The sequence below is a fragment of the Sphingorhabdus buctiana genome, from assembly GCF_042680825.1.
In the GTDB taxonomy this organism is placed as follows: Bacteria; Pseudomonadota; Alphaproteobacteria; order Sphingomonadales; family Sphingomonadaceae; genus Sphingorhabdus_B; species Sphingorhabdus_B buctiana.
On sequence record NZ_JBHUEL010000003.1, the window covers coordinates 169,749 to 224,455 of the forward strand.

Below are 54,707 nucleotides of genomic sequence, written 5' to 3' on the forward strand. Positions count from 1 at the left end.
TGACGTTCGCGGACATGGCCGATTTCATGCGCCAGCACCCCCGCCACCTCATCGGGCGACTTGGCCTGGCTCAAGAGCCCTTGGAAGAGCAGCACCTTTCCACCCGGCAAGGCAACCGCATTGAGCATGTCGATATTGGCCACCTCGACCTGCAGGTCCTGCGGATTATCATCGAGCGATCGTGTCAGCTTGGCGAGCGCAGCCTTGCCCTGCGGCGTATCGCAGAAACGCCCGCCAAAGTCGCCGACCAGCGCATCGCCCAATTTTTGTTCGACGCTGGAGGGCACCAGCGGCGCCAGCCATTGCGGCGAGAACAGCACCACCGCCACCACGGCGGCGCTGATGCCTGCGAAAACTAAGCTGGCCTTGCCCAAGCCCAACCTGTCGATCAGCCCGCCATAGGTCTTGGCAGCTGGCAGCATCGGTACCAGCTCACTCGGCACATTGCCACGCAGGCCCAACCGCCAGCCATCTCTACCCTCTAACCCATAGACCTTGGTATCGGCCTTGTTTTCGAGAAATCGCAGGTCAGCAAAATCAAAGGGGCCAGACTGTTTATCCTGTTCGCGCAAGTAAAACTGGTGTCCTCTGGCTTCGATCTCGACATTCCGTCGGACGGCGCTCTGCCCGTCGAAATGCCATGCATCGAAAAACATGGGCATCAGATTGCACCGACATCAAAGGCATCGAGCAAGCCTTCACCATGGCTGGCGCTTTGCGTAGTCGATTGCGTCATCCGGTCGAGGTTAACCTCACCAAAGGCTTCGGTGTGTACCACGAAGAATTTCCAGCGACGGTAACGGATGATCGAAGAGGCAAAGGCAATCGGGATGATCGCCACCAATATCCCGATTACGAGACCGAACGACAGGATAGATTCGCCTGCCTCCAACTGCTGCGCAAATTGCGTGGGATCGGCGGCGATGAAAATGCTGAACGGAGCAAAGGCAGCCCCATAAGCCAGCATCCAGATTGCCAGGTTGCCGAGCCAATAGAGGATCCAGTCGGGCGAGCGTGCAGTGAAATCAAATTCGAGATCGCCGATGCGCAGCGCGCCAATCGCAACGCGCATGAATTTCGAATAATAGAGCAAGGCGGCGAGCGGCATCAGGATATAGATACCCAGAACACCGAAAATGATCATGACAGCGGCCGCAACCCCGCCGGCGGTTGAAAAGGGAGTGCCACCAGCGCCCGAAGCGGCGGCGCTTACGCCGATCATGATAGCCCCGACAAACAGCAGGAAGGGGACCAGATAGAAAAGCAGGTAGCGCTTCATCAGGGCTTTCCAATCGGCATCCGACTGGAATTGGTAGGGACCAAAGCTCATCTTGCTCCACCGTTCATTCCACAGCGACATGCTGGCCCAGGGATAAAGCAGGTAGAGCGGGATCGCGGCGACGACATTCTTCCAGATATAGGAAAAGCCATAGGTAAAGCCTTCATCGTCACTGCCGCCGCGAATTCCGCGCCAGTAAGTGCGGCTGAGGCGGTATCGCAGCGCCCGGAAATAAGCGAGGCCCGTGAGGTAGAACACGAACATGATCATCGCAAAGATGATGATGCCCGCGAGTAGCGGTTGCCCTTGGAACACCAGTCCGTTGATCACCAATTGCATGATGACCAAAGGCAGGCCGAGCAGGAAAAAAACCATGACGAAGCCGATGAACAGCTCAATCCCGCGTCCGGTCCATTCAAGCGGTTCATCGATGAAGCGGGTATGCGACCAGAGATATTGCCGTTCCCGCGTCGTTGCCCAGAAGCGATAAATGCCCAGCGTCACCAAGGTCAACAAAACGTTGGGCAAAGCAATCTTTGCAAAATCGGTCCAGCTGCCATGGAAAGTGACGGCACTTGGCGCCTTCCCCTGATGTTCGGTCATCGTGCGCCTTCCTCCACTTATTGCAGAGGGATAGGTGCTTGAATCCGCACCCCATTGTCAAGCAGCGCCGACCGGCTTCTGTCACCGAGCAGGTAAAATATGGTGATTTGAGAGGGAGAATGGCAGGCGAAAGCTAGGAAGCATACTTCCGGTCTCGACCGCGATGGTGTCAGCTTTGTCAGTTTCGACGCATTTCTGCGCACTTGCGGCAGGGCGCTTTGGCTGGCAAAGGGGCGGCTCCAATCAAAGCTGAAAGTGTGCAAATCCAATGTCCGAAATGATCCGTGTAACCCTTCCCGATGGCTCCGCCCGAGAAGTTGCGCGCGGAACCACCCCGGCGGATATTGCCGCTGCGATCGGCCCCGGCCTCGCCAAGGCTGCGCTGGCCGCGCGCGTCGATGGCGAGGTGCGCGATATCATGCGTCCGCTCGAAGCCGATACCAACCTCGCGCTGATCACGGCGAAGGATGAGGCGGATGCGCTGGAACTTGCCCGCCACGATTTTGCGCATGTGCTTGCCGAGGCGGTGCAGAAACTGCACCCCGGCACGCAGATTACCTTTGGCCCGGCAACCGACGACGGTTTCTATTATGACGTGATGGCCCCGGCCAATCGCGGCCCGTTTACCGAGGATGACCTGCCTGCGATCGAGGAAGCGATGCGCGAGATCATCCGCGCCGACAAGCCGCTGCGCCGCGAAGTCGTTGCGCGCGATGACCTCATCAAGACCTGGAAAGATGCTGGCGAAAGCTTCAAGGCCGAGTGGGCGGCCGAACTGCCCGAGGGTGAGGAGCTGACGGTCTATTGGTCGGGCGACGACTGGATGGATATGTGCCGCGGCCCGCATCTGGCCTCGACCGGAAAGCTCGACCCCGCTGCATTCAAGCTGATGCGCGTTGCCGGGGCTTATTGGCGCGGCGACCAGAATAATGCCCAGCTTACGCGCATCTATGGCACCGGCTGGCTCAACAAGAAGCAGCTCGACGCGCACCTGCTGCGCCTCGAAGAAGCCGCCAAGCGCGACCATCGCAAATTGGGCGGCGAGATGGACCTGTTTCACCTGCAGCAGGAGGCGCATGGTTCGGTATTCTGGCACCCGCATGGCTTCACCATCTGGCGGCAGCTCGAAAGCTATATGCGCCGCGCGATCGACGATGCAGGCTATCGCGAGGTGAAGACCCCGCAGGTGATGGACGCCCACCAATGGGAGCAGTCTGGCCACTGGGGCAAATATCGCGAGAATATGTTCGTCATCCCTGACGAGGTGCCCAACACCGAGGATGAAGGCCCGGTGATTTCGGGAGACGCCGACTGGATGGCGCTGAAGCCGATGAACTGCCCGGCGCATGTCCTGATCTTCCGTCAGGGTATCAAGTCGTACCGCGACCTGCCGCTGCGCCTGTTCGAGCATGGCTGCTGCCACCGCAACGAACCGCACGGCGCGCTCCATGGCCTGATGCGCGTGCGCCAGTTCACTCAGGACGACGCGCACATCTTCTGCCGCGAAGACCAGATCGTGCAGGAAGTGCAGGATTTCTGCGCGCTCGCCGACCGGGTCTACAAGGATTTCGGCTTCACCTATTCGATCAAGCTCGCGCTGCGCCCCGAAAAGCGCTTCGGCAGCGATGCCGACTGGGACAAAGCCGAGAATGAGTTGCGTGATGCCGTTGTCAAGGCGGGCCTCGCCACCGAAGAATATGGCTGGGAAGAATTGCCCGGCGAAGGCGCTTTTTACGCGCCCAAGCTCGAATGGCACCTGACCGACGCAATCGGCCGCACCTGGCAGGTCGGCACGATCCAGTCGGACCGTGTTCTGCCCGAACGTCTGGATGCCAGCTATATCGGCGAAGATGGCGGCAAGCATCGCCCCGTCATGCTCCACCGTGCAATCTTCGGCAGCTATGAACGTTTCATCGGCATTTTGATCGAGCATTATGCCGGTCGCTTCCCGGTCTGGCTTGCACCCGTACAAGCCGTTGTCGCGACAATCGTTTCCGATGCCGATGGCTATGCAAATAGCGTAGCCGAGAAACTGAAGGCAGCCGGCATCCGTGTCGAAACCGACCTGCGCAACGAAAAGATCAACTACAAGGTGCGCGAGCATTCGCTTGCGAAGATCCCGCACCTGCTGGTGGTGGGTAATCGCGAGGCAGAGGAAGGCAAGGTTGCAATCCGCACCCTGGGCAGCGAAGGCCAGCGGATCATGAGTGTGGACGAGGCCATAGCGATGCTGGTCGCCGAAGCAACACCACCGGATTTACGCGGATAAAATGCGCGCACTGATCATCGCTTCGTTGGGCCTCAACATTGCGGTGCTCGTGCCGGTATGCACCAGCCTCCTGCTCAAGGCTGACTGGACGGTTTCCGCTTATGGTGCCGAAACCCCGGCGCGCGGGATCCTGCTCTCGATTTATCTCGCCATATTGCTGTGCTCGATTGGGCTTCTGTTCAAACCATCGCCTGCGATGGTTGCGGCGCTGTTGCTGGTGCAAGTCATCTATAAGGTGACGACGCCTTTCACGGTCGGCAGCTTGGGCAATCCGGTTGTTATCACCAACCTCGCTATAGCTGCGTTCCACAGCCTGACGCTGTGGTCGATTTGGAAACAGGCCGCAGCTTGACGCTAGAGACATTTTTCGGGGGGCTATCGCCGGCAACGCTGACTGCGGCGCTGGCACTGGTCTTTGGTGCATCGGTGGTGCGCGGGTTGACCGGATTTGGCCTTGCGATCATCCTTGTGCCGTTGCTTGGCCTTATCGTCGAGCCTGCTGAGGCGGTGGTCATTTCCATCCTGCTGCAACTGCTGGCGGGGCCGATTGGCCTCAAACGCATCATGGCTGATGGTGAACGCAGCACCGCGATCCCGATCTCTATCGCCGCGATAATGGCGACGCCGTTCGGCGTCTGGCTGCTGTCGTTGACCGCACCTGATGTCGCGCGGCTCGCCATTGCGACCCTTGCGCTTGCCGCTTTCGGACTGATGTTCGTACCTGCCAAGGAAGGGGCAATACCGGGTCGCAAAGAAACGCTGGCGACAGGGCTGGCCGCTGGCGTGCTTACGGGCTTTGCCTCGATGCCCGGGCCGCCCGTCGTTCCCTTTTACCTGCGCCGGAAGCTGTCGCCCGACGTCGCGCGCGCTTCCATGCTGATGGTGTTTTTTGCCACCGCGATTGCCGGAAGCATTGCCGCATTCGCGCTGGGTGTGGCCAACCTGCACCTGCTCTGGCTGTCGGTGCTGTTCTACCCGGCGCTTTATATCGGCACGCGGTTGGGTGAACTCGCCTTCGGAAAGGTCAGCGAACCGGTATGGCGCACGCTCGTCGGGATTATCCTTGGGGTGGCGGGTGTGGCAGCCGTGGTGCGGCTGCTCAACTAACCGAATTTCCGGGCAATCCAGTCGCTGCACAGCTCCACCGCCCTAGGCAGCAATTCTGGCCGCTCGATATAATAATGGTCGGCACCTGCGACATCGGCATATTCCTTGTCGGTATGGCCGACCGCTTCGAACAAGCGCTGCGCATGGCTCGGCGTGCAGGCGAGATCGGCGGTGTTGTTGATCACCAGCACGGGGCAACGGATCCGCGCCGCATTGCCCAGGCCGGTCGCATTGGTGTCGTCATAGCTCCATTGCGACAGCCAGCTGCGTAGCGTTGAAAAACGCGCAAGGCCCACCGGACCGTCATTGGCGACTTGGGGCACGCCCAGATAGCATTCATAAGGCCGCCGGTCCGAGGGATCCTGCGATGGATCGGTCCAGCGCACATCGGCCATCGTGCCATGGACGACGAAAGCACGCTCGGCATTGGGCGTGTCGCTGGCGCGAATTGCAGCCAGTTCTTCCTTTACCCAGGCGGTGATCCGACGGTTGCGTGCAATCTGCGCGGTGCGGAAGCGTGCTACAAATGCATCGTCATAGGGCGCCTTGTTCGGGTTTGCGGGATCATAGATGTTAAGTTCGGGATCGCGATCAAACGGCTTGTTCTCATCAAGGATCGACGGGTCGATCCACTCGGTCAACGTCATCGCCCGGCTGATATGCGCGGCAAGAAGCATGATGCCATCGACCTTGGGCATTTCAATCGCCGTCAGATCATAGGCATCGCCTGCGGGGGTGTGCGTGATCGTCGGATTTTCGGCCTGGTCTTGATAGAAGAGCGACATCGATCCACCGCCGGACCATCCCCCCAGGATGAACTGTTCATAGCCCAGCCGATCGCGCGCATGGCGCAGAGCAGCAGCAAGATCGCTGATGCATTTTTCCATGACGAGCGCGGTATCGTTGCCTCGATAGCGCGGGTTCACATACAGCACATGGTGCCCGCCATGCGCGAGTGCGGTCACCAGCGGCAGGAAGGATCCACCACCAATCGGGTGGGTGAAGACGATGGCGCGCTTTGAAGGCACATCCTTCGGCGTGATCGCCATGCATTCAACAAACACCGTGCCCCCCGCGCCGCCATAGACATCCTTGAAGGCAGATTCTTCCTGATAGACCACCGCATAGGGCGTGCGCACGATTTCCATTGCTTTGCTCCTCTTCCGTGGCAGATTGCTTGGCGGAAGAGGAAAGGCAAGTCTTATGGTCCAGCCAACGGGCATTCACCACATCGCAATCATGACGGGCGACATGAAAAAGCAGATCGAGTTTTTCTCGGACGTGCTTGGTACTCCGCTGGTCGCGATATTCGATATGCATGGCGTTCCAGGTGGCATCCACGCCTTTTTGAAGCTCGATGGTGGATGCTATTTCTCGCTGGTGCAACTGCCCGAGACGGCGGACATACCGATCACCCTTGGCATCACCCATGCCGGAACCGGCGCAGGCAACAGTGCGCCCGGAACTATGCAGCATCTGGCATTCTATGTGAAGGACGAGACGCAATTGCTGGCGATGCGCGACCGGATTCGGACCAAGGGGGTCAATGTAATCGGACCGCTCAATCACGGGATGTGCAAATCGATCTATTTTGCCGGGCCCGAACAACTGACGCTTGAGGTTGCCTGCCCGGGAATGCCGGTGACGGCTGATCGATGGGTCGATCCCTCAGTGCTGGAAAAGGTGGGCATCACCCCTGAAGAAGCGCAAGTCTATGCCAACCCCGATGGCTATGCTGGCGAAGACGGGGCGGTGAAACAGCCCGATTACAACCCGGCCAAGCCGCACATGGCCTATCCGGAAGACCGGTACAAAATGATGCTCGCAGTGCCTGATGAGGCGCTGGCCGCAATGTCGGAACATAGCGAGCCGCCCGTTCCGGCGTGAAACAAATATAGCCTATTCCAAGTTGCATCGCTGCAACGCCCGCGCACAAAAGCAACGGGCGGTGCGGCCAGCCCTTTATTTGTCGCGTTTTTGCCTGTAAGGGCGGCACATCATAGATTTTAGGAGTAATTGCTATCGCTGCCCCAGTTCAACGGCGCATGTTGACGCCCCCGGTCAAAAGTGGACCGCGCTATAATGAGTTCATCCAGAGCGAAAAAGTTCGCGTCATCGATGAAGAAGGCGAAAATCTGGGGGTGATGTACACCCGCGAAGCAATTGCACAGGCTGCCGAAGTAGGCCTCGACCTCGTTGAAGTTTCACCCAATGCTGACCCGCCGGTCTGCAAGTTCCTCGATGTGGGCAAGTATAAATACGAAGCCCAGAAAAAGGCCAATCTCGCCCGCAAGAGCCAGAAGACGCAGGAGATCAAAGAGATCAAGATGCGTCCGAACATCGACGATCATGACTATATGACGAAGATGAAGAAGATCGTCGAATTCATCGGTGAGGGCGACAAGGTAAAGGTCACGCTGCGGTTTCGTGGTCGTGAATTGTCGCACCAGCAACTCGGCATGGCGCTGTTGCAGCGCGTTGCTGAAGACATGGTCGAAACAGCCAAGGTTGAAGCCTATCCCCGTATGGAAGGCCGCCAGATGCTGATGGTACTCGCGCCCAAATAAGGCGCAGGTTTCTCAGCTTACCAGATTGCTTCGCGGATCAGCTCCGCACCCACGACGATCATCAATAGGTTGATCGCAAGGTGGAAACGCGCGGGTGAAATCCTGCGGACAAGGATCACACCGGCAATCGTGCTGACGATCGCCAGCGGCATGAACAAGGCGGTCAACCACAACGTTTCGGCGTTGAACTGCCCCAGCGCCAAATAGGCCGGAACCTTCATATAGTTGATCACTGCGAAAAATATCGCCGATGTGCCGATAAAGATTGTGTGCGGCAGGTTGCGTGACAACGCCCAAATCTGGAACGGCGGCCCGCCTGCATGCGCGACATGGCTGGTAAAGCCTGCAACCCCGCCCCAGAATGTACCGACCCAGCCTGGCATCGCCGAAGCCCAGCCAGCGGTTCCGAGGCGCTTTTCCATCATCCGGTAAGCGCCGAAGGCAAAGGCAATCAAACCCACCAATCCCTTCACCGCCTCGCTCGACACCGAATTGGCGAACAACCAGCCAAGGAATATCCCTGCAGCCGCACCGGGCAACATCTGCCACAGGACAGTGCGATCATATTCTTTCCGAAATGACCAAACGCTCACCACATCCTGCACCATCAATATGGGGAGCAACATCGCAGCCCCCTGCACCGGATCCATGACCAGCGCAATCAACGGCATCGACGCTGCACCCAATCCGGCAAAACCCCCTTTGGCGAGACCAACGAGCAGTATCGCCAACCCGGCGACAAGCCAGAACACGGGATCGGTGGGAACGCTCAACGGCCGGATTGACGGCGGCGCAGCGCCAGCAGGTAAATGACAAGCGCCGCTGCGGCGAAGAAGAACCACTGCACCGCATAGGACAGATGGTTGTTGGTCACGCTTTTGGGATCAGGCTGGGCGACCGCCCGCATTCCCGCAGGCGGCGCATCCGCCACAATCATCGGGCGGGGAACGGGTATTGTGCCGAACGTTCGCTCTATGATGTTATACCGGCTGGGTTCGGTCAACACGGTTCCGCTGACCATGCCGCCTTTCCAGTCCGGTTTCAGGTCAGGGCGATCCGCTATTCCAAGCGCCACCAACGCACCGGGCCCTTCAGCGCCTGTCTTGCAATCGGCGATATATTGGAAGCCCGACGCGCCCTTAATGTCTCGCCCTGAAACGCTTTGCCAGCCGACCACCTCCAGACAGTTTAGCGTCGATTTTCGAAACATCTCCGCATCACGAACAGGCGCGGTCATGGGAAAAGCGATCGCCGGCTTGTTCGCATTGGCAGCATAAAGCGCGATCAATGCCTCTTTCTCACCCTTGCGCTGCAACTGCCAAATGCCCAGTGCGATCATCGTCACAATGGCGAGACCGACGACTATCGTTGGCAACAAAGGGAGTTTCAGTTTCAACTCTCGTCAACCTTGTTTGCAAGCCGTCCCTCGACAGCCCGGTTGCGATGCTCAGCGATCAGCAGCATGCCCTTTGAAACCCGCAGCGACAGGACAACTAATAGGATCGTCAGCGGTATCCAGATAAGCGCATGAACCCAAAATGGGGGATGGCCATAGATTTCCAGCAACACGGCCAGCACGATCACAATCGCCCCCAAACCCATGGTCAGGAATGCAGCGGGGCCATCACCGACGTTGAAACTGGCATAGCTGAAACCGCAATGGCTGCAATTTTCCGCGAAGCGGGCGGGCCCACTAAACATCGTCTTCGATCCGCATTCGGGACAGAGGCCGAAAAGGGCAGCCTCGACCAAGCCGGGCTGCCCTTTTGTGGTTTGTGTTTCCGACATCGTCGTAACCCGACGATGACTATCAGTGGACCGGTGCGCCCCAGCCGCCCCAGACATAGACGACGACGAAAAGGAACAACCAGACGACGTCGACGAAGTGCCAGTACCAGGCAGCAGCTTCAAAACCGAAATGCTGTTTCGGCGTGAAGTGACCGGCATAAGCGCGGCCGAGGCAAACGATCAGGAAGATTGTGCCGACAATAACGTGGAAACCGTGGAAACCGGTCGCCATGAAGAAGGCCGATCCATAGTTCAGTCCAGCGAAGGGGAACGGCGCGACAGCATATTCGTAAGCCTGGACGCAGGAGAAGAGAACACCGAGAATGATGGTCAGCCACAGGCCGTTGATCAGACCCTTGCGGTCGCCATTGATCAGCGAGTGGTGTGCCCAGGTTACGGTGGTGCCCGAGCAGAGCAGGATCAGCGTGTTGAGCAAAGGCAGGCTGAACGCGTCGAACACCTGCATGCCCTTAGGCGGCCACTGCTTGAACGCCTCTGCGCCTTCCTGGCCAATCATGTTGGTCACGGTGAAGGCATGGGTCGCATGATCAATCTCGATCTTCAACGCCTCTGGAAAGAGCGAATAATCGAACCAGGCCCAGAACCAGCCGACGAAGAACATGACTTCGGAAGCGATGAACAGGATCATGCCGTAGCGCAGATGCAACTGCACCACAGGGGTGTGGTCGCCTGCATGGGCTTCACGGATCACATCGGCCCACCAGGTCCAGAAAGTGTAGAGCACACCGATCAGGCCAGCACCGAAAACGAGGCTGCCATAGCTGCCAAGTACCTTGGGCTGGAACATCATCACCATGCCGAAGAACATCACCAGCGCGGCAAAGGAACCCACCAGCGGCGTGATGCTGGGCGGCAGAATATGATAATCGTGGTTTTTGGCACCGGCCATGGCTTGCTTCCCTATTCCCTAACCTGTTTCAGTTGTTGCCTTTAGCTACCCTTGCCCGCTTGGTCTACGGGGTAGAAGGTATAGCTGAGCGTAATTTCTTCGATATCCTTGGTATCCGGATCGGTCATGATCTTCGGATCGACATAATAAAGCACAGGCATGCGCACCTGCTGCTTTGGCTGCAAAGTCTGTTCGGTGAAACAGAAGCACTGCACCTTGTTGAAATATTTGCCCGCCTGTGCGGGGCTGACATTGAACGTTGCCATGCCCTTGATTGGCTGGTCGGACAAATTCTCTGCGATAAAGACCGTCATGTCGCGTGCACCGATGCTGATGGTATCGGTCGGACGTTCCGGCTTGAAATTCCAAGGTAGGCCGCGCTGGTTGGCATCGAAGCGAACGACAATCGTCTTGCTGACGGCCTGCACGGTCGCGGCTTGTGCTTCGCTGACACGCATCGTGGTGCCGCCGAAGCCCGTTACCTGGCAGAAAATGCGGTAAAGTGGGACAGCTGCGAAACCGACACCGACCATGCCGATTGCCAGCGCACCGGCCAGCAACCCGGTTTTGAGGTTCGATTTTTGTGTGGAAGCAACTGCAGTCATCCCCAAACTCCAACCTTTACGACGGTGATAGCGAAAAACAGGGCGCACAGGCCAAAGAGCACGAACGCCATGGCTTTCGAACGGCCAGCCTGACGAGCCCGTACGGCATTGCTTTCCTCAAGGCTGAGGTCACCCACCTTGCGCGGGCCCATATCAACGGGAGGAGGCGTAGCTTGATCGTTCATGCCAGCACCATACGGTCAAGCGCCAAAGCGGCGAAAGCAATGAAAAGGTACAAGACCGAAAAGGCGAACAGCCGCTTTTCTGCCTTCATATCGGCGGCATCAATGCTTTCGCTGCGCCATGATGCAAAAGCGAGGACAAGGAACAGGGCATTGAGCAACACAGCCGTCGCGCCATAGATGATCCCGGTCATCCCAAGCAGCCAAGGTGCGACCGCTACCGCAGCCAGCACGAAGCTATAGCCGAAAATCTGGTTCCGGGTCGCGCGTTGCCCCGCAACATTGGGCAACATCGGAATGCCGGCGGCGCCATAATCAGACTTCATGAACAGCGCGAGCGCCCAGAAATGGGGCGGCGTCCAGAAAAAGATGAGCGCAAACATCAGCACCGGCAACAGCGTGATATCGCCGGTCACCGCCGCCCAACCGATAACCGGCGGGAAAGCCCCTGCTGCGCCGCCGATAACGATATTTTGCGGCGTATTCGGTTTAAGCCACATCGTATAAACGACGGCGTAGAAGAAAATCGAAAAGGCAAGGATGCCTGCGGACAGCCAGTTGACTGCAACCCCCATGATGCCAACCGAAAAGGCCGCCAAGCCAATGCCGAACTGAAGCGCGGATTCACGTTCCATGCGGCCATCGGGAAGCGGCCGGCCAGCGGTGCGCTTCATCTTGGCATCAAGCTCTGCCTCATACCATTGGTTGAGTGCACCCGAAGCCCCAGCACCGGTAGCAATGCAGAGGATGGCGGTGAACGCTAACACAGGATGGATCGATCCCGGCGCAGCGAGCAATCCGCACAGCGCGGTGAACACGACAAGCGACATCACCCGGGGCTTTGTAAGCGCCCAGAAATCCCGCCAATCAGCGGGAAGACTGATGTTGTTCGTCGCGATAGTCATATCTTGGTTCCAAAAACCCGCCCTGCGGACAAACCGGAGGGCGGGGCTTTGTTCCCGGTCTTACTTAATGACCGGAAGCGTTTCGAACTGGTGGAAGGGCGGCGGGCTCGACAGAGTCCATTCGAGCGTGGTTGCACCTTCACCCCAATAATTGCCTTCCGCCTTGCGGCCGGCCACGAGCGACCAGAAGACATTGATGAAGAAGATGATCACGCCCACGCCCATGATAGCATAACCCCACGATGCGATCTCGTTCCAGTGCGCAAAGGCATCCGGATAGTCGGGATAACGGCGGGGCATACCTTGCTGACCCAGGAAGTGCATCGGGAAGAACAACACGTTCACGCCGATGAAGAAAATCCAGAAGTGCAGGTGGCCGAGGAACTCGTTGAGCATGCGGCCAGACATCTTGCCGAACCAGTAGTAGAAACCGGCGAACAGCGCGAAGACCGCGCCCAGCGAGAGCACGTAGTGGAAGTGGGCGACAACGTAATAGGTGTCGTGCAGGTTATCGTCGACACCACCATTGGCGAGGACAACACCGGTCACACCACCAACGGTGAACATGAAGATGAAGCCAAGCGCCCAGACCATCGGCGTCTTGAAGCTCAGCGAACCGCCCCACATGGTGGCGATCCAGCTGAAGATCTTGATACCGGTCGGGACGGCGATAACCATCGTCGCGGCGGTGAAGTACATCTTCATCTCGACGCTCATGCCGATCGTGTACATGTGGTGTGCCCACACGACGAAGCCGACAACGCCGATTGCGACCATGGCATAAGCCATGCCGAGATAGCCGAAGACCGGCTTGCGGCTGAAGGTCGCAACGATCTGGCTGACGATACCGAAGCCCGGCAGGATCATGATGTACACTTCGGGGTGACCGAAGAACCAGAAGAGGTGCTGGTACAGGATCGGGTCACCACCGGCAGCGGCATCGAAGAATGCGCCGCCGAAGTTACGGTCAACCAGCAGCATGGTGATAGCGGCAGCAAGCACTGGCAGCGCAAGCAGCAGCAGGAATGCGGTAACCAGCACCGACCATACGAACAGCGGCATCTTGTGGATGGTCATCCCGGGCGCGCGCATGTTGAAGATGGTGGTGATGAAGTTCACGGCACCAAGGATCGACGCCGCACCTGCAAGGTGGAGCGAGAAAATCGCCATGTCGACTGCAGGCCCGACCGATCCCGAGGTGGAAAGCGGCGCATAGACCGTCCAACCCGTGCCGGCACCGAGGCCGGTACCGCCAGGTACGAAGGTTGAGCCGAGCAGCATGATGAAGGCAACCGCGGTCAGCCAGAAGCTGATATTGTTCATGCGCGGGAAGGCCATGTCGGGCGCACCGATCATCAGCGGCACGAACCAGTTGCCGAAACCACCAATGATTGCGGGCATGACCATGAAGAAGACCATGATCAGGCCGTGCGCGGTGATCAGCACGTTCCACATATGATAGGCTTCATCGAGCGAAGCTTCCTTGCCGGCCATCATCGATGCCCAACCCGTCAGATACTGAATGCCGGGCTCTGCGAGCTCGAGGCGCATCAGGCCGGAAATGCCACCACCGATGACACCCGCGAGAATCGCGAATATCAGGTAAAGCGTTCCGATATCCTTGTGGTTGGTCGACATGAACCAGCGGGCGAAAAAGCCCGGCTTGTGGTCGGCATCATGCGCGTGGTCATGATGGTCGGCGGGATTTGCAGCAATCGTCGTCATCTTTGTCGACCTCTTTTTTTACTTGGCAGCAGGCGCCGGAGCGGCGGCAGGAGCGGTTTCGGTTGCAGCAGGAGCGGCAGGAGCAGCAGCAGGTGCAGCTTCAGCAGGTTTTTCACCCGGCATCGAGCCGCCTTTTGCCTTTACCCACGCCGCAAATTGAGCGGGCGGAAGCGCCTCAACCACGATCGGCATATATGCGTGGCGTGCCCCGCAAAGTTCCGAACACTGGCCGAAATAGACGCCCGGCTTTTCGATCGTCACGGCCTTTTCGTTGAGACGGCCGGGAACAGCGTCAAGCTTGAACCACAGTGCAGGCACCGCAAAGCTGTGGATCACGTCAGCGGCGGTGGTCTGGATGCGGATGGGAACGCCGGCCGGAACGACCATGCGGTTATCCACGGCGAGGAGGCGAGGACCGTCATCGTCGGTGCGGTAACGCTCACCCGGCTTAACAGCCGACTGTTCCTGAAGCATGTTCGAGACAACTTCGAAGCCGCCATGGTCGGGATAGGTGTAACCCCAATACCACTGATATCCCGTCACCTTCACGGTAACAGCATCAGCCGGCGCAGGCTTGAACTGCTTGGCGACCAGCGTCAGCGAGGGATAAGCGATACCCAGCAGGATGAGAACGGGGACGAGCGTCCACACGACTTCGATGAAGGTGTTGTGGGTGGTCTTCGAAGGTTCGGGATTGGCCGCGCGGCGGTAGCGCACGATAACCCAAAGCAGCAGACCGAGGACGAACAGCGAAATGATCGTGATGATCGGCAGCAGGATCGAGTTGTTCATCCATTTGGCATAATGGCCATTGGGGCTGAACTGTTCCTGGAAATCGACGCCGCGATCCTTGGGCATACCGACATGGTTTTCATAGTCGGGCTTCATCGGCGTGTAGCCGGGGAGCGAGCCGTCCATTGAGGGTGCAGCAGACGGGGCCGCAGCCTCATTTCCAGCATCGGTAGCAGCAGCAGGAGCTGCCTGGACCGGTGCAGGGACCGCCTTTGCCTCTGCCGCGGCAGGTGCAGGTGCCGGATTCGCCGCCTGCGCCGATACCATGGCGGGAAGCATCATCAGCCCGCATGCCAGAACAAATTTTTTCATAATATTCATTATGTTAGCCCCGTAATCCTATCGCGGAGAGCCCGCCGGAAACTGTTGTATCGCTGTAACAAAACCGCGATTTGGCGCGGCTTATAGGCGCGCTTGGCACAAGCCTCAAGCAGCCTCAATACCAATTTTTGCATTTATTTGTGGGCGGAATCCACCTAATCTGCGTTGCAAATCGCGCAACAGTGGTTGCACGCAGTTCAAGGACATCCCCCAAATCATGACCGAAGACGAAATTCTCTCCGAGTTCCGCGCTGCCGAAGCCTTGCTGGAAGGGCACTTCCTTTTGTCGTCCGGACGGCACAGTGCTTATTATCTGCAATGCGCCCGTTTGCTGATGAACCCGGAACGGGCAAGCCGCATCGCGGTTGCCATTGCGCAGAAACTGCCGCGCGACATTCGCAGCCAGATCGAGGTTGTCGTCTCGCCTGCAATGGGCGGCATTATAATAGGGCATGAAATGGGCCGCGCGCTCAGTGTTGACGCGCTGTTCGTCGAACGCCCCGAAGGCGTGTTCGGTTTGCGTCGTGGCTTTGCCCTGAAGGAAGGCCAGAAGGTTCTGATGGTCGAGGACGTCGTCACCACCGGCCTTTCATCGCGTGAAGCCATCAAGGCGATCGAGGATGCTGGCGGCGAAGTGATCGCGGCGGCTTCGATCGTCGATCGCTCGGCGGGTTCAGTTGATCTCGGCGTGCCCTTCTTTCCTCTGATTGAGCTCAACTTCCCGACCTACGCGCCCGATGAGCTGCCGCCCGAACTGGCGGCTAGCGAAGCGGTGAAGCCGGGGAGCCGCAAGGCTTGACCATGAACGGTCACCTCCGCCTTGGCGTCAATATCGACCATGTCGCGACGATCCGTAACGCGCGCGGCGGGGATCACCCCGATCCGGTGCGCGCAGCAGAGATTGTCGCGCATGTCGGCGGAGACGGCATCACCGCGCACCTGCGTGAAGACCGGCGGCATATCCGCGACAGCGACCTTGCCCGCATCCAGGCTGCGACCAGCCTGCCGCTCAACCTTGAAATGGCGGCGACCGAGGAAATGCTGGAAATTGCATTGCGGCACAAACCGCACGCTGCGTGCATCGTGCCCGAGCGGCGCGAGGAACGCACGACCGAAGGCGGGCTCGACGCGGCCGGATTGCACAACCAGCTGGCTCCGATCGTATCGCGCCTGTCCGATGCGGGCATCCGGGTGAGCCTGTTCATCGAACCCGATGCCCGGCAGATTGACGCCGCGATGCGGCTCAAGGCACCCGTCGTCGAACTGCACACCGGGCGCTACGCGCATCTGTGGCTCGATGGCGACACGGCCGGGATCGAGAAGGAACTCAAACGCATTGCCGATGCGGCCGCACTCGCCGCCAAGAATGGCATCGAACCCCATGCCGGCCACGGTCTGACCTATGATAATGTCCAGCCCATCGCCGCCATTCCGCAATTGGCCGAACTCAATATTGGCCATTACCTGATCGGCGAGGCAATCTTCGATGGCCTTGAAAATGCGGTACGCAAGATGCGCGAACTGATGGATGCGGCGCGGTGATCATCGGCCTCGGCTCCGACCTGTGTAATATAGAGCGTATCCAGAATTCGCTGAACCGTTTTGGCGAGCGGTTTGAAAACCGCGTATTTACCGATGTCGAGCGCGCCAAGGCTGCAAAGCGGCCCTTCACCAAGGCCGGAACCTACGCCAAGCGGTTTGCCGCCAAAGAGGCGTTCAGCAAGGCTGTCGGCACCGGGTTCAAACGTGGCGTGTTCATGAAGGACATCGGCGTGGTCAACGCGCCGTCAGGCGCTCCGACATTGGCGCTGACTGGTGGGGCAAAGGCACGGCTCGACGCGATGGTCCCAAATGGCTATGAGGCGCACATTCACCTAACGCTGACCGACGATCACCCTTGGGCGCAGGCCTTTGTGATCATCGAGGCATTACCGATTTCGAAAGCATGACAATCTTGAACAGCGAACCTGTAACCACCGAGAGCAAAAGCAGCGCTGCGGAAGCGCCCAAACAAGGCTGGCTCCACAATCTGTGGGCAGAAATCAAAGGCCTGTTCTGGTTGCTGCTCGCCGTGCTCGGCTTTCACAGTTTCATCGCCAAGCCATTCTATATTCCGTCGATCTCGATGATGCCTACATTGCTGGTGGGCGACCGGCTGTTCGTTTCGAAATTCGCTTATGGCTGGAGCTTTGTCTCCCCCACCATTCCCAATCCCGTGGCGCTATTCCAATGGCTGGTGCTGCGCGAAGACGTAGATTCGCTCGCTTTCACCTTGCCCGAAAGCAAGGGCCGCGTGTGGGGCGCGACACCCGAACGCGGCGATGTCGTGATCCTTACGCCCGAGGGCAAGAACCAGGATTATATCAAGCGCGTTATCGGCATGCCCGGTGACCTGTTCGAAATGCGCGGAGGGCAGGTGTTCCTCAACGGCAAGCCGATCAAGCAGGAAGCGCAGCCGGTGAAAGACCTGCCGGTCGACGCCAACAATCCCTGCACCGAGATCGATTTCCCGGGCGCCTTGGCGCAAGAAGCCGATGGTTCGCTGCACTGTTATGTCACCATCGTGCGCGAAACGCTGCCCAATGGCGTCAGTTATGACACGATCGATGCGCGCCGCGGATCGACCGACGATGTCGCACCCATCCGTATTCCCGCAGGGCATTATTACCTGCTGGGTGACAACCGCGATAACAGCGCCGACAGCCGCGTTGACGCCCCCATCGGCCTTGGTGGCCCGGTTGCGTGGGAGCGTATCGGCGGGCGAGCCGAGATCATCACCTTCTCACTCGATGGTTCGACCGGGCTGAATCCGGCGAGCTGGTTCTCCTCCTTCCGCGGTGGACGTGCGGGCACAAGCCTGCGCCCCGACAAAGCGGAAGCCAACGCTTCGAAATGAGCAAGGCGGGCGGCAGATGTATCTGATCGCCTGCTTCCTGTTCGGCATTGCCAATTTCGCGATGCACAAGGCCGTGGTGGAGTCGGGCCATCCCTTTGTCGAGGATACCAAGATTTATTTCGGGCGGCATTTTGGCCGCAACGGCAGCTATTTGCTTGAATTTGGAATATTGCTCGGCGCGATGCTGTTTGCCTATTCGGGGTCAGGCATGATCCTCGGCTTCTACGCGGTCTATACCGGCTTCAACGCCATTGCCGCGTGGCTGCTGCTATCAAGACGGATGTAGTTTGTCCCAAATTATCAGTCGCTAATCGAACCCGGCTGGTTCGCATACATTTGTAATCCTAACCCGCCCCCCAGGGAGCACAATACAGGGCCAACAGAGCCCGACAGGAGTGGGTTTAATGAATGTGTGCTCCCGTCGCATCCTTGCGACTTCCGGAAGTTTGTTGGCATTGGCAGCGGTCAACCCCGCATTGGCCAATACCGCCCCGCAGGTCGAGGCGGCGGCAACCGACCTTGAACCGCGCACCGAAAATGGCCGCCAAATTTATGAGGCTCCTCAATTCGCCCGGTTCGCACCGCAAACCGCGCTCGATATGGTGGGCCAGATACCGGGATTCCAGATCAGCCAGGTCAGCAGCGACCGGGGCTTGGGCGAGGCCAGCCAGAATGTCCTGATCAATGGCCAACGCATCACTGGCAAGAGCAATGATGCTCAGACCGCGCTGTCCCGCATCGCTGCGAATTCGGTAATCCGGCTGGAAATCGCCGATGGTGCGACGCTCAATGTCTCGGGCCTCAACGGCCAGGTGCTGAACGTCGTGACAAAGCCTGACAGCCTGCAGGGCAATTTTGCCTGGCGTCCGCAATGGCGGCGGCGGGTCGATGATTTCTGGATCAATGGTGAAGTCAATCTTTCGGGCAAGATCGGCAAGGGCGATTTCACGCTGGGTCTATCCAATAACAACGGCTTTCGCGGTGGTGGCTGGGGCTATGAAGATGTTCGCGATGCCAATGGCGATCGCCTGTTCCTGCGCGACGTCCGCGTGCGTTCGCAGGGCGACCGGCCAAGGTTGGCGGGCACCTATTCGCTGAAAAGCGACAATGGAAATATCCTCAATGCCAACGGCGCGCTCGAATTTTTCGAATTCCGCGGGACCCGCACCTTCCTGCGCCAGCAACCCGGCGTCGCCGATGTTCTTGAGGCGGGGCGTGATCGCGAAGACGAATGGAGTATGGAACTGGGCGCCGATTATGAGTTCGGTCTGGGCGGCGGTCGGCTGAAGCTGATAGGTTTTCACCGCTTTGAACACAGCCCCTTCGTCAACCAGTTCCGTGTCACCCCGACCGACGGATCCCCCGAAAGCGGACAGAAATTCATCCAGTCGATCGACGAAGGCGAAAGCGTGTTGCGCGCCGAATATCGCTGGAAAGCTGGCAAAGCCGACTGGCAGGTTTCGGCGGAAGGCGCGTTCAATTATCTCGACGCCGAATCCGAATTTTTCCAACTCGACAGCGGCGGCGTGTTCCAGCCGGTGCCGTTGCCCAATGCAACGGCACGGGTCGAGGAGAAACGTGGACAGGTCATCCTGTCTTATGGCCGACCCATTGCCAAAGATCTGACGCTGCAAGCGACATTGGGCGGTGAATATAGCGAATTGGGGGTCACCAGCCCCAATGGTAATTCGCGCCAATATGTGCGCCCCAAAGGTTCAATCGCACTGGGCTGGAAAGCCTCGCCCAACCTCGACGTCAGCGTGAAATTCCAGCGCAAAGTGTTGCAGCTTAACTTTGGTGACTTCCTCGCCTCGGTCGATGTACGCAACAACAACAATAATGCCGGCAATTTCCAGCTTGTGCCACCGCAAAGCTGGCTGCTCAATTTCGAAGCCAACCGTTCGCTGGGCAAGGCGGGGTCGATCAAATTCAAGGTCGACCTCGAATCGATCAGCGATCTTGTCGACCGCATTCCGATAACCGCAACCACCGAAGCGCCGGGTAATATTGACGGCACTGCAAAGCGGCTGCGGACCGAAATCAACGCCAGCTTCCTGCTCGACACCATCGGCATCAAAGGCGCGAAACTCGACCTCATCGGCGCTTGGCAGACGGCATCTTTGCGCGATCCATTAACCGGCGAGAAGCGCCCGCTGAGCAATCGCGGACGGAGTTACTGGAATGCCGATTTCCGCCACGACATCCCCAATACGCAATGGGCCTATGGCGTCTTTGCCGAAGACAATAGCGATTACGGCTTTTACCGGCTCGACTATTTCGGCCGCGATTACCGCACCGGGCCGATGGTTGGCGCCTTTATCGAACATAAGAATGTGTTGGGGCTGAAGGTCCGCGGGCAGGTATTCAACCTGGCCGGCCAGACCGAGGGTTATGACGAAGTCTTCTACGTCGACCGCCGCGATGGCCCCATTGATTTCACCCATACTGGCCGCAACAATTATGGCCTGATTTACCGCGCGACAGTCAGCGGGACTTTCTAAAGCCGGATACTTCCCTATATCGGCCTGATGCAGGGAATGGCGGCACAGGCCGAAAACGGCAAGGAAAAGGAAGTAGCGAAAGCGGAGGCGAGCTTCGCCACGCTCAGCCGCTTCCTGCCCTATTTGTGGCCTAAAGACCTGCCCGCGCTGCGCGTGCGCATAGTCATCGCGATGCTGCTGGTGCTGGTTTCGAAGGGCGTCCAGCTGTCCATGGGCTTTGTCTATGGCGCCGCCATTGACCGGATGCAGCCGGGCCTGGAAGCAGGCGTCTGGATGGCGATTGGACTGGTCGTTGCCTATACCGGCGCGCGCTTTGGCGGCGTGCTGTTCGATAATTTGCGCAACACCGTTTTCGAACGTGTTGGGCAGGATGCCACGCGGCGACTGGCCGAGAATGTCTTTTCGCACCTCCACCGCTTGTCAATGCGGTTCCACATGAACCGCCGCACCGGTGCGGTGACGAAGGTGATCGAGCGCGGAACCAAAAGCATCGACGTGATGCTTTATTTCATGCTGTTCAACATTGCGCCAACGGCAATCGAACTGGTCGCGGTGCTGGTGATTTTCTGGTTCAAATTCGGGGTCGGCCTGGTTGTCGCGACGCTGGCGATGGTGATCACCTATATCCTGTTCACCCAAAAGGTGACCGACTGGCGCAACAAGCTGCGCGAGGAAATGAACGAGCTGGATACGGCCACCGTCGCGCGTTCGGTAGACAGCCTGCTCAACTATGAAACGGTCAAATACTTCAACGCCGAAGATCGCGAAGCGGAATATTATGCACGGGTGGCAAGGCGCTATGCCGATGCCGCGGTGAAATCTGAAAATTCGCTCGCTTGGCTCAATATCGGCCAGTCGTTGATCACCAACCTGATGATGGCAGGCGCAATGGGGTTCAGCGTATGGGGCTGGTCGCAGGGCCGCTTCAGCACCGGCGATGTCGTTCTCGTCAACACGTTGCTGATGCAGCTTTTCCGCCCGCTCGACATGCTCGGCATGGTCTATCGTACGATCCGGCAGGGCTTGATCGATATGGCCGCGATGTTCGACCTGATCGATACTGCGCCGGAGATTGTCGATCGCCCGGGCGCTTTCGAACTTCAGGTTGCGGGCGGCGAATTGGCATTCGAAAATGTGATCTTTGGCTATGACCCCGATCGGCAGATATTGAACGGCCTCAGCTTGCGCGTGCCGCCCGGAAAGACACTCGCCGTTGTCGGCCCGTCAGGGGCTGGCAAATCGACTATCGCGCGGCTGCTTTATCGTTTTTACGATGTCACAGGCGGCCGGATCACCATCGACGGGCAGGATTTGCGGGACGTGACCCAGTCAAGCCTGCGCGCGCAGATTGGCATCGTCCCGCAGGATACCGTGCTGTTCAATGACAGCATCGGCTACAATATCGGCTATGGCCGCGAAGGTGCATCGCAGGCCGAAATCGAGGATGCAGCGCGTGGTGCACAGATCCACAATTTCATCGCTGCGCAGCCCAAGCAATATGAGACCCAGGTGGGTGAGCGCGGGCTGAAGCTATCTGGCGGTGAGAAACAGCGTGTTGCGATCGCGCGCACGCTCCTCAAAAACCCACCCATCCTGATCCTCGACGAAGCCACCAGCGCGCTAGACAGTCGCACCGAGGCGGAAATTCTCGACACGCTGGATGAGGTTTCAAAAGCGCGCACCACCATCGTCATCGCACATCGATTGTCGACGGTCGTTGATGCGGACGAAATTGTCGTGCTCGATGCAGGCCGCGTTGCCGAACAGGGCACACATGCCGAACTGCTCGCAAAAAACGGTCTCTACGCCGAAATGTGGACGCGCCAGCAGGCCGAAAAGGACGAAGAGGCCGTCGCCGCAGAATAATCGGGCCCTAAACTTTACATCATAGTTTGTTCTTTATATGTTCCAATTCGACTCGGCTATCCACAGCGAAAGTCGCCGATGCCCGAAGAGCGCTCTATTCTTGAGGGACTATCCGGCCTAGCGGGCAGGCAGATGCTTGCGCCCGATACTCTCGACCCAGCCGATGTGCTGCACCGCGTTTTCGGCTTTGCTGAATTTCGCGGCGTGCAGGAACAGGTGGTGCGCCGGACACTGGAGCGGCAAAGCACACTGGCGGTGATGCCCACAGGGGCGGGCAAATCGCTCTGCTACCAGTTATCGGCGTTGCTGCTTGACGGTACCTGCATCGTCATTTCGCCGCTGATTGCGTTGATGCACGACCAACTGCGCGCGGCCAATGCAGTGGGCATTCGCGCGGCGACGCTGACCTCTGCCGACAATAACCGCGCCGAGACCATCGAAAGGCTGGTCAGTGGCTCGCTAGACCTGCTTTATGTCGCGCCAGAGCGGGCCTCGACCCCCGAATTCCTGCGCCTGCTGTTCGAAACCAAGGTGTCGTTGTTCGCGATCGACGAGGCGCATTGCGTATCCGAATGGGGGCATGATTTCCGCCCCGACTATCGCTTGCTCCGCCCGTTGATGGACGAATTTCCAAACGTGCCGAGGCTCGCGCTGACCGCGACCGCCGATGCGCACACCCGCGAAGATATCGCCCAGCAACTCGGCATCCCGGCTAGCGGCATGATCGTATCCGGCTTTGACCGGCCCAATATCCGCTATGCCGTCACCAACACGCCAAGCAAGGGATCGGCAATTGCATCGGCCATTCGCGGTTGGCCGGGTGCGGGGATTGTCTACGCCACCACCCGCGACCGAGCGGAAAAGCTGGCTGCCCTGATTGCCCGAACCGGGCGGCGCACGCGTTTCTACCATGCCGGGATGGAGCCATCGGAGCGCGCCGCCGCGCAGGCCGAATTTGTCGCATCCGAGGACATGGTGATGGTCGCCACAGTTGCCTTTGGCATGGGCATCGACAAACCCGATGTTCGCTTCGTCGCGCATGCCGGTATCCCCAAGTCGATCGAGGCCTATTACCAGGAAAGCGGACGTGCGGGCCGCGATGGCGATCCGGCGGTTGCGCATCTCTTCTGGTCGCCCGGGGATTTCAGCCTCGCGCGCGAACGGTTGAAGGAACAGCCGGAGGCGCGCCAGCTTGCCGAGAAAGCCCGCATCGATGCGCTGTCCGCGCTCGTCGAAACCGCCGGGTGCCGGCGTGCCATTCTGTTGCGTCATTTCGGTGAAGACCCTGCGCCGTCATGCGGCAATTGCGATAACTGCCTCGATGCACCTGCTGTGGTCGATGCGACCGAGGTTGCGCAAAAGCTGCTCTCCGCCGTCTATCGCACCGGGCAGAGTTTTGGCGTCGGGCATCTGGAAAAAGTGCTTACCGGCCGAGCCGATGAACGGATCGAGGCGCGCGGACACGACCAGCTCAGTGTCTTTGGCATCGTCACGGGCGAAGATGCCCGGCTGATCAAAGCTGTTGCGCGCGCCCTGCAAGCGCAGGGGCATCTGACCGCCAACGAACATGGTGGGTTGATGCTGGCGGGCGCAGCACGCGCGATCCTGAAAGGCGAGATGAAACTGGAAATTGTCGTTCCGCCCAAAACCCGCAAGGAAAAGCGGCAGTCGGCAAATCCGTCGGACAATCCATTGTTCGAAGCTTTACGCACCAAAAGGCGTGAACTGGCCGAGGCAGCAGGCGTTCCGCCCTATGTCATCTTCCACGATGCAACGCTGCGCGAACTGGCGCAGCGGCGGCCCGCCAATCTTTCTGATTTCGCATTGATAAGCGGCGTCGGTGCACGCAAGCTTGAAGCCTATGGCGAAGCCTTTCTGTCTGTAATAAGGGAGGCAGCAGAAGGATAAGGGTCCATGTTTCGCAAACTTACAGATACTATCTATGTCTCCCCGCAAATCGGCCTTGATGAAATCGCGGAGGCGGCGCGGATTGGTATAAAGCTGATCATCAACAACCGCCCCGAAGGCGAAAGTGACGACCAACTGCCCGGGCCCGAAGTGGAAGCCGCAGCACGGACGGTCGGCGTCGATTATGTCGCCATTCCCGTGACCCATTCAGGATTCAGCGAACCGCAAGTTGCCGCAATGGCAAAGGCTTTGAATGAAGCCGAGGGGCCGGTGCTCGCTTACTGCCGTTCGGGCACCCGATCGACATTGCTATGGGCATTGTCAGAGGCAAGCCAGGGTGGAGACCCCGATGCGCTGACCAATATGGCAGCCAAGGCAGGCTATGATGCCAATCCCGTCCGTCCCTTGATGGATATGTTGAAAGCCCGGGCCTGACGCATGGAGGGGGTGCTGGGGGAAATCGCGAAACTGGGGGCGTCGCTCGCGGCGATCCTGTTCCTCGCATGGATGGCGCGCCGCCTAGACCTTGGCGGGGATATCCGCATCCGCGATGAAGCGCACGCCCGCGCCTTGGCCGACGAAGTGATGTGCGGTTTTGATCCAGTCGATATCGCCATCGACAAGGCGGGCATTGGCGCGCTGCTTCGCGATGCACAAGGCAGGCAGATGGTGATCCGCCGCCATGGTGCGCATTTTGCCGGTCGCATCCTTGATGGTTCCACCCAATCGCGGCTTGACCAGAATTTCCTCACCGTGGGCACCAGCGACAGCCGCTTTGGCAAGGTGACCTTGAACCTCGGTGACAAGGCGCAGATCTGGGCCGCAGGCCTGCGGAGGATTTCGGCATGATCGTGAAACTGCCCAACCCGGTCGACTATGCCGTCCCCATTTTCGTGCTGATGATCCTGATCGAAATGATCTGGGCGCGGCGCAACGCACCCGAAAAATATGAACCCCGCGATACGCTGACCTCACTCGGCTTTGGCCTTGGCAGCACGGTTGCCGGCGCGCTGACCGCCGGGCTCGTCGCCTCGATGTTTTACTGGGGTTATAAGTATCGATTGATCGAAATCGGCTGGGCCTGGTGGGCCTGGATCGCCTGTTTCATCATCGATGACCTCGCCTATTACGTCTTCCACCGGAGCGCGCACCGTGTCCGCTGGTTCTGGGCGAGCCATGTGAACCATCATTCGAGCCAACATTACAACCTGTCGACGGCGCTGCGCCAAAGCTGGACCAGCTTCATCGCCTTGGGCTTTATCTTCCGCCTGCCCCTGGTCTTCATCGGCTTTCACCCGGCGATGGTGTTCTTCTGCGGGGCGATCAACCTCATCTACCAGTTCTGGATCCATACCGAGGCGATCAAGCGCTTTCCGGCATGGTTCGAATATGTGATGAACACCCCGTCGCACCACCGCGTCCACCATGCGACAAACCCGCGTTACCTCGATTCCAACTATGCCGGGACCTTCATCATCTGGGACAGGATGTTTGGCACTTTTGCAACCGAAAATGATGAGGAAGTGATCCGTTATGGCATTGTCCGCCAGCTCGGCACGTTCAACCTGCTCTACAGCGTCTTCCATGAATGGATCGCGATAGCCAAGGATGTCTGGTCAGCACCCTGGCGTTACAAGCTTGGCTATTTATGGCGCCCACCCGGCTGGAGCCATGATGGCAGCCGCGACACATCGGACAGCATCAAGGCACGTTGGAACGAACGCCAGCAAAAAGCGGTGACGCCTGCCGAATAGCGATTGCCAAACTTAATCGTCCGGTTAAACCTTACTTTCAAAGGAGTCAGTATGGACGAGTTTGATATCATCGTTGTCGGTGGCGGTTCGGCGGGGAGCGCAGCCGCAGGGCGGCTCTCTGAAAGTGGCAAGTTCAAGGTGTGCCTGGTCGAAGCGGGCGGGACCAACGATGCAATCCGCGTCAAAACCCCGGGCTTCATGCCGTTCATCCCCGATGCCTCCAACTATCGTTACGAAACGGTACCGCAAAAAGGCCTGAACGGGCGCACCGGTTACCAGCCGCGCGGGCGAGGCCTTGGCGGATCAAGCGCGATCAACGCGATGGTCTATATTCGCGGCCATGCCTTTGACTATGACAATTGGGCGGCGCTCGGTTGCGATGGCTGGGCCTATGATGATGTATTGCCCTATTTCAAACGTGCCGAAAATAACGAGCGTGGCGGCGATGCCTATCACGGCACGGGCGGCCCGCTCAACGTCATGGACCAGCGCTGGCCCAATCCGGGAAGCCGCGCCTTTGTGGAGGCCGCTGCCGAACTGCAACTGCCGCGCACAGACGATTTCAACGGCGCGCAGCAAGAAGGCTTTGGACTTTACCAGGTTACGCAAAAAGCCGGCGAGCGCTGGTCGGCTGCGCGCGCCTATGTTGAGCCTGCCAAGGCTGCCGGTCGCCTCGAAGTCATTTGCGGCGCCTTGACCGAAAAGATCATTGTCGAAAACGGCCGCGCGACCGGCATTGTCATCCGCCAGGGCCGCAAAAGCCGTACATTGAAGGCACGTGCCGCCGTCATCCTTTCCGCAGGCGCATTTGGCAGCCCGCAGATTTTGCAGCTTTCGGGGATCGGCCCCGCCGAACATCTGCGTTCGATGGGTATCGATGTGGTGCTCGACAAACCGGCCGTGGGCGAAGACCTGCAGGACCATATCGATTATGTGTCGAGCTTCGAAAGCCCATCGACCGATTTCTTTGGTGACAGCCTCGCCGGAACATGGCGGATGGCGAAGGCGCTGTTCGAACATCGGATGAAGCGGACTGGCATCCTGACCACCTGCTTCGCCGAAGCGGGAGGGTTCTGGAAAACTGACCCTTCACAGCCTGCACCCGATATCCAGTATCATTTCGTTCCGGCGATGCTCGAAGACCATGGGCGGACGAAAGTGAAAGGCCACGGATTCAGCATCCATGCCTGCGTGCTGCGCCCCTATAGCCGCGGTACCGTGCGGCTTGCCTCACCCGACGCCGCACATGCTCCTTTGATCGACCCGGCATTCCTGACCGATGATCGCGATCTGGAAACCTTGAAAGCTGGTGTCCGCCTGATGCACCGCGTTGCCGAGGCACCAAGCCTTGCCGCTTATCGCGGCGTCGATAGACACGCGACCCCGATCGACGATGATGCAGCACTGGGAGAAATGATCCGCAATCGCGCCGACACTGTTTATCACCCGGTCGGCACTTGCCGCATGGGCGCTAATGCAGACGATGTGGTTGATACGCAGCTGCGTTTCCGTGGTATTGAGGGTCTGTATGTGGCGGATGCCAGCATCATGCCGCGCCTCGTTTCCGGAAACACCAACGCGCCATCGATCATGATTGGCGAGCGTGCGGCGGATTTTGTGAAAGCGCATCTGGGCGCCTGATCGGGATCTTCAAAATTGGGGCCCGGGCGGAGAGCTGGGGAGCTTGAAAAGCCCGGGCCCCTGTGCGTGCACGCACTAACCAAACTGCCTTAATCCCCAGCCCAGCGAAACACCTCTTCAAGGGGTTTTCCAAAAACGCGCGCGATACGGAAAGCAACCTCGAGGCTGGGTGAATATTTGCCCTGTTCGATGGCCGCGATGGTCTGGCGGGTAACGCCCACCTTGTCGCCAAGATCGCCCTGCGTCATTTCGCCCGATAGGAAGCGCAGCGTCTTGATGTCGTTGTCAAAGGGAAGGCGCGCCATGACTCAGTATCCCCTGCGGTAATAGTAAAGCTGGGCGCCAACACGAACCAGTTCCGCAAGCACCAAGGTTGCCATCAGGATGTTGACCGACCAGCCATACATCAGCCCGTTGATCATGGCGAAGATATTGACCCAAACGCCAAGCACGAGTGGGTAATAGGCAGCGTGTGTGCCTTTGAGATGGATCAGTTTTTCCCGTTCGTCTTCTTTCAGATTGGCTTCCTTGGGAGTCCGGATGGCAAAATAGGCACTGCCGGCAATCATGGGCACGAGGAAGATGATCGTCGTCGGGAACAGCATCCACACCGACGTCAGCATCCCCATACGGGTGTTGGCGGTTTCCCAAGGGTAGGACAGGAAATACCAGCCGAATCCAGCCAGCAGCCCGACAAACGCCACCCAGTGAATTTTTTCGCGAAACGACATTGCACACTCCATGTTAAGTGATTCGGACGTTATGTTATATATATTTAACATTGAGTCAAATATTATTCACTCTTTAGGCTTTCGCGCTTTTGCCCCTTTGCTTTAGTCGCTAAGCGCCTGTGCCATGTCGACTACGCCCAAAACGCTCACCCTTCCCGTCTCCACCAGCCGCGCCAACCCGACGCCGCAGCCGATGAAGCGGCTTACCGTGCCGCGCATCCGGCAGCGCAAGGGCGGCGAGCCACTGGTGATGCTGACCGCCTATACGGTGCGCATGGCGCAGTTGATGGATCCGCATTGCGACATGCTTCTGGTCGGCGATTCGCTGGCACAAGTGATTTACGGCCTGCCACACACCGTGGCGGTCACGATGGAGATGATGGCACTGCATGGTGCCGCAGTCGTCCGCGGAAGCTACCACGCCGCGGTGATCGTCGACATGCCCTTTGGCAGCTATGAGGCATCACCCGAGCAGGCCTTCACCAACGCATCGCGCCTGTTGAAGGAAACTGGCGCGGCGGGTGTGAAGATCGAAGGCGGCAAGGTGATCGCGCCGACGATCGAATTCCTCACCGCCCGCGGTATCCCGGTAATGGGGCATGTCGGTCTAACCCCGCAGGCTGTCAACATCCTCGGCGGCTATGGCGTGCGCGGCAAGAGCGCAGCCGAAGCCCGCTCGATTGTCGAAGATGCCGAAGCGGTCGCCAAAGCTGGTGCATTTGCGCTGGTGATCGAGGGCGTGATGGAGCCCATCGCGATTGAAATCACCGAGAAGGTGCCCTGCCCGACCATCGGTATCGGTGCGTCGGCCAAGTGTGACGGCCAGGTTCTGGTCGCTGAAGACATGCTCGGCCTGTTCGATCGTGTCCCCAAATTCGTGAAGCGTTTCGGTGCGATGCAGGAGCATGTCGAGGAAGCGGTCAAGAAATATGCCGACGATGTCCGCTCACGCGCCTTCCCCAGCGACGAACAGCTTTACAAGCCGGATTGACCTTACCGCCCCTTCGCACTGGAAAGTCTGGCCATCCATGGCTAAGGACGCCACAAGACCACGAAACAGGAGGCCATTTTGGCACTGACCCCAACCGACAAACGCAGCGCCAGCGATGAGGCTTTCCTGCGCGAAGTCGATGATGCCGTCCGCGCGGGCGACCTTGAGAATTTCTGGAAACGGTATGGCCGTTGGCTCGCCATCGCTCTCTTTGTCGGCCTCGCGGCCTTTGGCGGCTGGATTTACTGGCAGAACCAGCAGACCGCTGCTGCAGAAAAGCAGGGCGAACAGTTCATCCTGGCGGTGGAAAAATTGCAAGGCGGCAATGTAGCCGCCGCCAAGACCGAGTTGGGCACCATCGCCAAGGCCGAGCAGCCCGGCTATCGCGCAATGGCGCAGATCCTGTTGGCCAACATCACCGCAGCCGAAGGCAACACCAAGAAAGCGGTTGCCGATTATGCGAAAGTGGTCGGTGATGAGAGCCTGCCACAGCCTTTCCGTGATCTTGCGCTCATCCGCCAGACCACGGTCGAATTTGATAGCTTGCCGCCGCAGCAGGTGATCGACCGGCTGAAGCCGCTGGCAAAGCCCGGCAACGCCTGGTTCGGCAGCGCGGGCGAGATGACCGCCATCAGCTATATGAAAATGGGTAAGGACAATCTGGCTGGCCCCATTTTCGCCCAGATTGCAAAGCAGGAAGACCTGCCGCAAACGTTGCGCTCACGCGCGCAGCAAATGGCGGGTGCCTTGGGTGTGGATACCGTTCAGCTTGAAGAAAAGCCGAAGGGTGCATCTGCGACAGCGGATGCAGGAAAGGACAATTAAGCCTGTGAAGAAACATGCGACCATAATCTCTTCGCTGGCGGCAATTGCGCTGCTCAGCGGCTGTTCGGCACTTGGCGGTGGCGACAAGAAAGACACGCCGACCATCGGCAAGCGCATCGACATATTGGGAACCGAGGCAGATACGGTCGCCGATCCCGCGCTTTCCGGCATCTCGGTCATCCTTCCGCCCGCAGCCACCAACGCCAACTGGTCACAACCCGGCGGCAACGCTGCGAAATCGCCTGGCCACCTGATGCTTTCAGAGGCACCGCAGCGCGCATGGAGCGCGCAGGTCGCCGGGGCTAGCAACCGCATGCGCCTGGCCGCAACCCCGGTGGTCCATGATGGCAAGCTGTATGTGATCGATACCGACGCAGTGGTCAGCGCCTTTGATGCTGCCAGCGGCGCAAAATTGTGGGCGACTGCGCTCGCCGTCGATAAGGATGGCAAACCTTCGCGCTTTGGCGGCGGGGTCAGCACCGACGGCACCACCGTTTTTGCCACCAATGGCGTAGGCGATGTGGCCGCGCTTGATGCCAGCAATGGCGCGATCAAATGGACCAAGCGCCCGGCAGGTCCGCTGCGTGGCGCACCGACATTGTCGAACGGCAATGCCTATGTGATGACACAGGATAACCAGATTTACGCCGTGCGGATGAGCGACGGCGAATCGCAATGGAACGAAGCCGGCCCGGTCGGCGCTTCTGGCATTTTCGGCGTCGCCGCACCTGCCGCTGCACAAGGCACCGTGATCGCAGGCTATTCGACCGGTGAGCTCGCCGCTTACCGTTATGAAAATGGCCGTAGCGTGTGGAGCGACACATTGTCGCGCACCGCCATGTCCACCAGCGTTTCGACGCTGACCGACATCGACGCCGACCCGGTCATCGATCGCGGTCGCGTTTTCGCGTTGGGTCAGGGCGGGCGCATGGCCGCCTATGAACTGGTCACCGGCCAGCGCATCTGGGAAATCAACATCGCAGGCATTTCAACCCCGGTTGTCTCGGGCGAGTGGGTTTTCGTGATGACCAGCGATGCGAAGCTGCTTTGCGTGCAGCGCGCGAGCGGCAAGATCCGCTGGATTTCGAAGCTGCCCCGTTATCGCGATGAGGAAGACAAAAAGGGTGTGATCACCTGGCGCGGGCCTGTGCTGGCTAATGGCCGTCTGATCGTCGCCAACAGCGAAGGCCAGGTCTGGTCGGTATCGTCCGGTGAGGGTTCAGCGAGCCTGCTGGTCGACATCAAGGCCCCGGTTTCGGTTGCGCCTGTTGTCGCCAACAACACGCTTTACATCCTCGACGACAGCGGACGTCTCACCGCGTTCCGTTGATCGCGCGCATGCGCATCGAAAAGGTTTGAATCATGTTGCCGTCAGTCGCGATTATTGGACGTCCGAATGTCGGCAAATCCACGCTCTTCAACCGCCTAGTCGGCAAGAAGATCGCGCTGGTTGATGACCAGCCGGGAGTGACGCGCGACCGGCGTGAGGGCGATGCCAAGCTGTTCGACCTCAAATTCCGGATTGTCGATACCGCTGGATATGAAGATGAGGATGCGGCCACGCTGCCGGGGCGGATGCGCCAGCAGACCGAGGCGGCACTGGCCGGTGCGGCTGTCGCCCTGTTCGTCATCGACGGCCGGGCAGGCGTAACGCCGCTCGATGAGGAAATCGCCCGCTGGCTGCGCAGCAGCGACAAACCCGTCATCCTTGTGATCAACAAGGTCGAAGGCAAACAGGCCGAAGACACGATTTACGATGCCTTCTCCTTGGGCCTTGGCGAAGGTGTCGCGATCAGCGCGGAGCATGGCCAGGGAATGGCCGACCTGTTTGAGGCGTTGATGCCTTATGTCGATGGCTTTGAAGAAGAAAGCTATGATGTCGAGGCGCCCGACGCGCCATTGCAGCTTGCCATCGTCGGAAGGCCCAATGCCGGCAAATCGACGCTGATCAACAAACTGCTCGGTGAAAATCGGCTGGTCACCGGGCCCGAAGCGGGTATCACCCGCGACAGTATTGCCATCGATTGGGTGTGGCACGATCCGAACCCCAGCGATCCGGAACTGGCTGACCGGCGTATCAAGCTGATCGATACGGCAGGGATGCGCAAACGCGCGCGGGTGCAGGAAAAGCTCGAGAAGCTCTCGGTCGCCGATACCCGCCGCGCGATCGATTTCGCCGAGGTGGTGGTCCTGCTGCTCGATGCAACCAAGGGGCTCGAGCATCAGGACTTGAAGATCGCAGACCATGTTATCGAAGAGGGCCGCGCGCTGATCATCGCCATCAACAAATGGGATGTCGCCGAAAATGCATCGAGCCTGTTCAATGGCATCAAAGCGGCGCTCGACGAAGGCCTGTCCCAGCTGAAGGGCGTTCCCGTTCTGGCGGTGTCGGCAGCTACAGGCAAAGGCCTTGACCAGATGCTCAAGGCCGCGTTCGAGGCCCGGGAAAGCTGGAACCGACGCGTTTCGACGGGGCAGCTCAACCGCTGGTTCGAAGAAGCGGTTGCAGCCAATCCGCCACCAGCCCCCGGCGGCAGGCGGATCAAGCTGCGCTATGTCACCCAAGCGCGTAACCGCCCCCCGACCTTCATCGTCTTTGGTAATCGTGTGGATCAACTGCCCGACAGTTATCGCCGCTATTTGCTCAACGGCATCCGCCGCGATCTCGGCTTTGGCGCGGTGCCCGTGCGAATGAATTTTCGTTCGTCCAAGAACCCGTTCGCAACCAAGGACTGAGCGCTCGTCTCGGCAAAAGCATCGAGGCTGCGTCAACGCCTTGTTTACCTATATTCTGTAACTGCAGACGCTGGAGTGTTGAACCTAGCGGAGCATCGACGTCGATGAGCTATTCGGCGGAAGAAATCGTCAATTGGGCCACATTTGGCGAGACGCGCACCGTGCTGGGCGAGGCATTTGTTCGCGTGCTCGGCTATTTCCGTGAAGATGGTATCAAATCGGTCGGTGCGATCGAACAGGCGATGCGCGAACGCGATTCGGCCAAACTCGTCTTACCGTCGCACACGCTGAAGGGTGAAAGCTGGCAGTTCGGTGCAGAACGACTTGCTGCACTGGCAGAGGAAATCGAAGTGGCAGCACGCCATTATGTCGAAATCCGGCAGGGGCCCGAGGAACTGGTCGAAAAGGTCGTCCAGCTCCGCCCGCTTTTCGAAGCGACGCTGACTGCACTTGAAGCCGAAGCGAGCCCGCTCGTCGAGCGCCGCGGCCAATATGGCTCACGCACCTTTAGCCAGACACAGTTCGGCCGCCTCTGATACGACCCGGTAATCAGCCCTCGGCTGGTTTGGACTGCAACTGGATGTAGTTCTGGATTCCCATTTGCGCGATCAGCTCGAGCTGCGTTTCGAGCGTATCGAGATGCTCTTCCTCGCTTTCGAGTATCGACGCAAACAGATCGCGGCTGACATAGTCACGCACGCTTTCGCAATGCGCGATGGCTTCCTTGAGCAAAGGAATGGCTTCATGCTCCAATGCAACATCGGCGCGCAGGATTTCTTCCACCGTTTCACCGATTTTCAATCGACCCAGCATCTGGAAATTGGGTAGCCCTTCGAGGAAGAGGATACGCTCCGCCAATTGGTCGGCATGCTTCATCTCGTCGATCGATTCGTGCCGCTCCAGCTCTGCCAGCTTGGTGACGCCCATATTGTCGAGCAGGCGATAGTGCAGCCAATATTGGTTGATCGCGGTCAGCTCATTCTTCAGCGCTTCGTTCAGAAACTCGATGACCTTGTTGTCGCCCTTCATGGCTTTTCTCCTGATGTTCGATGGCAAGATAATAGATTGGCGAAGGCAATTCTGAAAGCAGGAAAAGCCCGGTATTCGGGCCTGTTACACTTAGTTGAGGTGGCGCTAATGCTAGGCGCTTGCAGCTTTGACGCTGATCAGATCGCGCGCGAAGGATAGGCACTGCCCGCACTTGGGTTTGCGACCCAGCCGGGCGTATACATCCGCAGGCTTTTCACTGCCGCAACGCACCGCGTCGCGCAGTTCTTTTTCCCGGATGGCATTGCAAACACATACGATCATGGATTCGCATTTAACGTTAATGCGAATAGGTTGCAATAGCACTTATGCATGTGCCTTTATTTTTTGAACGGCTGCAGGCTGCCGCCCGCAAGGCTGCGCCACAACCATTCGAGCGGGCCGTAGTGGAAACGCTCCAGCCAAGGCTTGGACCAGAGCAGCATCACTGTCCACGCCGCCAGCACAAAGACCCATAACCCCAGTCGGCTGACATGGCCGTACAGGCCCAAGCCATAGCCGTAAAAGATGGTTGTCATGACAATGCTGGTGCCGAGATAATTGGTGAATGCGGCGCGGCCGGCCGCAGTGACCCGTTCGAGCAACGCACTGCCGGCCAGCTTGCGTATCCCAAGGATGAGCAAAGCTGCATAAGCGATGGTGAGCATCATTCGCGGAATCGCGGTCCATGTCATGAACGCGGCGAGCGCGGTAATCACATCAAAACCGCTCGCCATCACCCAGACGGCAATCAACGCGCTGAGCAGCAGTCCGGGCAAAAGCAGGCGGTTGATCCAGGAGCGGTAGGCGGCGGCATCCCAATTGCCCAACAGGAAGCCATTTTTCTGCAGCGCCATTCCCAGCATCATGAGAGGCAGCGTTTCGTAAAAGCCCTGCAAGATGAACGCGAAAGGTTCATGCCACTCGGCCAGCTTGGCAGCGACAATGGCGGAATAGCTGCCGCGGTGCAGCGCGAGTTCTTCGCTTGTGTTGAAGGCGAAATCGGGGTTGTTGATCACTTCCTGATATTGCTTCACCAATGCCGGGTCGGCACCCGGTTGCGTGGCAAAGAATTGCAGCACCTGCAGGCCGACAAACTGCATCGCCCAGAATAGCAGGCCAACGATGAAGATGATCAGCGCCCATTTGATCAAGCGCTCGGGCGCCCATTTGTGGAACAGGAAGGCAACGCTGCCGATGGCGGCATAGAGAAACAGGATGTCGCCGAACCACAGAAAGAAATAGTGCGAGAGGCCGAATATCGCGAGCCAGAACATGCGCGTATAGTGAACCCGGCCCGCTCTTTCGCCTTTCGCATCGGCGCGATCGATAATCAGCATCATGCTCGCACCAAAGAGCAGCGAGAACAGGCCGCGCATCTTGCCATCGACAAAGATCACGCCAAGGAACCAGGTGATCTTGTCTGCCAGCGTCTCTCCACCATAGGCCGCAGGGGTGACATAGGCCCATTCGGGCATCGAAAAGGCGATTATGTTCATCGCCAAAATGCCCATCACGGCAAAGCCACGCAGCGCGTCGAGTGTAATGTGGCGGTCGGCAAGCGTTTGATTGGGCATCAGATCATCCCCCTGTATTATCCCATCAATACAGTTGTTTCGAGATATCGTCCAGCCGCTATTGATAATGACTCGCTAACTTGCTATTTACACTCTTGTCGGTAAGATATCCGGAACTTGGATCGAAAAGGTAAAGTCTTCATGGATCAGGCAATTCCCTTCTCCCACCCCGCGCGCACCGATTCGGGTTTCCGCCCGCTCAAGGCGCTGCACCATTTCCGCAAGCTGATTGCCGACAAGGAAGATACCGAGCAGGTGTTCCACATTATCCGTGCGCTTTCGGGAAACAGCTTCACCAAGCGCGCCCGCGAATTCTGGAGCAGCGACATGGGTGCCAAGCTGCTCGCCGAGCCGCAGAACCTTGTGGAAATCCTCGACGATCACAAATCCTTGCGCAAACTGCCGATGGGCACCGTTGCCCATGCCTATTGCGACTTCATGGAGAAAGAAGGTCTGACTGCGCAGGGCCTTGTCGACGAGTATGAGAAATTTGCCGACAAGACCGAAAAGTTCGACGACCTCCTCGAACGCTATGGCAACCGCCAGCGCGATACGCATGACCTGTTCCATGTGCTGACCGGTTATGGGCGCGATGCATTGGGTGAGCAGTGCGTACTCGCATTCACCTACAGCCAGAATCCGAATCTGGGTATCCTCTTCATCGCCTATGCCGGTGGCCGCGAGATCAAGAAGGGGCTCAAAAATGTGCCGATCTATTCAGCGATTCGTGAAGCCCAGCGTGCTGGCAAGGCCGCACAGAAGATCGCGCACCAAGATATCCGCGCGCTCCTCGCAGAACCGCTGGCTGACGCGCGCAAGCGCCTAGGTATCAAGGAACCGTCGCTGTACAATCGCGCGCACGAAATCATGCGCGCAGGCGGCGTCGATCCCTATGACCTGCTGGGCCAGCAAAAGGCTGCCGCTTAACGCAGCTCCTTGCGAATAACGAGTTTGAGGCCGGACCAGACGGCGTCGATCGAGCACACCTTCACATCAACCCATCCCATGGGCAGCGCGAGTTCGCGGATCGTCTCTTCGGTGATGTCGGTTGGAACTTTCGACGCCTTTTTGGGCCAACTAATCCAAAGCTGACCTGAAGTTTTCAGGCCGTTGCGCAACGCCACCAGCCGCTCGGCCAATAGCGACTTTTCGGTCACGAAGACATGCGCCGCATCTACATTTTGCGAGGGCGCGTTTTCCTCGATCAAGGCCACACCATAGTCTGCGATCTCGGCGCGCACGCTGTCCGGCATGGTATCAAACCACACATGCATGCCATCTTTGAGGCCGAGTTTCTTCGCCAGCGGGGTTCCGGAATAACCCGCCGGTGCAGCCATCAGCTTTCCATCCAATCCTTGAAGAAGGATTCGTGCGCAGCACGCAAGTCGGACAGCGACACGCTTGCGCCGTTGACGCTGATGGCGCTGCCCCCCACCTTGCCAATGTTCACAAAAGGAACATCCTTGCGGTTAAGCGGTTTGTCCGCCGGATAGGTGACCAGATAGCGTGACTGGGTTTCGTTAAAGGCGAAGGCGGTATCCATCGGCGACAATTCGGCACCGATGCCGGCCGCCAGCGCCATCTCCGCGACCGCAACCAAAAGGCCGCCGTCCGAAATATCATGCACCGCAGTCACCGCACCGTCGGCGATCAACTGGCGCACGATGCTGCCATTAAGCTTTTCATCGGCCAGATCGACAAAGGGCGGATCACCATCTTCGCGTCCATGGATTTCGCGCAGCCACAGCGACTGGCCAAGTTCCGGATAGTTGGGCCCGATTACCGCAAGGATTTCACCCTCGGCCTTGAACGCGATGGTCGCCATCTTCGCGACATCATCGAGCAGGCCGACGCCGCCAATCGCAGGGGTCGGCAAGATCGCGCTACCGCCGCCTGTCGCCTTGCTTTCATTGTAGAGCGAGACATTGCCCGAGACGATCGGATAGTCGAGCGCGCGGCAGGCATCACCCATGCCTTCGAGTGCGCCGACAAACTGCGCCATGATCTCGGGGCGCTGCGGGTTGGCGAAGTTGAGGCAATTGGTAATCGCTAGCGGTGTTGCTCCGACCGCGCTGATGTTGCGATAGGTTTCGGCAACCGCCTGCTTTCCGCCCTCATAGGGATCAGCATAGACATAGCGGGGGGTGCAATCGGTCGAAATCGCGAGCGCCTTCTTGTGCCCGTGCACGCGCACAACCGCTGCGTCGCCTCCCGATTTCTGCGCAGTATCCGCACCGACCTGGCTGTCATATTGCTGCCAGATCCACGCGCGGCTCGCGAGGTCGGGAGATGCCATCAGCTTGAGCAGATCCTTGGTCAGATCAGCCGACTGCGGCACATCGCCGAGCGGCTTCACCTTGGCCCATGCCTTATAGTCTTCGCGGCTCAACGCGGGGCGATCATATTGCGGGGCATCGTCAGCGAGCGGGCCGAGCGGGATATCGCACACCACTTCGCCATTCCATTCGAGCACCATATGCCCCGTATCGGTAACCTCACCGATCACGGCAAAGTCGAGTTCCCACTTTTCGAAAATCGCCTGGGCCATCGCTTCCTTGCCGGGCTTCAGCACCATCAGCATGCGTTCCTGCGATTCGGACAGCATCATCTCATAGGGCGTCATTCCGGTTTCGCGCTGGGGCACCTTGTTCATGTCGAGCCGGATGCCGCATCCGCCCTTGGACGCCATTTCGACGCTCGAGGAGGTGAGGCCGGCCGCACCCATATCCTGGATGGCGACGATCGCATCGGTCGCCATCAGTTCAAGGCACGCCTCGATCAGCAGCTTTTCGGTGAAGGGATCGCCGACCTGCACGGTCGGGCGTTTTTCCTCGGCATCTTCACCAAAATCGGCAGATGCCATAGTCGCACCATGGATGCCGTCGCGGCCGGTTTTGGAGCCAACATAGACGATTGGATTGCCGACGCCCGTCGCCGCCGAATAGAAAATCTTGTCGGTATCGGCGACACCCACCGTCATCGCGTTGACAAGGATGTTGCCATCATAGGCGGGATGGAAGTTGGTTTCGCCGCCAACCGTCGGAACGCCGACGCAATTGCCATAGCCACCAATGCCGGCAACGACGCCCTGCACCAGATGCTTCATCTTGGGGTGATCAGGCCTTCCGAAGCGCAGCGCGTTCATGTTGGCAACCGGACGCGCACCCATGGTGAAGACGTCGCGCAGGATGCCGCCAACGCCAGTCGCCGCGCCCTGATAAGGCTCGATATAAGACGGGTGGTTGTGGCTCTCCATCTTGAAGATCGCCGCCTGCCCGTCACCAATATCGATGACGCCCGCATTTTCGCCGGGGCCGCAGATTATCCAGGGCGCCTCTGTCGGCAGCTTTTTCAGATGGATGCGCGAGCTTTTGTAGCTGCAATGCTCCGACCACATCACCGAGAATATGCCGAGTTCGACAAGGTTGGGTTCACGCCCCAGCGCATTCAATATGCGCTGATATTCTTCCTCGGAAAGACCATGGTCGGCGACGATTTGCGGGGTGATCTGGGTCATGCGCGGCGCTTTAGCGTTGCACGCCCATTTTAGCCAGCCTGTTTGCGGCTTTCGCTGCGATAAACCCACCATGCGAGCAGCGTCGCCAAACCAAAGGCAAAGAAGGCCAGCAAACTGGTGCCAGCAGTCACCTCCGGCTCCACCGGCCCGAACCAGTTCACCGCCTGCAACAGCAGCAACACGCCCGCCAGTGAAGCCAGTGGGAGAGCCTTGGGCTTGGCGATCTTGGCATATAGCCAAAGCGATCCGAAAGTCAGTGCGAGTTCGAGCGGCATTTCGATCGAGGGATGGTTCCACAGACCGAAACCCATTTTCGGAGGGCTTCCCGCGAGAGTGAGATCGGGGACATGGACGAGCAAGTCGAGAAACCAGTGCGACAGTACAACTGCCGCTGCGATTAGCGCCCCGGTCCGGTTGCGCGTAGCAGCGAAGATCAAAGCGCCAAAAGCCAGCGCAAATATCGCCGAGCCGAGCAGGCTATGCGTATAGGGCATGTGATAGAGATCCATCGGGTTCATCGCGGATATGCCCGGCGTCACCCGCATCTTTTCCGCGCCGGTCAGCAACAATCCGAAAAAGGCCCAATCAACCAGTTGCGCGCCGATGAACAGCACCGGCAAGCTCGGTGCATCCTTGTGCCGTGCGGCGATCATTGCCGGTGCAAAATGTCCGATAAACATGTCCCCGTCCCTCCCTCTGCGAGAGACTAACGCCGATAAGGCGCTGCGCCAAGAAAAAGGGGGCCGCAACGCGACCCCCTTTCCGGTTCCGAAATGTTATAAGGGCTCAGTTGCTTTTGCAGCCCTGTTCGCCCTTGTCGGCGAGCTTGAGCTGGATCTGCTTTCCGCTGCCCGAAAGCGTGGTCATGCCGTCCACCGATTTGAGCGGGCCAGCGGGTTTAGCCGCTTCAGCAGGGGCGGCTTCGCCTTCAGCAGGAGCAGCGGGCTTTTCTGCACTGACGCGAACCGCAACTGCGGTCTTTTCGCCAACGCGGATGTCCGCGGCTTCATTGTCACCAAGGAAGTCGATGTGGACAATCGTGTTGTCGGCACAGCGATAGGTCGCCTGCGAAGTGATTGCTGGCGGCAGCTCCACCGGCGCGGGTGCCGTTGCGGCCTGGGCGGCTTCTTCGCCTTCATTGGCGGGGGTTTCGGAATTGTTGCATGCCGCAAGCGCCAGCATGGACAACGGGGCGATCAGGAGAAGGTTCTTTTTCATAGGATGGCGGCCTTGCCCCAGCTTGATTTCGTCGCAAAGTCATTTCTTCCGATATATTCGATGAAGCGAAACGCTTGACCGGCAAGCCGCCCCGCGCCAAAGCTGTGGCCATGGCAAGCACAGCCCCAGAACCCAGTTTTGAAGAAGCGCTCAAGGCGTTGGAAGAGATTGTCCGCAAGCTTGAAAGCGGCGAAGCATCGCTTGATGAATCGATCGCATTGTACGAGCAGGGGCATAAGTTGCGGGCGCAGTGCCAGTCCCGGCTCGACGCTGCCCAGGCCCGGATCGAGCAGATTGTGCTGGGAGCCGATGGCACGCCTTCCGGCACCCGCCCATTCGACGCGGACTGAAAATTGGCCCAACCCTCCGCCACATCGCTGAATGAGGCAATCGCCCAGGTGGCGGCAGATGTCGACGCGCTGTTCGACGAACTGCTGGCAGTACCCGATGATCCGCGCCAACGGCTTTTCGAGGCGATGCGCCACGCCGCAATCGGTGGTGGAAAGCGGCTTCGCCCGTTGCTTGTTGTCGCCTCTGCAAGCATTTTCAACGTCGCCCGCAGCTATGCGGTTCGCGCCGGCACCGCTGTTGAGGCGATCCATGTCTATTCGCTCGTCCATGACGACCTGCCATGCATGGATGACGACGATATGCGGCGTGGAAAGCCGACGGTTCACAAGGCATTCGATGAAGCGACGGCTGTTCTTGCCGGGGATTCGCTGCACGCGCTGGCGTTTGAAATCCTTGCCGATCCTGCCACCCATCCCGATCCGTTCACCCGTGGTGAAATGATCGCAACGCTTGCAACTGCGAGTGGGCCTGATGGCATGGCGGGCGGGCAGATGATGGACCTTGAGGCCGAGAAATCCAATTTCGACCTGCCCACCGTCACCCGTCTGCAAGCCTTGAAAACCGGTGCCTTGATTGCTGCGAGTGTCGAGATTGGCGCAATATTGGGCCATGTCGCGCCTGAAGGGCGCACGCATTTGCGCGGCTATGCCCGCGACATCGGGCTCGCTTTCCAGATTGTCGATGACATCATGGATGTAGAGGGTGACGAAGCACTTGCCGGCAAGGCGCTTGGCAAGGATGCAGATGCCGGGAAAGCGACTTTCGTCTCGCTGATGGGCCTTGACCGCGCGAAGCAGCAGGCAGAAATGCTGGTCGAACAGGCGATCAGCCATCTGGCCAGCTATGGCCATGAAGCAGACTTGCTACGCGCCATTGCGCGCTATGTGCTCGAACGCGATCGCTGAGGAAGGGGAGCAGCATGAAACGCATCGGCGTCTATCCGGGAACATTCGATCCGATCACGCTCGGCCATTTGGATATCATCGCGCGCGGCGCAAAACTGGTCGATGAACTCATCATCGGGGTTACCACCAACATCGCCAAATCCCCCATGTTTGCCGATGACGAACGCATTGCGATCGTCGAGCGCGAGGTTAAGGCTATGGGCATTGGCAATGCTCGCGTCGTCGGGTTCAACTCGCTTCTTGTGGATTTCGCTGAAAGCCAGGGCGCTGCCATGGTCATCCGCGGCATTCGCGGTGTGACCGATTTCGAATATGAGTATCAGCTGACAGGTATGAACCGGCAGTTGAACGATCGCGTCGAAACCGTCTTCCTGATGGCCGATGTCTCGCTTCAGCCGATAGCGAGCCGGCTTGTGAAGGAAATCGCGGTCTATGGCGGCGATATCTCAAAATTCGTCACGCCGACGGTGCGCGACGAAGTGGTAGCGCGCATCAACCGCAGCTGAACTATTTCAGCCCTTGTCTTCGCTTGAAGGCAGTTCGAGATACTCCGATCGCACCTTGATCGCATGGGTTGCGAGCGAGATTTCACGCACGAACGCCCCCAAAGCACCAGCAAGCAGGACGAGCGCAACCATGAACACCGCGACAATCATCCACGCCATCGAGAAATCCGTCAAACCCATCAGGAACAGCAGGCCGATCATCATGCACACGGCAACCGCGGCGAGCACCGAGAGGAGTATCGAGCGCCCGACGATGATCATCCGGCGCTGAAGGATACGCAGTTCCAAGACGAGTCGCACAAGATCCTCACCTTGCGTGGTTGGATAACGGTCTTCGAGGTGGCGCGAGCGGTCGACAATCCGCGACAAGCGCCCTGTGAGGACATTGAGCAGGCTTCCAACTGCGACTAGTAGGAATGCAGGGGTAAGCGCCGTCTGAAGCACCGAAATCACGGTTTTGAGCTCGGTGCCCCAATGTTCCTGCATCATGCGGCAACCATCCTGTCTGCAATTTCCCGCAGCTCGGTCTTCAGCAGTTTGCCGATATGGCTGCGCGGCATTTCATCGATCTGGTATAGCGCGGAAAGGCGCTGCGTCTTGCCCAATTGCGCGTTCGCGGCCGCAAGAATCGCATCGGTATCGAGCTTGACCCCCTTGCCCCCGGTGACAAAGCCGACCGGTGTTTCACCCCAGCGATCGCTGGGTACGCCGATGACAGCCGCTTCCTCGACACCGGGCAGGCCAAGCAGCACGCCTTCGAGGTCGACCGGATAGATGTTGAACCCGCCCGAAATGATCATGTCCTTTGACCGGCCCAGCAGCTCGACAAAGCCGTCGGCATCGACCCGGCCGATATCGCCCATGCGTTGCCAGATGCTGCCATCTTCGGGATCGATCCAATAGCCTTCGCGCGTCTTTTCAGGCTGGTTCTGGTATCCGGACATCATCGTGGCCGAACGCCCCACCAGTTCGCCAATCTCACCCGCGGGGAGGCGGTTTCCTGCTTCGTCGATGGTGAAAACCTCGCTGCCCTTCCAGGGAATGCCCACGGTGTGCAACTTGTCCGGATGCTCGTGCGCCTGCAACAGGCAGACCACGCCACCTTCGGTCATCGAATAGATTTCGACCAGTCCACCCGGCCAGCGCTTGAGCACATCGGCCTTTAACGCCGCGGCGAAGGGGGCGCTGGTGCAATATTTGAGGCGATAGCTCGACAGGTCATAATCGTCGAACTTCTCATATTCCATCAGGCGCTTGTACTGGACAGGAACCAGCATCGTATGCGTGATGCGATGTTTCTGCGCGCGCTCCAAATAGCCGACCACATCGAATTTGGGCATCATGTGCAGCGTGCCGCCATAGGCCAATGTGGGAATGACGAGCGCGAGGGTGGTGTTCGAGTAAAGGGGGGTTGATGCCAGCGAAGCTGCCTCTGGCGCGCCATAGCCGGTATTGGTGCCGACTGTTGCATGCAGCCAGCGCATCTGGCGCGAATGGATGATGCCCTTCGGCGTTCCGGTCGTGCCGCTGGAATAAATGATGTTGAAAGGATCCTTGGGGCCGCATCCGTGCGGCGCTGCCTCTGCGCCTTCTTCGGCCATCCATCCGAAAATATCTGGTTTGTCACCCAACGGCGCATCGAGCATGATCGTCTTCACCGACGGCAGATCGCGCCCGGCAAGATCGGCAAGCTTGGGCGCATCGATGAACAGGTGCATCGCACCCGAATCCTTGAGCATCGCCTCCAACTGCTGCGGCGTCGCCGAAGTGGTCAGCGGCGCGGCGCAGCCACCCGCGCGGATCGCGCCGAGATAGGCGAGCGCATAGCGCACCGTGCTGGTGCCAAGTATGGCGACCGCCTGCCCTTTCTGTAGCCCATCGCGCTGCATTTGCGCGGCAATCCGCTCGACCAATGCAGCAACCTGTGACCAAGTCAGGCTTTCCGTCCCATCATCCAGCGCCACCCGATCCGGCCTTTCGCGGCCCCACGCAGCGATCAAACCTGTGTAATCGCCAAAGGGTTTTTCCAGCTCGGCCATCGGGTCGAATGTCATCGCGTCTCTCTCCTTGTTTAATCGACTGCTTAAGCCGACGAATCGCAAAAAGGAAAGCCTAAATCCTTGTGGAAAAGAACGGCTTTTCCTTGGGTTTCTGTGACCAATCCCCTATGGTCCGCGCATGAGTGAAAATACGTCCAGCGGCGATAGCGCTGCCAATCCGAACAAGAACGAATATGGCGCCGACAGCATCAAGGTGCTGAAGGGTCTCGATGCCGTGCGCAAGCGGCCGGGCATGTATATTGGTGATACCGATGATGGCTCGGGCCTGCATCATATGGTGTTCGAAGTATCGGACAATGCGATCGACGAAGCGCTGGCCGGGCATTGCGATCTGGTGCTGATCGAACTCAATCCCGATGGCTCGGTTTCGGTCGAGGATAATGGCCGTGGCATTCCCACCGACATGCACAAGGAAGAGGGCGTGTCGGCTGCCGAAGTGATCATGACCCAGCTGCATGCGGGCGGTAAGTTCGAAAACACCTCTGACGACAATGCCTACAAGGTATCAGGCGGCCTCCACGGCGTGGGCGTTTCGGTGGTCAACGCGCTCAGCGAATATCTGGAGCTGACCATCTGGCGCGAGGGCAAAGAACATTGGATGCGCTTCGAGCATGGCGATGCCGTTGCGCCGCTGAAGGTGACGGGCGATGCACCCATCGTTGATGGCAAGCCCAAAAAGGGCACGCGGGTCACTTTCCTCGCCTCGACCGACACCTTCAAGAATGTCACCGAGTTCGATTTCGACAAGCTCGAGCATCGTTATCGCGAGCTTGCCTTCCTCAATTCGGGCGTGCGTATCCTGCTGCGCGACAAGCGCCACGCCGATGTGCTCGAGCATGATCTTTATTACGAGGGCGGCATCGCGGCCTTCGTCAAATGGCTCGATCGCAACAAGGCGGCGATCATTCCTGATCCGATTGCCATCTCGTCCGAACGTGACGGCATCGGCATCGATGTCGCGCTCGAATGGAATGACAGCTATTACGAAAATGTCCTCTGCTTCACCAACAACATCCCGCAACGCGATGGCGGCACCCACTTGGCCGCTTTCCGTGCGGCGCTGACCCGTACCATCAACAATTATGGCGAGAAATCGGGCATCCTCAAAAAGGAAAAGGTCAGCCTGACTGGTGAGGATATGCGCGAAGGCCTGACAGCGATCGTTTCGGTCAAATTGCCCGATCCCAAGTTCAGTTCGCAGACCAAGGACAAGCTGGTTTCCTCTGAAGTACGCCAGCCGCTTGAAAGCCTGATGGCAGACAAGATGGCCGAATGGCTGGAGGAAAATCCGGCCCACGCCAAGGCGCTGATCCAGAAGATTGTCGATGCCGCCGCGGCGCGTGAAGCAGCACGCAAGGCGCGCGAACTCACGCGGCGCAAGGGCGCGATGGATATCGCCTCGCTCCCCGGCAAGCTCGCCGATTGCCAGGAACGAGACCCCGCAAAATCCGAACTGTTCCTGGTCGAGGGTGATTCGGCAGGTGGCTCGGCCAAACAAGGCCGCGACCGGCATTATCAGGCGATCCTGCCCCTCAAGGGCAAGATCCTGAACGTCGAACGCGCCCGGTTCGACCGGGTGATTTCATCGAAGGAAGTCGGCACCCTCATTCAGGCGATGGGCACCGGCATCCGCGACGATTTCAACCTGGAAAAGCTGCGCTATCACAAGATCGTCATCATGACCGACGCCGATGTCGACGGCAGCCATATCCGCACGCTTTTGCTCACATTCTTCTATCGCCAGATGAAGCCAATCATCGAGGCCGGCCATCTCTACATCGCCCAGCCACCGCTCTACAAAGTGGCGAAGGGACGCAGCGAGATTTACCTGAAGGATGATACCGCGCTCGATAACTATCTCGTCGATGCCGGAATTGTCGGAATGGTGCTCGACAGCGCGCAAGGACAGCGTAGCGGCAATGATCTGACCAACCTGGTCGATCATGCCCGGCGCATGCGCAGCCTGATGGCCTATGTTCCGCGGCGTTACGACCCCACTATCATTGAGGGGCTGGCGCTGAACGGCGCGCTTGAACCTGAACTCGAAGGCGCAGAACGCGAAGCTGCCGTCGCCAAGGCAGCCGCATGGATGGACGCGCAGGACGCTGAAAGTGTGTGGACCGGCCGGGTTTCCGAAGAGGGTGGTTATCATTTCGAAAAGCGCTGGCGCGGCGTTTCCGATCACCACATCATCGAACGCAGTTTCCTGATCAGCGCCGAAGCGCGCAAGCTGCATCGCTTGGCGCAGGAAGAGGCTGAGAGCTATCTTTCGCCAGCACGACTTATCAAATCCGGCGCGGCAGCGATCGAAACCGATGCCGATGGTGAGCCCATCGACAGCGAAGCCGTTCAAAGCCCTGCATCACGCAAGGCGGCGACCGACAAGACGATCACTCGCCCGTCGGAACTGCTTGATGCAGTGTTGGCTGCCGGCCGCAAGGGCCTCTCGATTTCGCGCTACAAGGGGTTGGGCGAGATGAACGCCGAACAGCTCTGGGAAACCACGCTCGATCCAACCGCACGTTCGCTCCTGAAAGTGACGATCGAAGACAGCCAGGAAGAAGGCGAGATTTTCGAAAAGCTGATGGGCGACGTGGTCGAACCACGGCGCGATTTCATCCAGGAAAATGCGCTGAACGTCGCCAATCTCGACGTTTGATCAGCGGCTTTCGCCCGAAATGCTATCCGCATTGATGCGGCTCAGCATCGGGTAAAGCTCCTTGCAGGCAAGTTCGAGCGCGGTCCATTGCGCCGCGACCTCGTTGACTTCGCCTTTGGCTAGCGTGTCGAGATATTCGGCCTTGCGCTGGGCAAGATCGGTTTCGACCGCATTGGCGTCATTGTCTTCGGACAGCATGGCGCGAGCGGTTTGAGTGAAATCGTTCGCAGTCGCTTTCTGCGCGTCCCCGGCCGCCGCACCTTCATCGCGCACCAACCGTTCAGCCTCAATCGCGTGGAATGCGGCACAGCGCAGCAGCGTGTCATAGGTTTCCGCGTCGGAACCTTGCAGGAGAAACAGGAAGGGCATCAAGATCATGGTGACGGTTTATCCCTTATCGATGAGCAGCGGCTGAACCGGCTTCATCCTCATTTCTGATCTGTATATCCGGCATCTTCCACGATCTTTATCGCGGCAGGCTCAAAAGCGATGCAAACCTGCTTCAACTGCTCGATTTCACTCTTATGCTTTTCGGGCTCGACCGTTTCCGCATCTTCAAACAGGCCTTTCACTGACTCTTCAATCTTCGCCTCGGCCTCCTCCGGCTTGTCCTGCGGCATTTTGGCATAGCTGGCGAGCAGGAACATGATGGCCTTGTCTTCGCTCTGCTTGGCAGGCTCGGTTCCAGGAGTGGCCGTTGAAGCGGAATAGACATGATAGGCAGCGCAACCGACCGCCGCATCGAAAAGAGCGGCATCGGTTTCGGCGGGTGTTGCGGGGGTCGCTGGCTCTGCCATGGCGAGCGCCGCAAACAGGAACAGGGCCGCTGCCATTGTTTATCCTTTCAGCTGGGTCCCACCCGATTGGGATAGGTGCGAAGCCTTGTCAATCAGGCGATCGCTTCGGCCTGCCAGGCTGGCAGAGCCAAACCCGCCATGTTTTCGACGCGGCGCAACTCAACCGCCAAACCGAACTCGGGATAGCTGACCCGTGTTCGCGCCGGATCGGCTTCTGCAATTGGCACCACCACCAACCGGCGGTTGACCTTTTGCCGCCAGTTCATGCGAGCGGTGTTTTCCTGCCCGACATAGCAGCCCTTGGTGAAGGAGACGCCGCCAAGTTCCGCCGCATTCGCCTCCAGCCACAAGGTTGCATCGTTGCCCAGTTCGGCAACGCCTTCCGGCACCCCTAGCGACAGGCGATGTGCCCGATAAAGGGCGCAAATATCGGCATCATCCTCCGACACTGGGCCTATCCAGCGGACACCCAATTCGGGAAGCCGAGGGTCGGCCTTGCGGTCTGGTGCCGCCGCCGCCCAGAACACGCCCAGTCCGGGTTCAACCGAAATCGCAATCTTGCGCCGCAGACGGTAGATCGAAAGCCGTTTGGCCAAAGCCTCGGCTTGCGCCGCCTCGCAATCGATCAGCACATCCTGATCTTCTGCCCAAAGGATAAAGTCGAACAATACTTTGCCTTGCGGGGTCAACAACCCCATCCACAGCGGCAATTCGGCTTGGGTGTCGTTGGTCACCAATCCCTGCAAGAAGGCGCGCGCATCTTCCCCCTCCTCTAGCGGGGAGAGCCGGATAATCGCGCGATCGAACAAGCGGGGTGCAGACATGGGTGACAAATAGGCAGCCGGGCGACTAAAGGGAAGCCATGACTGCTAACACGCTTACCATCCGCCGCCCCGACGACTGGCATGTCCACCTGCGCGACGGCGATATTCTGAAAGGTGTGGTCCCTTACACCGCACGCCAGTTCGCCCGCGCCATCGTGATGCCGAACCTTTCACCGCCGGTAATTCGTGCCGCCGATGGCGCCGCCTATCGCGACCGCATTATGGCAGCGCTGCCAGCGGGCATGGATTTCACACCGTTGATGACCGCCTATCTGACGAACGGCACCGATGCGGATGACCTCGCTGCGGGCTTCACCGACGGCATTTTCACTGCGGCAAAATTATATCCCGCCCACGCCACCACCAATAGCGCCCATGGGGTCACCAATATCGCCAACATCTATGGCGTCCTCGAGCGGATGCAGGCCATCGATATGCCCTTGCTGATCCATGGCGAGGTGACCGACCATGATGTCGACATTTTCGACCGGGAGGCGGTGTTCATCGAGCGTACCTTGAACAAGGTGGTGCGTGATTTCCCTGAATTGCGGATTGTTTTTGAACATATCACCACCGCAGAGGCAGTCGATTTCGTGGTTGCATCGGGGCCCAATATTGGTGCCACCATCACGCCGCAGCATTTGCATATCAACCGCAACGCGATGTTCGCCGGCGGCATCCGTCCGCATGCCTATTGCCTGCCGGTGGCCAAGCGCGAAAAGCATCGCCTAGCGCTGCGCAAGGCTGCAGTTTCCGGCAATCCCAAATTCTTCCTCGGTACCGACAGCGCACCGCACGCCGTATCAGCCAAGGAATCGGCCTGCGGCTGCGCGGGCATTTTCAACGCTCCCTTTGCGATCGAGAGCTATGCGCTGGTGTTTGAAGAGGAAGGCGCGCTCGACAAGCTTGAGGGCTTCGCTTCCGAATTCGGCCCACGCTTTTACCGCCTGCCGCTGAACGAGGATCAGATCACCCTCACCAAGGCGCCGGTCGAAGTGCCGCTGTCGGTGGATGCAAATGGCACCCCGGTTTCACCTTTCCATGCGGGCGAAACCATTGGCTGGAAGTTTTCAGCCGGCTGATCGCATCCGACGCAGCGCATCAAGGCTGAACAGCGCGATTGCGGTCCAAATCAGGGCAAAGCAGGCCAGCTTGGTGGCATCGAGCGGTTCATTATAGACGAACGCGCCCAGCAGGAAGACGATCGTCGGCGCGAGATACTGGACAAAGCCCAGCGCGGTATAGCTCATCTTGCGCGCGGCGGTTGCAAACAGCAGCAGCGGGATGACGGTGATGGCACCGCCTGCGGCAAGCAGCGCCTCTGTACCCAAATCCCTGAACCCGCCGGCTTGCATCACGCTCCATATGCACACCGCCAGCGCTATCGGGCCAAGCAGGCAAAGTTCCACTGCAAGGCCAGGAACCGAGCCGGTTGGGGCAGTTTTGCGGACGAGACCATAGGTTCCGAAACTGAAAGCCAAGGTAAGGCTGATCCACACCGTCTCCAGCGACCCGCTAAGCAGGATGGCGACAGCCAATGCCGCAATCGCAACCGCCCACCCCTGCAATTTCGTCAACCGTTCGCCCAGGAACAGGCGGCCCAGCAAGACGTTGACGAGTGGATTCAGATAATAGCCGATGCTGGTCGCCAGCACCCGTTCGGTGGTGATGGCCCAGACATAGACCAGCCAGTTGATTGCAATCAGCACCGCTGACAACATCATCGCCCGCCGCGCCTTGGGATTGGAAATGGCGGCGGTGAATTCGACCCACTGCCCCCGGAAATAGAGGATGATGAACACCACCGGCACCGACCAGACGATGCGAAACGCCAATATGTCGATCGCCGGTACATGTTTTAGCAGCTTGAAATAAACGGGGAGGAATCCCCAGATCAGGTAGGCCGAAAAGGCATAAGGCAGCCCGCCGCCCTGCGGCTGTTGGTGATCGGCACTGTTCATGTTGGTGGTGCGTTTAGATTATTCCGCCGCCCAACCACAGCCTTATTGCGCAAATCGCAACGACGACGAGGCAGAAATTACGGCCACTGTTCTTTTCCGAGGCGAAACCGAAAGCCACGCCGACGCCGGCAATCACGATAATCACCCAGTTGAGCCAGCCCAAAAGCGGAAAGAATGCAGGGATTGCGAGCACCAGAGCGATGAGGCCCAACAGGAATGCGATGATATTAGCCATGGAATGAAGCTAGGACCGTGCGACCTTTATGGCAAGCACCGAACCGGCAACGCTTCGACGCTCGCACTAAACCGTTCGACGAACAAACGGGCCGCCGTCTAGTTTTTGTTCATGTAAAATCGTTGCAATGGGCCGCAGCCAATAAGGAGAAGATCATGAAGAAACTGATCGCAACCACTGCTGCTTTTGCCCTCGCCTTGCCCGGCGTGGCGCTTGCAGACCCGCCGCGCCATGCCCCGGCGCACGGCTATTACAAGAAAAAGCATCGCGATGCTCAGCCCATATACCGCGACACCCGCGTATGGCGAGGCGATGATGGTCGCTATTACTGCCGCCGCAGCGACGGTACCACCGGATTGATCATCGGTGCAGCCGGCGGTGCATTGATTGGCCGCGCCATCGACACACGTGGCGACCGTGCATTGGGCACCATATTGGGTGCTGCCGGCGGCGCGATCCTTGGCCGCGAAATCGACCGCAACCGCTATCGCTGCCGCTAAACTTTTGCGGCGGGCCGGGGCCTAGCTGGCGCGGAAACGCACCGGCAGGGTCTTGAGCCCGCCGACGAAAGTCGAGTTCGCCCTTTTGGGTTCACCGGCCAGTTCGATCGAATCGAGCCGGTCGAGAATTTCCTCAAACAGTATCCGCATTTCCAACCGGGCTAGGTGCAACCCGAGGCACTGGTGCGCGCCTGCACCGAAGGCGATGTGCCGGTTCTGGTCACGCGTCGCATCGAATTTGCGCGGTTGGTCAAATTGCGCCGGATCATGGTTGGCAGCGACATAGTTGATCATCAGCCAATCGCCCTTGGCGATCTTTACGCCGGAAATTTCGACATCCTCATTCGCCATGCGCATGAAGTGCTGCACCGGCGTGGTCCATCGGATTGCCTCTTCGACGATGCCTGGAACCAGGCTGCGGTCGGCCTTCACTTTGGCAAATTGCTCCGGATCCTTGGCCAGCGCCAGCATCGCGCCCGCCGTGCTTGCCGAGGTTGTGTCATGGCCGGCGGCGGCAACGATAATGTAATAACCGGCAAGGTCGAGCGGATCGAGCGGTTGGCCATCGATAGTGCCGGTAGCGAGGATTGTCGCAACATCCTTGCCCGGATTCTGGCGGCGATCTTCGGCCAGTTTTTCGAAATATTCGGTGAAATCCTTGACCGCGCCAAGCACGATTTGCGAAATCTGCTCGGGCGACAGGTTGGCCATGCCAGTCTTGTTGAGGTCCTCATCCTGCCCGCCGAACATCTGCTGCGTCAGGAACAGCATGCGCGGCTCGTCTTCTTCGGGCACGCCCAAAATCTGCATCACGACATGCAGCGGATAAGGCGCCGACACCAACGGCACGAAATCCGCCTCTGGTCCTGCGGCAATCAAGCGGTCGACCGTGCGCTTGGCGAGATCGCGGATATCGGCCTCGATCAGCTTCAGGTTCTTGGGCATGAACCATTCCTGCGTCAGCCGCCGCAGCTTGGGATGTTTGGGTGCATCAAGCGCGACCAATGACTGGACGAGGTTGGGTGAACCACCGGTGATTTCGCGTGCCAATGCCTCGCCAGCGCGGTTGGTCAGCACCGTCGGGCGCGGTGAATTGAGGAAGGTCGCATTGTCCTTGCTGATCCGCATCACATCTTCGTGGCGGGTGATCAGCCAGAACGGCGCGTGATCGTCGGTCGGGCTTTCGATGCGCAGCACCGGCGTTTCCGCGCGGATCTTATCGAAAAGGTCAAGCAGCGGATCCCATGCCGCATAGGATTTGGGATCGATAACCGCGATCGCGGTTTCTGGCGTTGCAACCGGTGCGTTCATGCTTTCCTCTCCTCCGCCAGATCTCAGACGATCCGGCTATCCTTATTACCCCAATATTCGTCGCGCAGCAGGCGCTTGTAGAGCTTGCCAGTCGGGTGGCGGGGCAGTTCTTCACGGAAATCAATCTGGCGCGGCATCTTCACGCCCGAAAGGCTGGGGCGCAGATAGGCCTTGAGTTCATCGGCCAGCGCATCGCCTGCCTCGCTCCAGTTGAGCGGCTGGACGATCGCGACCACACGCTCGCCCATGTCGTCGTCGGGCGCGCCAATGACAGCGGCGTCGGCGACTTTGGGGTGGTGGACCAGCAGGTTTTCGATTTCCTGCGGATAGATGTTCACCCCGCCTGAAATGATCATGAAGCTCTTGCGATCGGTGAGGTAGAGGAATCCCTCTTCATCGACCTTGCCGACATCGCCGAGCATCGACCAGTTGGGATGCTTGGGGTGACGGCTTTCGGCAGTTTTCACCGGATCGTTGTGATAGCTGAACTGCGATACGCTTTCGAAATAGACAACGCCTTCCTCGCCGACGGGTACTTCCTCGCCATCTTCGCCGCAAATGTGGATGATGGCATTGAGCGCCTTGCCGACTGACCCCTTGTGGGTCAGCCAATCCTCGCTGTTGATGAAGGTGAAGCCATTGCCTTCGGTGCCCGCATAATATTCGCGCAGCACCGGCCCCCACCATGCAATCATCGCTTCCTTGACCGGCACCGGGCACGGAGCGGCGGCATGGACGGCGCATTTCAGAGAAGAGACGTCATATTTCGCGCGCACCTCTTCGGGCAGCTTGAGCATGCGGACAAAATGGGTCGGCACCCACTGGCTATCGGTAATCTTGTATTTCTGGATCGCAGCGAGGGCTTCCTCAGGATCATATTTCTCCATCACCACTACGGTGCCGCCAAGGCGATGCACCGCCATGCACCAACGCAGCGGCGCGGCGTGGTAAAGCGGCGCAGGGGAAAGATAGATGCTGTCCCCGGTAAATCCGAAGGCACCAGCCGCAATCATCGCGAGCGGATTAACTGCCGCAACATCGGTATCCTCAGGCAGCGGTAGGCGCACACCCTTGGGACGTCCGGTTGTGCCTGAACTGTAAAGCATGTCGGTGCCAGCGCGCTCGTCGGCAACAGGATCGGCGGGCATTTTGGCTAGTTCACCCTCGAGCGGGGTCCAGCCTGCCCGCTCGCCACCAACAATATAACGCTTCACCGGCGTTTCGATCTGGTCGAGTGTATCACCCAGATAGTTGGAGGTGAACAATGCCTGCGAACCGCTGTCTTGAAGGATATAGTCGATTTCCGGGGCAGTCAGGCGGTTGCTGATCGCGACAAAGACCAGGCCCGCACGCTGCGCTCCCCAAGCCAGATCGAAAAACTCTGCCCGGTTTTCCATGCACATTGCGATCGTGTCACCATGGCCAAGACCAAGCGAGCGGAACAATTGCGCCACGCGGTTCGAATTGGCGTCAAGCTCGGCATAGGTCACCACTTGCCCGGAACCGGCCATGATGACAGCAGGTTTGCTGGGATTGGCTGCGGCATGAATCTTGGGGTGCATCACTCTCTCCATTTTCTCATTACCGTAGGGCTGAGCCTGTCGAAGCCGGGCTCGCCTCCAAACGCACTTCGACAAGCTCTGGGCTACGGTGGATATTCAGATTGGGCCGATATCAGGTGCCCGTCCAGTTGGGCTTGCGCTTTTCGGCAAAGGCAGCCGCACCTTCGCGGGCGTCATTGGTGGCAAACAGGTTGCCGAGCGTTTCGGTCTGCTTCTGCCACATTTCGGCTTCGCTCCATTCGCCCGATTCGACGATCACCTGCTTCGATTTCTTGACAGCAAGCGGGCCATTGTCGGCAATTGTACGCGCAAGCTCGATGGCTGCGTCGAGCGCCGGGCCAGAGGTCAGGCGGTTGACAAGGCCGAGTTCATAAGCCCGCTTCGCATCGACGAAATCGCCAGTCAGCGCCAGTTCCATCGCAATGTGCGGCGGGATCTTCTTGGGCAGGCGCATCAGGCCGCCCGCCGCAGCGGCAAGACCGCGCTTCACTTCGGGGATACCGAATTTGGCGTTTTCATTGGCAACGATCATGTCGCAGGCAATGGCAACTTCAAGGCCGCCTGCCAGCGCATAACCATCGACCGCCGCAATCAACGGTTTGGCCGGCGATTTCTGGGTTATACCGCCAAAGCCGCGACCCGCCACAAACGGGGTCTCACCGCGGAGGAAGCCCTTGAGATCCATGCCAGAACAGAAGGTTCCACCTGCACCGGTTACGATACCCACGCGCAAATCATTGTCGGCATCAAGCCGATCAAGCGCGGCAGCGATCAGTTCAGACGCCTGCTTGTTCAT

General features: G+C 58.9%; 60 protein-coding genes (2 of these 60 cut by a window edge). 29 read left to right on the forward strand and 31 right to left on the reverse strand.

The annotated features are described in order from the left end of the window. Both ACFSAG_RS03875 and ACFSAG_RS03880 read right to left on the reverse strand, forming a co-directional pair. Positions 1–662 carry the 5' portion of a M48 family metallopeptidase gene (locus tag ACFSAG_RS03875; protein ID WP_381511565.1) on the reverse strand. It extends 430 nt beyond the left edge of the window, so 662 of the gene's 1,092 nt are visible here — the first part of the coding sequence; it begins with the start codon at positions 660–662; its stop codon lies off the left edge, out of view. After that, positions 662–1,882, reverse strand: a complete 1,221-nt coding sequence (locus ACFSAG_RS03880) for a YjgN family protein (RefSeq protein WP_381511567.1) — start codon at positions 1,880–1,882, stop codon at positions 662–664. The genes ACFSAG_RS03875 and ACFSAG_RS03880 overlap by 1 nt, the downstream gene beginning before the upstream one ends. 268 nt (positions 1,883–2,150) lie before the next feature. Between ACFSAG_RS03880 and thrS the strand changes: the two genes are divergently transcribed. Genes thrS through ACFSAG_RS03895 form a run of 3 tightly spaced genes read left to right on the forward strand, consistent with a single transcriptional unit; the run spans position 2,151 to position 5,258 of the window. Further along, complete coding sequence (gene thrS, locus ACFSAG_RS03885) at positions 2,151–4,151, forward strand: threonine--tRNA ligase (protein WP_374612366.1); 2,001 nt, start codon at positions 2,151–2,153, stop codon at positions 4,149–4,151. A 1-nt stretch (position 4,152) separates the two neighbouring features. Beyond that, entirely contained in the window at positions 4,153–4,503 is a 351-nt protein-coding gene (locus tag ACFSAG_RS03890; RefSeq protein WP_374612364.1) for a hypothetical protein, read from the forward strand. Then, positions 4,500–5,258, forward strand: coding sequence for a sulfite exporter TauE/SafE family protein (locus ACFSAG_RS03895; protein ID WP_381511569.1), 759 nt, complete (start codon positions 4,500–4,502; stop codon positions 5,256–5,258). The genes ACFSAG_RS03890 and ACFSAG_RS03895 overlap by 4 nt, the downstream gene beginning before the upstream one ends. Here ACFSAG_RS03895 and ACFSAG_RS03900 read toward each other — a convergent pair. Next, positions 5,255–6,406, reverse strand: coding sequence for an alpha/beta hydrolase family protein (locus ACFSAG_RS03900; protein WP_381511571.1), 1,152 nt, complete (start codon positions 6,404–6,406; stop codon positions 5,255–5,257). The two genes, ACFSAG_RS03895 and ACFSAG_RS03900, sit on opposite strands and share 4 nt — an antisense overlap. A 55-nt stretch (positions 6,407–6,461) precedes the next feature. Between ACFSAG_RS03900 and ACFSAG_RS03905 the strand changes: the two genes are divergently transcribed. Both ACFSAG_RS03905 and infC read left to right on the forward strand, forming a co-directional pair. Next, entirely contained in the window at positions 6,462–7,145 is a 684-nt protein-coding gene (locus ACFSAG_RS03905) for a VOC family protein (protein WP_381511573.1), read from the forward strand. Between the two features lie 158 nt (positions 7,146–7,303). Beyond that, positions 7,304–7,825 (forward strand): translation initiation factor IF-3, encoded by a 522-nt coding sequence (infC, locus tag ACFSAG_RS03910; protein WP_374612357.1) that lies wholly within the window; start codon positions 7,304–7,306, stop codon positions 7,823–7,825. A gap of 17 nt (positions 7,826–7,842) precedes the next feature. Here the strand turns inward: infC and ACFSAG_RS03915 are convergent, their stop codons facing one another. The 9 genes from ACFSAG_RS03915 to coxB are packed head-to-tail and all read right to left on the reverse strand — an operon-like array spanning position 7,843 to position 15,053. Beyond that, positions 7,843–8,598, reverse strand: coding sequence for a sulfite exporter TauE/SafE family protein (locus ACFSAG_RS03915; protein WP_374612355.1), 756 nt, complete (start codon positions 8,596–8,598; stop codon positions 7,843–7,845). Next, positions 8,595–9,221, reverse strand: coding sequence for an SURF1 family protein (locus ACFSAG_RS03920; protein WP_374612353.1), 627 nt, complete (start codon positions 9,219–9,221; stop codon positions 8,595–8,597). The genes ACFSAG_RS03915 and ACFSAG_RS03920 overlap by 4 nt, the downstream gene beginning before the upstream one ends. Then, a complete protein-coding gene (locus tag ACFSAG_RS03925; protein WP_381511576.1) occupies positions 9,218–9,613 on the reverse strand; it encodes a DUF983 domain-containing protein in 396 nt (131 codons plus the stop codon). The genes ACFSAG_RS03920 and ACFSAG_RS03925 overlap by 4 nt, the downstream gene beginning before the upstream one ends. Positions 9,614–9,635: 22 nt before the next feature. Then, a complete protein-coding gene (locus tag ACFSAG_RS03930) occupies positions 9,636–10,523 on the reverse strand; it encodes a cytochrome c oxidase subunit 3 (protein ID WP_374612349.1) in 888 nt (295 codons plus the stop codon). Between the two features lie 41 nt (positions 10,524–10,564). Continuing rightward, positions 10,565–11,128, reverse strand: a complete 564-nt coding sequence (locus ACFSAG_RS03935) for a cytochrome c oxidase assembly protein (protein WP_381511579.1) — start codon at positions 11,126–11,128, stop codon at positions 10,565–10,567. Then, positions 11,125–11,313: a hypothetical protein gene (locus ACFSAG_RS03940; protein ID WP_374612346.1), complete on the reverse strand. Its 189-nt coding sequence runs from the start codon at positions 11,311–11,313 to the stop codon at positions 11,125–11,127. The genes ACFSAG_RS03935 and ACFSAG_RS03940 overlap by 4 nt, the downstream gene beginning before the upstream one ends. Continuing rightward, positions 11,310–12,215 carry a heme o synthase gene (cyoE, locus tag ACFSAG_RS03945; protein ID WP_374612344.1) on the reverse strand — a complete coding sequence of 302 codons (906 nt, stop codon included), beginning with the start codon at positions 12,213–12,215 and terminating at the stop codon, positions 11,310–11,312. The genes ACFSAG_RS03940 and cyoE overlap by 4 nt, the downstream gene beginning before the upstream one ends. Before the next feature lie 60 nt (positions 12,216–12,275). Beyond that, a complete protein-coding gene (gene ctaD, locus ACFSAG_RS03950; protein ID WP_374612342.1) occupies positions 12,276–13,940 on the reverse strand; it encodes a cytochrome c oxidase subunit I in 1,665 nt (554 codons plus the stop codon). A gap of 18 nt (positions 13,941–13,958) precedes the next feature. Beyond that, a complete protein-coding gene (coxB, locus tag ACFSAG_RS03955; protein WP_381511583.1) occupies positions 13,959–15,053 on the reverse strand; it encodes a cytochrome c oxidase subunit II in 1,095 nt (364 codons plus the stop codon). 217 nt (positions 15,054–15,270) lie between these two features. Here coxB and pyrE point away from each other — a divergent pair, with 217 nt between their 5' ends. From pyrE to ACFSAG_RS04015, 12 genes are all read left to right on the forward strand, one after another. Further along, complete coding sequence (gene pyrE / locus ACFSAG_RS03960; RefSeq protein WP_381511585.1) at positions 15,271–15,852, forward strand: orotate phosphoribosyltransferase; 582 nt, start codon at positions 15,271–15,273, stop codon at positions 15,850–15,852. A gap of 2 nt (positions 15,853–15,854) precedes the next feature. Next, positions 15,855–16,595, forward strand: a complete 741-nt coding sequence (locus ACFSAG_RS03965) for a pyridoxine 5'-phosphate synthase (RefSeq protein ID WP_381511587.1) — start codon at positions 15,855–15,857, stop codon at positions 16,593–16,595. Beyond that, positions 16,592–17,002, forward strand: a complete 411-nt coding sequence (gene acpS, locus ACFSAG_RS03970; RefSeq protein ID WP_374612333.1) for a holo-ACP synthase — start codon at positions 16,592–16,594, stop codon at positions 17,000–17,002. The genes ACFSAG_RS03965 and acpS overlap by 4 nt, the downstream gene beginning before the upstream one ends. Then, the gene (gene lepB, locus ACFSAG_RS03975) at positions 16,999–17,949 is read left to right on the forward strand and encodes a signal peptidase I (RefSeq protein ID WP_381511589.1); all 951 of its coding nucleotides are present in this window, start codon (positions 16,999–17,001) and stop codon (positions 17,947–17,949) included. Before acpS ends, lepB begins: the two co-directional genes overlap by 4 nt. 16 nt (positions 17,950–17,965) lie before the next feature. After that, positions 17,966–18,235, forward strand: coding sequence for a hypothetical protein (locus ACFSAG_RS03980; protein ID WP_381511591.1), 270 nt, complete (start codon positions 17,966–17,968; stop codon positions 18,233–18,235). Between the two features lie 163 nt (positions 18,236–18,398). After that, positions 18,399–20,450, forward strand: coding sequence for a TonB-dependent receptor (locus ACFSAG_RS03985; RefSeq protein ID WP_381511593.1), 2,052 nt, complete (start codon positions 18,399–18,401; stop codon positions 20,448–20,450). A 36-nt stretch (positions 20,451–20,486) separates the two neighbouring features. Next, positions 20,487–22,316 (forward strand): ABCB family ABC transporter ATP-binding protein/permease, encoded by a 1,830-nt coding sequence (locus ACFSAG_RS03990; RefSeq protein WP_381512041.1) that lies wholly within the window; start codon positions 20,487–20,489, stop codon positions 22,314–22,316. Between the two features lie 132 nt (positions 22,317–22,448). Continuing rightward, positions 22,449–24,224, forward strand: a complete 1,776-nt coding sequence (gene recQ / locus ACFSAG_RS03995; RefSeq protein WP_381511595.1) for a DNA helicase RecQ — start codon at positions 22,449–22,451, stop codon at positions 24,222–24,224. A gap of 6 nt (positions 24,225–24,230) precedes the next feature. Continuing rightward, positions 24,231–24,659 carry a protein tyrosine phosphatase family protein gene (locus tag ACFSAG_RS04000; RefSeq protein ID WP_374612327.1) on the forward strand — a complete coding sequence of 143 codons (429 nt, stop codon included), beginning with the start codon at positions 24,231–24,233 and terminating at the stop codon, positions 24,657–24,659. A 3-nt stretch (positions 24,660–24,662) separates the two neighbouring features. Beyond that, complete coding sequence (locus tag ACFSAG_RS04005) at positions 24,663–25,073, forward strand: hypothetical protein (RefSeq protein ID WP_374612325.1); 411 nt, start codon at positions 24,663–24,665, stop codon at positions 25,071–25,073. Next, positions 25,070–25,978: a sterol desaturase family protein gene (locus tag ACFSAG_RS04010; RefSeq protein WP_381511597.1), complete on the forward strand. Its 909-nt coding sequence runs from the start codon at positions 25,070–25,072 to the stop codon at positions 25,976–25,978. Before ACFSAG_RS04005 ends, ACFSAG_RS04010 begins: the two co-directional genes overlap by 4 nt. 51 nt (positions 25,979–26,029) lie before the next feature. Then, entirely contained in the window at positions 26,030–27,619 is a 1,590-nt protein-coding gene (locus ACFSAG_RS04015) for a GMC family oxidoreductase (RefSeq protein WP_381511599.1), read from the forward strand. 89 nt (positions 27,620–27,708) lie between these two features. On the opposite strand, the gene ACFSAG_RS04020 is transcribed toward ACFSAG_RS04015, so the two are convergent. Together ACFSAG_RS04020 and ACFSAG_RS04025 are read right to left on the reverse strand one after the other, a co-directional pair. Further along, positions 27,709–27,924, reverse strand: coding sequence for a helix-turn-helix transcriptional regulator (locus tag ACFSAG_RS04020; protein ID WP_374612319.1), 216 nt, complete (start codon positions 27,922–27,924; stop codon positions 27,709–27,711). A 3-nt stretch (positions 27,925–27,927) separates the two neighbouring features. Then, complete coding sequence (locus ACFSAG_RS04025; RefSeq protein ID WP_381511601.1) at positions 27,928–28,350, reverse strand: hypothetical protein; 423 nt, start codon at positions 28,348–28,350, stop codon at positions 27,928–27,930. Between the two features lie 124 nt (positions 28,351–28,474). Here ACFSAG_RS04025 and panB point away from each other — a divergent pair, with 124 nt between their 5' ends. The 5 genes from panB (at position 28,475) to ACFSAG_RS04050 (ending at position 33,438) form a co-directional block, all read left to right on the forward strand. Continuing rightward, positions 28,475–29,341, forward strand: a complete 867-nt coding sequence (panB, locus tag ACFSAG_RS04030) for a 3-methyl-2-oxobutanoate hydroxymethyltransferase (protein WP_374612315.1) — start codon at positions 28,475–28,477, stop codon at positions 29,339–29,341. Between the two features lie 78 nt (positions 29,342–29,419). After that, positions 29,420–30,166, forward strand: coding sequence for a tetratricopeptide repeat protein (locus ACFSAG_RS04035; RefSeq protein ID WP_381511603.1), 747 nt, complete (start codon positions 29,420–29,422; stop codon positions 30,164–30,166). After that, positions 30,147–31,496 carry an outer membrane protein assembly factor BamB family protein gene (locus ACFSAG_RS04040; RefSeq protein WP_374612311.1) on the forward strand — a complete coding sequence of 450 codons (1,350 nt, stop codon included), beginning with the start codon at positions 30,147–30,149 and terminating at the stop codon, positions 31,494–31,496. The genes ACFSAG_RS04035 and ACFSAG_RS04040 overlap by 20 nt, the downstream gene beginning before the upstream one ends. Before the next feature lie 32 nt (positions 31,497–31,528). Next, positions 31,529–32,902 carry a ribosome biogenesis GTPase Der gene (der, locus tag ACFSAG_RS04045; protein ID WP_374612309.1) on the forward strand — a complete coding sequence of 458 codons (1,374 nt, stop codon included), beginning with the start codon at positions 31,529–31,531 and terminating at the stop codon, positions 32,900–32,902. Between the two features lie 104 nt (positions 32,903–33,006). Then, complete coding sequence (locus ACFSAG_RS04050) at positions 33,007–33,438, forward strand: Hpt domain-containing protein (protein WP_374612306.1); 432 nt, start codon at positions 33,007–33,009, stop codon at positions 33,436–33,438. Between the two features lie 13 nt (positions 33,439–33,451). Here the strand turns inward: ACFSAG_RS04050 and bfr are convergent, their stop codons facing one another. The 3 genes from bfr to ACFSAG_RS04065 all read right to left on the reverse strand — a co-directional run bounded on the left by bfr (position 33,452) and on the right by ACFSAG_RS04065 (position 35,505). After that, positions 33,452–33,931 carry a bacterioferritin gene (gene bfr / locus ACFSAG_RS04055; protein WP_374612304.1) on the reverse strand — a complete coding sequence of 160 codons (480 nt, stop codon included), beginning with the start codon at positions 33,929–33,931 and terminating at the stop codon, positions 33,452–33,454. A 111-nt stretch (positions 33,932–34,042) separates the two neighbouring features. After that, positions 34,043–34,213: a (2Fe-2S)-binding protein gene (locus ACFSAG_RS04060; RefSeq protein WP_374612302.1), complete on the reverse strand. Its 171-nt coding sequence runs from the start codon at positions 34,211–34,213 to the stop codon at positions 34,043–34,045. Between the two features lie 56 nt (positions 34,214–34,269). After that, positions 34,270–35,505, reverse strand: a complete 1,236-nt coding sequence (locus ACFSAG_RS04065) for a DUF418 domain-containing protein (protein ID WP_381511607.1) — start codon at positions 35,503–35,505, stop codon at positions 34,270–34,272. 141 nt (positions 35,506–35,646) lie between these two features. On the opposite strand from ACFSAG_RS04065, the gene ACFSAG_RS04070 reads away from it, so the two are divergent. Further along, the gene (locus tag ACFSAG_RS04070; RefSeq protein WP_381511609.1) at positions 35,647–36,432 is read left to right on the forward strand and encodes a Coq4 family protein; all 786 of its coding nucleotides are present in this window, start codon (positions 35,647–35,649) and stop codon (positions 36,430–36,432) included. Here ACFSAG_RS04070 and ACFSAG_RS04075 read toward each other — a convergent pair. From ACFSAG_RS04075 to ACFSAG_RS04090, 4 genes are all read right to left on the reverse strand, one after another. Next, positions 36,429–36,842 (reverse strand): DUF3052 family protein, encoded by a 414-nt coding sequence (locus tag ACFSAG_RS04075; protein ID WP_381511611.1) that lies wholly within the window; start codon positions 36,840–36,842, stop codon positions 36,429–36,431. The two genes, ACFSAG_RS04070 and ACFSAG_RS04075, sit on opposite strands and share 4 nt — an antisense overlap. Further along, positions 36,842–39,022, reverse strand: coding sequence for a phosphoribosylformylglycinamidine synthase subunit PurL (gene purL, locus ACFSAG_RS04080; protein WP_381511612.1), 2,181 nt, complete (start codon positions 39,020–39,022; stop codon positions 36,842–36,844). Before purL ends, ACFSAG_RS04075 begins: the two co-directional genes overlap by 1 nt. 29 nt (positions 39,023–39,051) lie before the next feature. After that, entirely contained in the window at positions 39,052–39,702 is a 651-nt protein-coding gene (locus ACFSAG_RS04085; protein WP_381511614.1) for a hypothetical protein, read from the reverse strand. 106 nt (positions 39,703–39,808) lie between these two features. Then, positions 39,809–40,240 carry a hypothetical protein gene (locus ACFSAG_RS04090; RefSeq protein WP_381511616.1) on the reverse strand — a complete coding sequence of 144 codons (432 nt, stop codon included), beginning with the start codon at positions 40,238–40,240 and terminating at the stop codon, positions 39,809–39,811. Between the two features lie 110 nt (positions 40,241–40,350). On the opposite strand from ACFSAG_RS04090, the gene ACFSAG_RS04095 reads away from it, so the two are divergent. Genes ACFSAG_RS04095 through coaD form a run of 3 tightly spaced genes read left to right on the forward strand, consistent with a single transcriptional unit; the run spans position 40,351 to position 42,002 of the window. Beyond that, positions 40,351–40,590 carry an exodeoxyribonuclease VII small subunit gene (locus tag ACFSAG_RS04095; RefSeq protein ID WP_374612288.1) on the forward strand — a complete coding sequence of 80 codons (240 nt, stop codon included), beginning with the start codon at positions 40,351–40,353 and terminating at the stop codon, positions 40,588–40,590. A 3-nt stretch (positions 40,591–40,593) separates the two neighbouring features. Further along, positions 40,594–41,496 (forward strand): polyprenyl synthetase family protein, encoded by a 903-nt coding sequence (locus ACFSAG_RS04100; RefSeq protein ID WP_374612286.1) that lies wholly within the window; start codon positions 40,594–40,596, stop codon positions 41,494–41,496. A gap of 14 nt (positions 41,497–41,510) precedes the next feature. After that, positions 41,511–42,002 (forward strand): pantetheine-phosphate adenylyltransferase, encoded by a 492-nt coding sequence (gene coaD / locus ACFSAG_RS04105; protein ID WP_374612284.1) that lies wholly within the window; start codon positions 41,511–41,513, stop codon positions 42,000–42,002. A gap of 6 nt (positions 42,003–42,008) precedes the next feature. Here the strand turns inward: coaD and ACFSAG_RS04110 are convergent, their stop codons facing one another. Together ACFSAG_RS04110 and ACFSAG_RS04115 are read right to left on the reverse strand one after the other, a co-directional pair. After that, positions 42,009–42,491 carry a DUF2721 domain-containing protein gene (locus ACFSAG_RS04110; RefSeq protein WP_374612282.1) on the reverse strand — a complete coding sequence of 161 codons (483 nt, stop codon included), beginning with the start codon at positions 42,489–42,491 and terminating at the stop codon, positions 42,009–42,011. Next, a complete protein-coding gene (locus ACFSAG_RS04115) occupies positions 42,488–44,056 on the reverse strand; it encodes a class I adenylate-forming enzyme family protein (protein WP_381511619.1) in 1,569 nt (522 codons plus the stop codon). The genes ACFSAG_RS04110 and ACFSAG_RS04115 overlap by 4 nt, the downstream gene beginning before the upstream one ends. Positions 44,057–44,180: 124 nt before the next feature. Between ACFSAG_RS04115 and gyrB the strand changes: the two genes are divergently transcribed. Then, positions 44,181–46,721 carry a DNA topoisomerase (ATP-hydrolyzing) subunit B gene (gyrB, locus tag ACFSAG_RS04120; protein ID WP_381511621.1) on the forward strand — a complete coding sequence of 847 codons (2,541 nt, stop codon included), beginning with the start codon at positions 44,181–44,183 and terminating at the stop codon, positions 46,719–46,721. Here gyrB and ACFSAG_RS04125 read toward each other — a convergent pair whose 3' ends face one another. The 3 genes from ACFSAG_RS04125 to ygfZ are packed head-to-tail and all read right to left on the reverse strand — an operon-like array spanning position 46,722 to position 48,342. Continuing rightward, positions 46,722–47,099 carry a hypothetical protein gene (locus ACFSAG_RS04125; protein WP_381511622.1) on the reverse strand — a complete coding sequence of 126 codons (378 nt, stop codon included), beginning with the start codon at positions 47,097–47,099 and terminating at the stop codon, positions 46,722–46,724. Positions 47,100–47,149: 50 nt separating this feature from the next. Then, positions 47,150–47,554, reverse strand: coding sequence for a hypothetical protein (locus ACFSAG_RS04130; protein WP_381511625.1), 405 nt, complete (start codon positions 47,552–47,554; stop codon positions 47,150–47,152). Between the two features lie 56 nt (positions 47,555–47,610). Next, the gene (ygfZ, locus tag ACFSAG_RS04135; protein ID WP_381511627.1) at positions 47,611–48,342 is read right to left on the reverse strand and encodes a CAF17-like 4Fe-4S cluster assembly/insertion protein YgfZ; all 732 of its coding nucleotides are present in this window, start codon (positions 48,340–48,342) and stop codon (positions 47,611–47,613) included. Positions 48,343–48,380: 38 nt separating this feature from the next. Here ygfZ and pyrC point away from each other — a divergent pair, with 38 nt between their 5' ends. Beyond that, positions 48,381–49,424, forward strand: a complete 1,044-nt coding sequence (gene pyrC, locus ACFSAG_RS04140; protein WP_381511629.1) for a dihydroorotase — start codon at positions 48,381–48,383, stop codon at positions 49,422–49,424. Here the strand turns inward: pyrC and rarD are convergent. Both rarD and ACFSAG_RS04150 read right to left on the reverse strand, forming a co-directional pair. Further along, positions 49,413–50,303, reverse strand: coding sequence for an EamA family transporter RarD (gene rarD / locus ACFSAG_RS04145; protein ID WP_381511631.1), 891 nt, complete (start codon positions 50,301–50,303; stop codon positions 49,413–49,415). The two genes, pyrC and rarD, sit on opposite strands and share 12 nt — an antisense overlap. 13 nt (positions 50,304–50,316) lie before the next feature. Then, positions 50,317–50,538, reverse strand: coding sequence for a hypothetical protein (locus tag ACFSAG_RS04150; RefSeq protein ID WP_374612267.1), 222 nt, complete (start codon positions 50,536–50,538; stop codon positions 50,317–50,319). 155 nt (positions 50,539–50,693) lie between these two features. Here ACFSAG_RS04150 and ACFSAG_RS04155 point away from each other — a divergent pair, with 155 nt between their 5' ends. Further along, on the forward strand, positions 50,694–51,038 hold the full coding sequence (locus tag ACFSAG_RS04155; protein WP_374612265.1) for a glycine zipper 2TM domain-containing protein: 345 nt from the start codon (positions 50,694–50,696) through the stop codon (positions 51,036–51,038). A gap of 21 nt (positions 51,039–51,059) precedes the next feature. Here ACFSAG_RS04155 and ACFSAG_RS04160 read toward each other — a convergent pair whose 3' ends face one another. The 3 genes from ACFSAG_RS04160 to ACFSAG_RS04170 form a co-directional block, all read right to left on the reverse strand. Beyond that, positions 51,060–52,349 (reverse strand): cytochrome P450, encoded by a 1,290-nt coding sequence (locus ACFSAG_RS04160; protein WP_381511634.1) that lies wholly within the window; start codon positions 52,347–52,349, stop codon positions 51,060–51,062. Positions 52,350–52,372: 23 nt separating this feature from the next. Next, positions 52,373–53,911 carry an acyl-CoA synthetase gene (locus ACFSAG_RS04165; protein WP_381511636.1) on the reverse strand — a complete coding sequence of 513 codons (1,539 nt, stop codon included), beginning with the start codon at positions 53,909–53,911 and terminating at the stop codon, positions 52,373–52,375. Between the two features lie 112 nt (positions 53,912–54,023). Then, a protein-coding gene (locus tag ACFSAG_RS04170) for a crotonase/enoyl-CoA hydratase family protein (RefSeq protein WP_381511638.1) crosses the window boundary here: on the reverse strand, positions 54,024–54,707 show its 3' portion. The gene runs 75 nt beyond the window's last position; the window shows 684 of its 759 coding nt (coding positions 76–759); its start codon lies off the right edge, out of view — the gene reads right to left on this strand; its stop codon occupies positions 54,024–54,026.

Excerpts from the sequence above, each read along its gene's own strand:
- ACFSAG_RS03990 (WP_381512041.1), top strand. The coding sequence starts at position 20,487 with ATGGCGGCACAGGCCGAAAACGGCAAGGAAAAGGAAGTAGCGAAAGCG.
- ACFSAG_RS04015 (WP_381511599.1), top strand. The coding sequence starts at position 26,030 with ATGGACGAGTTTGATATCATCGTTGTCGGTGGCGGTTCGGCGGGGAGC.
- ACFSAG_RS03905 (WP_381511573.1), top strand. The coding sequence starts at position 6,462 with ATGGTCCAGCCAACGGGCATTCACCACATCGCAATCATGACGGGCGAC.
- ACFSAG_RS04050 (WP_374612306.1), top strand. The coding sequence starts at position 33,007 with ATGAGCTATTCGGCGGAAGAAATCGTCAATTGGGCCACATTTGGCGAG.
- ACFSAG_RS04010 (WP_381511597.1), top strand. The coding sequence starts at position 25,070 with ATGATCGTGAAACTGCCCAACCCGGTCGACTATGCCGTCCCCATTTTC.
- ACFSAG_RS03890 (WP_374612364.1), top strand. The coding sequence starts at position 4,153 with ATGCGCGCACTGATCATCGCTTCGTTGGGCCTCAACATTGCGGTGCTC.
- ygfZ (WP_381511627.1), bottom strand. The coding sequence starts at position 48,342 with ATGTCTGCACCCCGCTTGTTCGATCGCGCGATTATCCGGCTCTCCCCG.
- rarD (WP_381511631.1), bottom strand. The coding sequence starts at position 50,303 with ATGAACAGTGCCGATCACCAACAGCCGCAGGGCGGCGGGCTGCCTTAT.
- ACFSAG_RS04085 (WP_381511614.1), bottom strand. The coding sequence starts at position 39,702 with ATGTTTATCGGACATTTTGCACCGGCAATGATCGCCGCACGGCACAAG.
- cyoE (WP_374612344.1), bottom strand. The coding sequence starts at position 12,215 with ATGACTATCGCGACGAACAACATCAGTCTTCCCGCTGATTGGCGGGAT.
- ACFSAG_RS04065 (WP_381511607.1), bottom strand. The coding sequence starts at position 35,505 with ATGCCCAATCAAACGCTTGCCGACCGCCACATTACACTCGACGCGCTG.
- gyrB (WP_381511621.1), top strand. The coding sequence starts at position 44,181 with ATGAGTGAAAATACGTCCAGCGGCGATAGCGCTGCCAATCCGAACAAG.
- der (WP_374612309.1), top strand. The coding sequence starts at position 31,529 with ATGTTGCCGTCAGTCGCGATTATTGGACGTCCGAATGTCGGCAAATCC.
- pyrC (WP_381511629.1), top strand. The coding sequence starts at position 48,381 with ATGACTGCTAACACGCTTACCATCCGCCGCCCCGACGACTGGCATGTC.
- coxB (WP_381511583.1), bottom strand. The coding sequence starts at position 15,053 with ATGAATATTATGAAAAAATTTGTTCTGGCATGCGGGCTGATGATGCTT.
- ACFSAG_RS04020 (WP_374612319.1), bottom strand. The coding sequence starts at position 27,924 with ATGGCGCGCCTTCCCTTTGACAACGACATCAAGACGCTGCGCTTCCTA.
- ACFSAG_RS04040 (WP_374612311.1), top strand. The coding sequence starts at position 30,147 with ATGCAGGAAAGGACAATTAAGCCTGTGAAGAAACATGCGACCATAATC.
- ACFSAG_RS04165 (WP_381511636.1), bottom strand. The coding sequence starts at position 53,911 with ATGCACCCCAAGATTCATGCCGCAGCCAATCCCAGCAAACCTGCTGTC.
- ctaD (WP_374612342.1), bottom strand. The coding sequence starts at position 13,940 with ATGACGACGATTGCTGCAAATCCCGCCGACCATCATGACCACGCGCAT.
- ACFSAG_RS03880 (WP_381511567.1), bottom strand. The coding sequence starts at position 1,882 with ATGACCGAACATCAGGGGAAGGCGCCAAGTGCCGTCACTTTCCATGGC.
- infC (WP_374612357.1), top strand. The coding sequence starts at position 7,304 with ATGTTGACGCCCCCGGTCAAAAGTGGACCGCGCTATAATGAGTTCATC.
- ACFSAG_RS03900 (WP_381511571.1), bottom strand. The coding sequence starts at position 6,406 with ATGGAAATCGTGCGCACGCCCTATGCGGTGGTCTATCAGGAAGAATCT.
- ACFSAG_RS04115 (WP_381511619.1), bottom strand. The coding sequence starts at position 44,056 with ATGACATTCGACCCGATGGCCGAGCTGGAAAAACCCTTTGGCGATTAC.
- ACFSAG_RS03980 (WP_381511591.1), top strand. The coding sequence starts at position 17,966 with ATGTATCTGATCGCCTGCTTCCTGTTCGGCATTGCCAATTTCGCGATG.
- coaD (WP_374612284.1), top strand. The coding sequence starts at position 41,511 with ATGAAACGCATCGGCGTCTATCCGGGAACATTCGATCCGATCACGCTC.
- ACFSAG_RS04090 (WP_381511616.1), bottom strand. The coding sequence starts at position 40,240 with ATGAAAAAGAACCTTCTCCTGATCGCCCCGTTGTCCATGCTGGCGCTT.
- ACFSAG_RS03940 (WP_374612346.1), bottom strand. The coding sequence starts at position 11,313 with ATGAACGATCAAGCTACGCCTCCTCCCGTTGATATGGGCCCGCGCAAG.
- ACFSAG_RS04110 (WP_374612282.1), bottom strand. The coding sequence starts at position 42,491 with ATGATGCAGGAACATTGGGGCACCGAGCTCAAAACCGTGATTTCGGTG.
- ACFSAG_RS04000 (WP_374612327.1), top strand. The coding sequence starts at position 24,231 with ATGTTTCGCAAACTTACAGATACTATCTATGTCTCCCCGCAAATCGGC.
- ACFSAG_RS04150 (WP_374612267.1), bottom strand. The coding sequence starts at position 50,538 with ATGGCTAATATCATCGCATTCCTGTTGGGCCTCATCGCTCTGGTGCTC.
- ACFSAG_RS04075 (WP_381511611.1), bottom strand. The coding sequence starts at position 36,842 with ATGGCTGCACCGGCGGGTTATTCCGGAACCCCGCTGGCGAAGAAACTC.
- ACFSAG_RS04060 (WP_374612302.1), bottom strand. The coding sequence starts at position 34,213 with ATGATCGTATGTGTTTGCAATGCCATCCGGGAAAAAGAACTGCGCGAC.
- panB (WP_374612315.1), top strand. The coding sequence starts at position 28,475 with ATGTCGACTACGCCCAAAACGCTCACCCTTCCCGTCTCCACCAGCCGC.
- ACFSAG_RS03935 (WP_381511579.1), bottom strand. The coding sequence starts at position 11,128 with ATGACTGCAGTTGCTTCCACACAAAAATCGAACCTCAAAACCGGGTTG.
- bfr (WP_374612304.1), bottom strand. The coding sequence starts at position 33,931 with ATGAAGGGCGACAACAAGGTCATCGAGTTTCTGAACGAAGCGCTGAAG.
- ACFSAG_RS03925 (WP_381511576.1), bottom strand. The coding sequence starts at position 9,613 with ATGTCGGAAACACAAACCACAAAAGGGCAGCCCGGCTTGGTCGAGGCT.
- ACFSAG_RS04025 (WP_381511601.1), bottom strand. The coding sequence starts at position 28,350 with ATGTCGTTTCGCGAAAAAATTCACTGGGTGGCGTTTGTCGGGCTGCTG.
- thrS (WP_374612366.1), top strand. The coding sequence starts at position 2,151 with ATGTCCGAAATGATCCGTGTAACCCTTCCCGATGGCTCCGCCCGAGAA.
- ACFSAG_RS04160 (WP_381511634.1), bottom strand. The coding sequence starts at position 52,349 with ATGAACGCACCGGTTGCAACGCCAGAAACCGCGATCGCGGTTATCGAT.
- lepB (WP_381511589.1), top strand. The coding sequence starts at position 16,999 with ATGACAATCTTGAACAGCGAACCTGTAACCACCGAGAGCAAAAGCAGC.
- pyrE (WP_381511585.1), top strand. The coding sequence starts at position 15,271 with ATGACCGAAGACGAAATTCTCTCCGAGTTCCGCGCTGCCGAAGCCTTG.
- ACFSAG_RS04095 (WP_374612288.1), top strand. The coding sequence starts at position 40,351 with ATGGCAAGCACAGCCCCAGAACCCAGTTTTGAAGAAGCGCTCAAGGCG.
- purL (WP_381511612.1), bottom strand. The coding sequence starts at position 39,022 with ATGACCCAGATCACCCCGCAAATCGTCGCCGACCATGGTCTTTCCGAG.
- recQ (WP_381511595.1), top strand. The coding sequence starts at position 22,449 with ATGCTTGCGCCCGATACTCTCGACCCAGCCGATGTGCTGCACCGCGTT.
- ACFSAG_RS04070 (WP_381511609.1), top strand. The coding sequence starts at position 35,647 with ATGGATCAGGCAATTCCCTTCTCCCACCCCGCGCGCACCGATTCGGGT.
- ACFSAG_RS04130 (WP_381511625.1), bottom strand. The coding sequence starts at position 47,554 with ATGGCAGCGGCCCTGTTCCTGTTTGCGGCGCTCGCCATGGCAGAGCCA.
- ACFSAG_RS03965 (WP_381511587.1), top strand. The coding sequence starts at position 15,855 with ATGAACGGTCACCTCCGCCTTGGCGTCAATATCGACCATGTCGCGACG.
- ACFSAG_RS04125 (WP_381511622.1), bottom strand. The coding sequence starts at position 47,099 with ATGATCTTGATGCCCTTCCTGTTTCTCCTGCAAGGTTCCGACGCGGAA.
- ACFSAG_RS03930 (WP_374612349.1), bottom strand. The coding sequence starts at position 10,523 with ATGGCCGGTGCCAAAAACCACGATTATCATATTCTGCCGCCCAGCATC.
- ACFSAG_RS04155 (WP_374612265.1), top strand. The coding sequence starts at position 50,694 with ATGAAGAAACTGATCGCAACCACTGCTGCTTTTGCCCTCGCCTTGCCC.
- ACFSAG_RS04005 (WP_374612325.1), top strand. The coding sequence starts at position 24,663 with ATGGAGGGGGTGCTGGGGGAAATCGCGAAACTGGGGGCGTCGCTCGCG.